This is a genomic window from Thermoactinomyces daqus, assembly GCF_000763315.1.
GTDB classification, from domain to species: Bacteria; Bacillota; Bacilli; order Thermoactinomycetales; family Thermoactinomycetaceae; genus Thermoactinomyces_A; species Thermoactinomyces_A daqus.
The window spans coordinates 1-57,671 of record NZ_JPST01000003.1 but is presented as its reverse complement, the minus strand read 5'-3'; the positions used below and the strand labels follow the sequence as shown (position 1 = coordinate 57,671).

Annotated in this window: 55 protein-coding genes and 1 riboswitch (1 of these 56 running past the window's edge); of the genes, 43 read left to right on the top strand and 12 right to left on the bottom strand. The window is 48.6% G+C overall.

All coding sequences use genetic code 11. The features are described 5' to 3' along the window. The 8 genes from secF to JG50_RS0100680 form a co-directional block, all read left to right on the top strand. On the top strand, nt 1-142 hold the 3' portion of the coding sequence (secF, locus tag JG50_RS20550) for a protein translocase subunit SecF (RefSeq protein WP_235281571.1). 767 nt of this gene lie to the left of the window's left edge; only the last 142 of its 909 coding nucleotides appear in the window; its start codon lies off the left edge, out of view; it ends in the stop codon at nt 140-142. 95 nt (nt 143-237) lie between these two features. Then, the gene (gene recJ / locus JG50_RS0100705; protein ID WP_052153857.1) at nt 238-2,655 is read left to right on the top strand and encodes a single-stranded-DNA-specific exonuclease RecJ; all 2,418 of its coding nucleotides are present in this window, start codon (nt 238-240) and stop codon (nt 2,653-2,655) included. Beyond that, complete coding sequence (locus tag JG50_RS0100700; RefSeq protein ID WP_033099189.1) at nt 2,594-3,109, top strand: adenine phosphoribosyltransferase; 516 nt, start codon at nt 2,594-2,596, stop codon at nt 3,107-3,109. The genes recJ and JG50_RS0100700 overlap by 62 nt, the downstream gene beginning before the upstream one ends. A gap of 99 nt (nt 3,110-3,208) precedes the next feature. After that, entirely contained in the window at nt 3,209-3,709 is a 501-nt protein-coding gene (locus JG50_RS0100695; protein WP_033099348.1) for a GNAT family N-acetyltransferase, read from the top strand. A gap of 140 nt (nt 3,710-3,849) precedes the next feature. After that, nucleotides 3,850-3,987 carry a hypothetical protein gene (locus JG50_RS19870; RefSeq protein ID WP_160173774.1) on the top strand — a complete coding sequence of 46 codons (138 nt, stop codon included), beginning with the start codon at nt 3,850-3,852 and terminating at the stop codon, nt 3,985-3,987. Between the two features lie 134 nt (nt 3,988-4,121). Next, nucleotides 4,122-6,431, top strand: a complete 2,310-nt coding sequence (locus JG50_RS0100690; RefSeq protein WP_152568448.1) for a right-handed parallel beta-helix repeat-containing protein — start codon at nt 4,122-4,124, stop codon at nt 6,429-6,431. A gap of 301 nt (nt 6,432-6,732) precedes the next feature. Further along, nucleotides 6,733-7,365: an FMN-dependent NADH-azoreductase gene (locus JG50_RS0100685; protein WP_033099187.1), complete on the top strand. Its 633-nt coding sequence runs from the start codon at nt 6,733-6,735 to the stop codon at nt 7,363-7,365. A 201-nt stretch (nt 7,366-7,566) separates the two neighbouring features. Further along, complete coding sequence (locus tag JG50_RS0100680) at nt 7,567-8,199, top strand: FMN-dependent NADH-azoreductase (protein WP_033099186.1); 633 nt, start codon at nt 7,567-7,569, stop codon at nt 8,197-8,199. A 312-nt stretch (nt 8,200-8,511) separates the two neighbouring features. On the opposite strand, the gene lepB is transcribed toward JG50_RS0100680, so the two are convergent. Continuing rightward, nucleotides 8,512-9,060 (bottom strand): signal peptidase I, encoded by a 549-nt coding sequence (gene lepB / locus JG50_RS0100675; protein ID WP_033099185.1) that lies wholly within the window; start codon nt 9,058-9,060, stop codon nt 8,512-8,514. 208 nt (nt 9,061-9,268) lie between these two features. Between lepB and JG50_RS0100670 the strand changes: the two genes are divergently transcribed. Together JG50_RS0100670 and JG50_RS0100665 are read left to right on the top strand one after the other, a co-directional pair. Next, nucleotides 9,269-10,435, top strand: coding sequence for a homogentisate 1,2-dioxygenase (locus tag JG50_RS0100670; RefSeq protein WP_033099184.1), 1,167 nt, complete (start codon nt 9,269-9,271; stop codon nt 10,433-10,435). Nucleotides 10,436-10,441: 6 nt separating this feature from the next. Continuing rightward, nucleotides 10,442-11,080 (top strand): flavin reductase family protein, encoded by a 639-nt coding sequence (locus JG50_RS0100665; RefSeq protein ID WP_033099183.1) that lies wholly within the window; start codon nt 10,442-10,444, stop codon nt 11,078-11,080. 100 nt (nt 11,081-11,180) lie between these two features. Here the strand turns inward: JG50_RS0100665 and typA are convergent, their stop codons facing one another. Both typA and JG50_RS0100655 read right to left on the bottom strand, forming a co-directional pair. Further along, on the bottom strand, nt 11,181-13,001 hold the full coding sequence (gene typA, locus JG50_RS0100660; RefSeq protein WP_033099182.1) for a translational GTPase TypA: 1,821 nt from the start codon (nt 12,999-13,001) through the stop codon (nt 11,181-11,183). Nucleotides 13,002-13,087: 86 nt separating this feature from the next. After that, nucleotides 13,088-14,377: an amino acid permease gene (locus JG50_RS0100655; protein ID WP_052153856.1), complete on the bottom strand. Its 1,290-nt coding sequence runs from the start codon at nt 14,375-14,377 to the stop codon at nt 13,088-13,090. Nucleotides 14,378-14,496: 119 nt separating this feature from the next. On the opposite strand from JG50_RS0100655, the gene JG50_RS0100650 reads away from it, so the two are divergent. The 15 genes from JG50_RS0100650 to JG50_RS0100580 all read left to right on the top strand — a co-directional run bounded on the left by JG50_RS0100650 (nt 14,497) and on the right by JG50_RS0100580 (nt 26,928). Then, on the top strand, nt 14,497-15,399 hold the full coding sequence (locus JG50_RS0100650) for a LysR family transcriptional regulator (protein WP_033099346.1): 903 nt from the start codon (nt 14,497-14,499) through the stop codon (nt 15,397-15,399). Nucleotides 15,400-15,638: 239 nt separating this feature from the next. Further along, nucleotides 15,639-16,052, top strand: coding sequence for an Imm1 family immunity protein (locus JG50_RS0100645; RefSeq protein WP_033099181.1), 414 nt, complete (start codon nt 15,639-15,641; stop codon nt 16,050-16,052). A gap of 196 nt (nt 16,053-16,248) precedes the next feature. After that, entirely contained in the window at nt 16,249-16,551 is a 303-nt protein-coding gene (locus tag JG50_RS0100635; RefSeq protein WP_033099179.1) for an SMI1/KNR4 family protein, read from the top strand. A gap of 28 nt (nt 16,552-16,579) precedes the next feature. Next, nucleotides 16,580-16,684, top strand: a complete 105-nt coding sequence (locus JG50_RS21040; RefSeq protein ID WP_374057976.1) for a hypothetical protein — start codon at nt 16,580-16,582, stop codon at nt 16,682-16,684. 85 nt (nt 16,685-16,769) lie between these two features. Continuing rightward, nucleotides 16,770-17,330 (top strand): hypothetical protein, encoded by a 561-nt coding sequence (locus JG50_RS0100630; RefSeq protein ID WP_033099178.1) that lies wholly within the window; start codon nt 16,770-16,772, stop codon nt 17,328-17,330. A gap of 179 nt (nt 17,331-17,509) precedes the next feature. Next, complete coding sequence (locus tag JG50_RS0100625; RefSeq protein WP_052153855.1) at nt 17,510-18,202, top strand: DUF4241 domain-containing protein; 693 nt, start codon at nt 17,510-17,512, stop codon at nt 18,200-18,202. A 115-nt stretch (nt 18,203-18,317) separates the two neighbouring features. Continuing rightward, nucleotides 18,318-19,649 (top strand): anti-phage deoxyguanosine triphosphatase, encoded by a 1,332-nt coding sequence (locus tag JG50_RS0100620; protein ID WP_052153854.1) that lies wholly within the window; start codon nt 18,318-18,320, stop codon nt 19,647-19,649. Nucleotides 19,650-19,849: 200 nt separating this feature from the next. After that, on the top strand, nt 19,850-20,215 hold the full coding sequence (locus tag JG50_RS0100615; protein ID WP_033099177.1) for a hypothetical protein: 366 nt from the start codon (nt 19,850-19,852) through the stop codon (nt 20,213-20,215). Nucleotides 20,216-20,918: 703 nt separating this feature from the next. After that, on the top strand, nt 20,919-21,707 hold the full coding sequence (locus JG50_RS0100610) for a transporter substrate-binding domain-containing protein (protein WP_033099176.1): 789 nt from the start codon (nt 20,919-20,921) through the stop codon (nt 21,705-21,707). A 188-nt stretch (nt 21,708-21,895) separates the two neighbouring features. Next, on the top strand, nt 21,896-23,431 hold the full coding sequence (gene zwf / locus JG50_RS0100605) for a glucose-6-phosphate dehydrogenase (protein ID WP_081943627.1): 1,536 nt from the start codon (nt 21,896-21,898) through the stop codon (nt 23,429-23,431). A 21-nt stretch (nt 23,432-23,452) separates the two neighbouring features. Next, complete coding sequence (locus tag JG50_RS0100600; RefSeq protein ID WP_033099342.1) at nt 23,453-24,082, top strand: cyclase family protein; 630 nt, start codon at nt 23,453-23,455, stop codon at nt 24,080-24,082. A gap of 139 nt (nt 24,083-24,221) precedes the next feature. Further along, nucleotides 24,222-24,902, top strand: coding sequence for an amino acid ABC transporter permease (locus JG50_RS0100595; protein WP_033099341.1), 681 nt, complete (start codon nt 24,222-24,224; stop codon nt 24,900-24,902). A gap of 15 nt (nt 24,903-24,917) precedes the next feature. Beyond that, a complete protein-coding gene (locus JG50_RS0100590) occupies nt 24,918-25,661 on the top strand; it encodes an amino acid ABC transporter ATP-binding protein (RefSeq protein WP_033099175.1) in 744 nt (247 codons plus the stop codon). 251 nt (nt 25,662-25,912) lie between these two features. Then, nucleotides 25,913-26,485, top strand: coding sequence for a DUF6932 family protein (locus JG50_RS0100585; RefSeq protein WP_374057975.1), 573 nt, complete (start codon nt 25,913-25,915; stop codon nt 26,483-26,485). Between the two features lie 5 nt (nt 26,486-26,490). Next, entirely contained in the window at nt 26,491-26,928 is a 438-nt protein-coding gene (locus tag JG50_RS0100580; protein ID WP_052153853.1) for a helix-turn-helix domain-containing protein, read from the top strand. Nucleotides 26,929-27,089: 161 nt separating this feature from the next. Here JG50_RS0100580 and JG50_RS0100575 read toward each other — a convergent pair whose 3' ends face one another. Together JG50_RS0100575 and JG50_RS0100570 are read right to left on the bottom strand one after the other, a co-directional pair. Then, complete coding sequence (locus JG50_RS0100575; RefSeq protein ID WP_033099173.1) at nt 27,090-27,932, bottom strand: YqhG family protein; 843 nt, start codon at nt 27,930-27,932, stop codon at nt 27,090-27,092. After that, nucleotides 27,913-29,637: a DEAD/DEAH box helicase gene (locus JG50_RS0100570; protein WP_052153852.1), complete on the bottom strand. Its 1,725-nt coding sequence runs from the start codon at nt 29,635-29,637 to the stop codon at nt 27,913-27,915. Before JG50_RS0100570 ends, JG50_RS0100575 begins: the two co-directional genes overlap by 20 nt. Before the next feature lie 165 nt (nt 29,638-29,802). After that, a riboswitch (glycine riboswitch) is annotated at nt 29,803-29,892 on the top strand. 163 nt (nt 29,893-30,055) lie between these two features. On the opposite strand from JG50_RS0100570, the gene gcvT reads away from it, so the two are divergent. The 9 genes from gcvT (at nt 30,056) to JG50_RS0100520 (ending at nt 42,340) form a co-directional block, all read left to right on the top strand. Beyond that, nucleotides 30,056-31,150, top strand: coding sequence for a glycine cleavage system aminomethyltransferase GcvT (gene gcvT, locus JG50_RS0100565; RefSeq protein WP_033099172.1), 1,095 nt, complete (start codon nt 30,056-30,058; stop codon nt 31,148-31,150). Nucleotides 31,151-31,179: 29 nt separating this feature from the next. Continuing rightward, nucleotides 31,180-32,529 (top strand): aminomethyl-transferring glycine dehydrogenase subunit GcvPA, encoded by a 1,350-nt coding sequence (gene gcvPA, locus JG50_RS0100560; protein WP_033099171.1) that lies wholly within the window; start codon nt 31,180-31,182, stop codon nt 32,527-32,529. Next, nucleotides 32,526-33,983, top strand: coding sequence for an aminomethyl-transferring glycine dehydrogenase subunit GcvPB (gene gcvPB / locus JG50_RS0100555; protein WP_033099170.1), 1,458 nt, complete (start codon nt 32,526-32,528; stop codon nt 33,981-33,983). The genes gcvPA and gcvPB overlap by 4 nt, the downstream gene beginning before the upstream one ends. 434 nt (nt 33,984-34,417) lie before the next feature. Continuing rightward, nucleotides 34,418-35,185, top strand: a complete 768-nt coding sequence (fadH, locus tag JG50_RS0100545; RefSeq protein WP_033099168.1) for a 2,4-dienoyl-CoA reductase — start codon at nt 34,418-34,420, stop codon at nt 35,183-35,185. A 153-nt stretch (nt 35,186-35,338) separates the two neighbouring features. Next, nucleotides 35,339-36,178 (top strand): glucose PTS transporter transcription antiterminator GlcT, encoded by an 840-nt coding sequence (glcT, locus tag JG50_RS0100540; protein WP_033099167.1) that lies wholly within the window; start codon nt 35,339-35,341, stop codon nt 36,176-36,178. 206 nt (nt 36,179-36,384) lie between these two features. Beyond that, a complete protein-coding gene (gene ptsG, locus JG50_RS0100535) occupies nt 36,385-38,325 on the top strand; it encodes a glucose-specific PTS transporter subunit IIBC (protein ID WP_033099166.1) in 1,941 nt (646 codons plus the stop codon). A gap of 297 nt (nt 38,326-38,622) precedes the next feature. Then, on the top strand, nt 38,623-39,264 hold the full coding sequence (gene cdaS, locus JG50_RS0100530) for a sporulation-specific diadenylate cyclase CdaS (protein ID WP_033099338.1): 642 nt from the start codon (nt 38,623-38,625) through the stop codon (nt 39,262-39,264). An 80-nt stretch (nt 39,265-39,344) separates the two neighbouring features. Beyond that, complete coding sequence (locus JG50_RS0100525) at nt 39,345-40,160, top strand: lipoate--protein ligase family protein (protein ID WP_033099165.1); 816 nt, start codon at nt 39,345-39,347, stop codon at nt 40,158-40,160. 323 nt (nt 40,161-40,483) lie between these two features. Further along, a complete protein-coding gene (locus JG50_RS0100520; protein WP_033099164.1) occupies nt 40,484-42,340 on the top strand; it encodes a hypothetical protein in 1,857 nt (618 codons plus the stop codon). A 12-nt stretch (nt 42,341-42,352) separates the two neighbouring features. Here JG50_RS0100520 and dat read toward each other — a convergent pair whose 3' ends face one another. Together dat and JG50_RS0100510 are read right to left on the bottom strand one after the other, a co-directional pair. After that, on the bottom strand, nt 42,353-43,195 hold the full coding sequence (dat, locus tag JG50_RS0100515) for a D-amino-acid transaminase (RefSeq protein ID WP_033099337.1): 843 nt from the start codon (nt 43,193-43,195) through the stop codon (nt 42,353-42,355). Between the two features lie 23 nt (nt 43,196-43,218). Beyond that, complete coding sequence (locus JG50_RS0100510; RefSeq protein WP_033099163.1) at nt 43,219-43,401, bottom strand: hypothetical protein; 183 nt, start codon at nt 43,399-43,401, stop codon at nt 43,219-43,221. A 109-nt stretch (nt 43,402-43,510) separates the two neighbouring features. Here JG50_RS0100510 and JG50_RS0100505 point away from each other — a divergent pair, with 109 nt between their 5' ends. From JG50_RS0100505 to JG50_RS0100495, 3 genes are all read left to right on the top strand, one after another. Next, on the top strand, nt 43,511-46,783 hold the full coding sequence (locus JG50_RS0100505) for a vitamin B12-dependent ribonucleotide reductase (protein ID WP_235281570.1): 3,273 nt from the start codon (nt 43,511-43,513) through the stop codon (nt 46,781-46,783). 171 nt (nt 46,784-46,954) lie between these two features. Continuing rightward, a complete protein-coding gene (locus JG50_RS0100500) occupies nt 46,955-47,686 on the top strand; it encodes a metallophosphoesterase (protein WP_033099161.1) in 732 nt (243 codons plus the stop codon). Nucleotides 47,687-47,820: 134 nt separating this feature from the next. After that, the gene (locus JG50_RS0100495) at nt 47,821-48,987 is read left to right on the top strand and encodes a lactate 2-monooxygenase (protein WP_033099160.1); all 1,167 of its coding nucleotides are present in this window, start codon (nt 47,821-47,823) and stop codon (nt 48,985-48,987) included. A gap of 98 nt (nt 48,988-49,085) precedes the next feature. Here the strand turns inward: JG50_RS0100495 and JG50_RS21035 are convergent, their stop codons facing one another. Together JG50_RS21035 and JG50_RS0100485 are read right to left on the bottom strand one after the other, a co-directional pair. Next, nucleotides 49,086-49,379 carry a DivIVA domain-containing protein gene (locus tag JG50_RS21035; RefSeq protein WP_052153851.1) on the bottom strand — a complete coding sequence of 98 codons (294 nt, stop codon included), beginning with the start codon at nt 49,377-49,379 and terminating at the stop codon, nt 49,086-49,088. A 181-nt stretch (nt 49,380-49,560) separates the two neighbouring features. Next, the gene (locus JG50_RS0100485) at nt 49,561-50,181 is read right to left on the bottom strand and encodes an aromatic amino acid lyase (protein WP_052153850.1); all 621 of its coding nucleotides are present in this window, start codon (nt 50,179-50,181) and stop codon (nt 49,561-49,563) included. Nucleotides 50,182-50,402: 221 nt separating this feature from the next. On the opposite strand from JG50_RS0100485, the gene JG50_RS0100480 reads away from it, so the two are divergent. The 4 genes from JG50_RS0100480 to JG50_RS0100465 all read left to right on the top strand — a co-directional run bounded on the left by JG50_RS0100480 (nt 50,403) and on the right by JG50_RS0100465 (nt 53,170). Further along, a complete protein-coding gene (locus JG50_RS0100480; RefSeq protein ID WP_033099159.1) occupies nt 50,403-50,870 on the top strand; it encodes a hypothetical protein in 468 nt (155 codons plus the stop codon). A 222-nt stretch (nt 50,871-51,092) separates the two neighbouring features. After that, nucleotides 51,093-51,644: an NADPH-dependent FMN reductase gene (locus JG50_RS0100475; RefSeq protein ID WP_033099158.1), complete on the top strand. Its 552-nt coding sequence runs from the start codon at nt 51,093-51,095 to the stop codon at nt 51,642-51,644. Nucleotides 51,645-51,707: 63 nt separating this feature from the next. Further along, on the top strand, nt 51,708-52,139 hold the full coding sequence (gene mntR / locus JG50_RS0100470) for a transcriptional regulator MntR (protein ID WP_033099157.1): 432 nt from the start codon (nt 51,708-51,710) through the stop codon (nt 52,137-52,139). 53 nt (nt 52,140-52,192) lie between these two features. Further along, entirely contained in the window at nt 52,193-53,170 is a 978-nt protein-coding gene (locus tag JG50_RS0100465) for a patatin-like phospholipase family protein (RefSeq protein WP_081943625.1), read from the top strand. Between the two features lie 44 nt (nt 53,171-53,214). Here JG50_RS0100465 and JG50_RS0100460 read toward each other — a convergent pair whose 3' ends face one another. From JG50_RS0100460 to JG50_RS0100450, 3 genes are all read right to left on the bottom strand, one after another. Further along, a complete protein-coding gene (locus tag JG50_RS0100460; RefSeq protein ID WP_033099156.1) occupies nt 53,215-53,475 on the bottom strand; it encodes a hypothetical protein in 261 nt (86 codons plus the stop codon). 18 nt (nt 53,476-53,493) lie between these two features. Further along, on the bottom strand, nt 53,494-54,423 hold the full coding sequence (locus JG50_RS0100455; protein WP_052153886.1) for a DUF1385 domain-containing protein: 930 nt from the start codon (nt 54,421-54,423) through the stop codon (nt 53,494-53,496). A 125-nt stretch (nt 54,424-54,548) separates the two neighbouring features. Further along, on the bottom strand, nt 54,549-55,421 hold the full coding sequence (locus tag JG50_RS0100450; protein WP_033099154.1) for a LysR family transcriptional regulator: 873 nt from the start codon (nt 55,419-55,421) through the stop codon (nt 54,549-54,551). Between the two features lie 226 nt (nt 55,422-55,647). Between JG50_RS0100450 and JG50_RS0100445 the strand changes: the two genes are divergently transcribed. Together JG50_RS0100445 and JG50_RS0100440 are read left to right on the top strand one after the other, a co-directional pair. Next, on the top strand, nt 55,648-56,241 hold the full coding sequence (locus JG50_RS0100445) for a non-oxidative hydroxyarylic acid decarboxylases subunit B (RefSeq protein WP_033099153.1): 594 nt from the start codon (nt 55,648-55,650) through the stop codon (nt 56,239-56,241). Then, entirely contained in the window at nt 56,231-57,652 is a 1,422-nt protein-coding gene (locus JG50_RS0100440) for a non-oxidative hydroxyarylic acid decarboxylases subunit C (protein ID WP_033099152.1), read from the top strand. The genes JG50_RS0100445 and JG50_RS0100440 overlap by 11 nt, the downstream gene beginning before the upstream one ends. Nucleotides 57,653-57,671: the final 19 nt, after the last annotated feature.

Here is a 57,671-nt window from a genome sequence, read left to right as displayed (position 1 = left end):
CATCAGCAATTTCTCGCTCGCTCTCTTGTTTGGATTGATCTCCGGCGCTTATTCTTCGATTTTTGTCGCCAGCCCGATCTGGATCGTGTGGAAATGGCATTCGCTGCAAAAGCAGAAACAGAAGCGTTTGGCAACCGAATAAAAATGTCAGGCCGTGGGAAACCACGGTTTTTTTTTGTGATGGGAGAAAACTTCTTTGTGCTATAATTGAGTACGCAAAGTGAGGTGAACGGAACCGTGCTGTATGCAAAGGGGCGTTGGAAGGCAGAACAGGTGGATGATGCCCTGGCTGATAAAATGGCCCGTGATTGCCAAATTCATCCCCTGCTGGCCCGGATTTTGCTTCGACGGGGAATCCGGGATCATGATCAGGCAAAACGATTTTTGCAGCCCCGGCTGGAAGATTTGCACGATCCTTTTGCTCTTGACGGGATGAAAACCGCAGTGGAGGAAATCAGGCATGCGCTGGAACGGAAACAAAAAATTTTGATCTATGGTGATTATGATGCCGACGGAGTGAGCAGCACCAGTCTGATGATGCATGTTTTTCGAAAACTGGGGGCCAATGTCGATTATTATATTCCCAATCGCTTTCGAGAAGGATATGGATTAAACAAAGAAGCGTTACAATCGGCTAAAGAACAGGGGTTTGAACTGGTGGTTTCGGTGGATACGGGCATCAGTGCCGTTGAAGAGGCAGATTATGCCAAAGAACTCGGCCTTGGTTTAATCATTACCGATCATCATGAACCGCCGGAAATATTGCCTGATGCCCTGGCCGTGATCAATCCCAAAAAACCGGGATGTTCCTACCCGTTTAAAATGCTGGCCGGTGTCGGTGTTGCTTTTAAACTGGCTACTGCTTTGCTGAACCGGGTACCGGTGGAATGGCTCGATCTTGTCGCCCTGGGGACAATTGCCGATCTCGTCCCGCTGATCGAAGAAAATCGCATCCTTGCTTATCATGGTTTGCGGAAAATGAATGAAGAGACATCGGTGGGCCTTCGCGCTTTAATCGAAGCGGCAGATATCGGGCGCGAAGTGACAGCCGGGCATGTCGGATTTGCTCTGGGCCCGCGTATCAATGCCAGCGGCCGGCTGGATTCGGCGGATACAGCCGTTCGTTTGCTCATTTCCGGGGATGTGCGGGAAGCGGAAAGCCTGGCAAGGGAATTGGATGCGATGAACCGGGAGCGGCAACAGCTGGTGGAAGAGATGACGCTCGAAGCGATCAGCGAAGTCGAAAAAAATCCGGAACGCCATCGCCATGTGATTGTGGTTGCGAAACCGGGCTGGAATGTGGGCGTTGTGGGAATCGTGGCCTCCCGTTTGGTGGAGAAATATTACCGGCCGGTGCTCGTGCTGGGCATCGATGAGGAAAAGCAGACGGCAAAGGGCTCCGCGCGCAGCATCAAGGGTTTTCACCTGTTTCAGGCCCTGAGCGCTTGCCGGGATTTGCTGCCCCATTTTGGCGGACATGAGATGGCGGCCGGGATGACCTTGGCCGTTAAAGATTTGGATTTGCTTCACGAGCGGCTGTCGGAGCTGGCACAGGAATGGCTGACTCCGGAAGATTACATCCCGCTTTTGCACGCTGAGGGAGAGCTTGAACTGGAGCGGATCGAGCCGGCCCTGATCGAACAGATGGAAGCATTGGCTCCCTATGGAGTGGGAAATCCCACACCGCTGTTTATTCTCAAAGATGCTCCTGTCGCCCGGGTTCAATTGATGGGGAAAGATAAAGAACATATGAAGATTTATTTGCAAACGGACGGGGGAACCGTGGAAGCGGTCGGTTTTCGGATTGGTGAGGCAGCCAGGGAAATCGCACCCTTGTCCCGGATTCGCCTGCTCGGAGAATTGCAGATGAATGAATGGAACGGACAACGTTCGCCCCAATTTATTATCCGGGATTTAATGATTCCCCATTTGCAGGTTTTTGACTGGCGCAGCAACCGTCGCGATTGGGAAAGGCTGAAGGGATTGGATCATGACGGTGTCTGTTATGTTTGTTCCGGTATGATCAAACAGCCCTTGCAGGCGGTGGATTTGAAAGGGACCGTTGTCTATTGGGATCAGCTTGCGGAAAGGGATTGGCCCGCGGAGGTTCGTGCTGCCAAATTTGTAGTTTTGGTGGATGCGCCGCCTGATTTGGAAGTGTTCACAAAAGGGTTGAATCAGGTAAAAGAAGCAGAGCGGCTCTATTTTTTGTTTGGCGATAAAGAATTTGACGATTTGCTGGCCAAAGTTCCCACCCGGGATGATTTTAAACGTTTGTACCGCTTGCTTGCCGGCCGGGAGAAAATCTCCCTGTCCAAACATTTTTCCGCACTTATGCGCCATACGGGATTGCAAAAACGATCGCTTTCCTTTATCATTCAAGTGTTTGAGGAATTGGGCTTTTTAAGGGTTGAGCATGGAGAAATACGCATTCATCCAAACCCGGCTAAAAAACCGTTAACAGATTCCAAATTATACCAAAGGCAGCTCGCCGGACAACAAGTTCTGCAAACATTGGTCTACTCTTCATACACGGAATTGTGCAGGTATTTGTTTTCAACGATCGCTTTCAAACATTTAGGAGGACATGAACATGAACTTCAAAGAGAAAATTCGAGTGATCAACGATTTTCCGCAACCGGGGATTCGATTTAAAGATATTACCACCTTGCTCAAAGAGGGAAAAGCCTTCAAAGCAGCAATCGATGAGCTCGCTGCCAGGTTAAACGGCAAATCGATCGATTTGGTCGTCGGCCCGGAGGCGCGCGGGTTTGTGGTTGGAGCCCCGCTGGCCTATGCGCTTGGTGTGGGGTTTGTTCCCGTTCGCAAAGCGGGAAAACTTCCGGCCGAAACCGTTCAGGCCAATTACAGCCTCGAGTATGGAAAAGATTCATTGGCCATGCATAAGGATGCCATTAAGCCCGGACAAAAAGTGTTGATTGCCGATGACCTGCTGGCAACCGGCGGCACGATTTCCGCGACACTTGACCTTGTCAAACAGTTGGGAGGGGAGCCGGTCGGTGCGGCATTCCTGATTGAACTGGCTTATCTTCAAGGCAGGGAGAAGCTGAATGGACTTGAAGTTGTGTCCCTGGTGAAATACGAATAATGCAGGCTGAATGTCCACCCGTTACCTCCCGGGAGGCGGGTGGTATTCTTAAACCATTTTGTGATTGAATATTCATTCAATTTTGATTTGGAGGATGGTATGAGTCTTTTGATCGAGACAGAAAGATTGCGGTTCCGGCCGTATAAGGAAAAGGATTTGCCGTTTTTGATCTCGTTGTGCAGTGATCCGCAGGTGATGCGTTATATCGGAAAAGTAAAGACGCCGGAGGAAACGGAAGAGATGCTTCAGAAGTGGCTGAATGCGCAAAAAGGCGGAATGGGCATTTGCCTGGCCATTGACCGGAAAAGCGGGGAAAAGGTGGGGCATTCCGGTGTAATAGAACAGATTGTTGACGGACGGATCGAAGCGGAAATCGGTTATTGGCTGTTGCCGAAATATTGGGGCAAGGGATTGGGCACAGAGATGGCGGCAGCTTTTCGCGACTACGCATTTGAAACATTGAAATTGCAGAGGCTGATATCCATTATTCAGCCCGGGAATAAAGCGTCAATCAAGGTGGCACGTAAAATAGGAATGGAGAAAGAAAAGGAGACGGTGTTTCGTATGACCCTGGTTCATATTTATGCGATCAAAAGGTGAAATCCCTCCCTTTTCCAGCTTGTGCAATCCGGCTCCCGCCTTTTATATGAAAAGCAAGAGTTGTACTAATACAAACTGTTGCATAACAGGTGTTGTTATAATATAATGGTATTATAATAAAGAGGATGGGGTGGAGAGCGATGGATGGGCAGGTAAAGGAACATGAACCGAAATATTGTGAAATTTGCGGTGCCGAAGTAGGGAAAAAGTTGTCCGAAGTGGAGGAAAACCAGGAAATGAATGAAGTACGCGCGTGCATATTGAAATATTATGAATAAAGAGCGCTGCATGTGCGGGGACCAAATCGGGCCGGTTTTATCGCCGGTCTTTTTTTTTTATGAGTGGAAAGGGACAGATCGTGACATATTGAAAAATAAGAAGGGGGAAAACAGGAAAGGTTTGTTGAACGGAAGTGTCGACAATTCGGGTATCACGCAGATGGTTTAGCAGGTATCGAACCATACAATCCGCTCTTGATCAGGCGCCTTCCGGCAGCGTGATTGAGGTTGAACCTGGAGTCTACCATGAAGATTTGTGGATCGACCGGATGATCGAAATCATTGGGACAGGAGCCAAAGAAGAAGTGGTCATCGTGGGAAAAAAATATGCCACCATCGAAATGAGCGCAGGTTATGCGGTACTTAAAAATCTCACTTTAAGCCAGGCGCGCACCAATGATTCACCGGTTGTGGCCGTTCACAGGGGAGCGCTGGTGCTGGACGGGTGCGATGTGCGGGCCGAAAAGGGGCCGGGAATTTCCATTGCCGTGGATGAAGCGGAACCGATCTTGCGCCGCTGTCGGATCAGCAGTCAAAAAAACGCCGCCATATTAAGCCGGAGCCGCGGCAAGGTATTATTTGAGGAATGCAGTCTGCACAGCGAAAGCGAGATGACGACCATTCTGGTATCCTCAGGAGACCCTGTATTTCGTCAGTGTACGATAACCGGCACGAAGGGTTACGGTGTGTTTGTGGAAGAAAATGGAAAAGGGCTTTTTGAGGAATGCAATTTGTTTGGTTTTGATCACAGTCCGGCGATCGGGATTGATGGAGGCAGTCCGGCGTTTATCCGCACCCTGATTCATGACGGAAAAACAAGCGGGATGGTGATGTCGGGGGGAAAGGCGAAATTTGAGGAATGCAAAATCTTTTCGGTAGGCGAAATCGAGCCGGCCATCCGGGTGCTGGCTCAGGCCGAACCCCGCTTTTTTGCCTGTACGATCAAAAATTGTCCGCAAGGTGCCTTTTTCTTTACCAATGGTGCTGGTGGCATGATAGACCAGTGTGACTTATACGGTTTCAGCCGTCAACCGGCCATTTGGATTCTGAACGAAGCTGCCCCACACATCTTGCAGACGCGAATTCATGATGGAAACAAAGAAGCGGTCTTCTGCGAAAAGGGCGGCAGGGGAATCATGGAGAATTGCGAGTTGTTCGGGTTTAACGGGGATCTCGTTTCCATTCGCTCGGAAGCCAATCTCGATCTGCTACGTTGCCGGATTTATCGCGGGCAACGACATGGAGTTTCACTGTCGTTAAAGGCGACGGGAACCATCCGGGATACAGAGATTTACGACTTTATGAATGCCGCCGCAGTACATGTTTCAAAAGCAGCGGATCCGGAGTTTATTCAGTGTTCGATTCATGACAGCCTCAACGGGGTCGAAGTGGTGGAAAACGGTCGCGGTTCCTTTGACAGGTGCCATTTTGACAAGATCAGGGAAAGCAACTGGAATGTGGTGGAGAGCCGGCCGGTGATTCTTGATATCGAACACGGGACTTCCGCTGACCCCGACCGTCGGCCTAATCCGTTATCGCTCCTCTGGCAAAATTGGAGCGCGGGGATGATCGGACAAACGGAAATGAAGCGGAAGCTGCTGGATCTCATCCGATATTATGATTATTTGTCCGATCGAAAGCGCCTGGGAATCGAAAAACTGGAACCCGCTCCGCCACATGCCGTCTTTTGCGGTCCGCCGGGCATCGGTAAGCGGAAATGGGCAGAGTTTTACGGGTTGGCCATGAATCATCTTCATTTTTTGAGCAAAGGCCATCTGGTGTCCGTCGATGCGGCGGAATTGCTGGAAAGTCCGCCGGAGGAAGCGGAGGAGAGAAGGCGGGAAGTGACAGCCCGGACCGAGGGAGGGGTGTTGTATTTGCGCAACCCGCAATCCTGGGCAGCGGATGCCGTTTCTGCCGGCAAATGGCAATCATGGGTTGATTGGTTGATTCGATTGGTCAATGAAGAAGACGCCGACCGGATTGTGATTTTGTCAGGGCCTGAGCACCCACTGAAGGAGTGGTTGAATCATGTTCCCGAGTTGGCTCGAAAGTTTCAGCATTGGTTTGAATTTCGCGATTATACTCCGGAAGAACTGGTTCAATTGTTTGAGCGGATGGCGGAAGAAGAAAATTACAGGATTGATGAGTCGGCCCGGCGTCGGCTGTGGCAGGAGATGAACCGGATTTGCCGGGAAAATGCGGAAGCAGGCCGGGCGGAACGGGTTCGCCATTTTTTTCAAATGGTGAAATACCGTCACGGTCAGCGATGTGCAAAAATCGCGAAAGAAGAGCGCACCAGGGAACTGCTGACCCTCTTGCTGCCCGAAGATCTCGCCGTGAAGAAGGAAGAAGAAGTTTTGCCTCATGATCCGGAGTGGATTGAGACTTTGATGAAGGAGGAGAAACAAAGCCATCGGTCAAGGGAAGGGAAGACAAATTGACATTTGAAGTGATCCGGCCTTGGGGTCGGATTTTTTGTGGCGTGGTAATGCTTATTAATAAAAATTATTTTATTCTTGACAAATATAAAAATATCATCATATGATGCAGTCAGTCTATAAAGATGGATATAATCGGGGTGTTGCTTTTTTCCTGTGAGAGATCTGCTTTCATCCCCGGGTTGAGCCAGGTGATGAGCGATCTCTGTTTCATGCGGTGGCAGCCGTTCTTATGACAGGAGGTCTCCGCAACCCAGGGTTGTGGCTTTGGATTGAGACAATGACGAAAACTGGAGGTGTAAACATGGCAGCTGTCCTCTATGTAACCGCCAACCCCAAACCGGAGCATGAATCTGTTAGTTTGCAAGTAGGCCGGGCTTTTTTAAATGCATACGAATTAACCAATCCGCTTGATGAAATCATTGAATTAAATTTATATCGCGAATCAATCCCCTTATTGGATTATGATGTTTTTAACGGATGGAACAAAATGGTGGAGCACGTGCCGCTGACGATGGAGGAAAGAAAAAAATTGAACCGCATCAATGAAGTGGTTGAGCAGTTTGTTTCAGCCGATAAATATGTATTTGTCACCCCGATGTGGAATTTCGGTCTGCCGCCGATGTTTAAAGCTTATATCGATCTCGTCTGCATGGCGGGAAAAACGTTTCGATACACAAGCCGGGGGCCGGTGGGACTGTTGATCAACAAAAAAGCGATACATATTCAGGCCCGTGGCGGTATTTTTTCACAAGGACAGGGTCAGGCGATGGAGTTTGCTGACAGTTATGTCAAAATGATTCTTGGTTTCATGGGAATTACGGATGTGAAATCAATTATTGCCGAAGGAACGTCCAACGAAGAACAGTACGACCAGATTTTGCAGCAGGCGATTCATCTGGCGAAGCGAACCGCAGTGGAGTTTGCGAAAAATTAATGGTGGATAATCGGGAAAGAAGCAGTACAAACTAGGGATGATTGGCAGAATAGTTTTTCCAGGACACTGGGGTGTCATGAATTTCCAAACCGGTGCAATGGCTCCGGCTCAATGGTTTTTCTTGACTTTCGCAGTTCTTTATCATATTATACTTACGTATTTAAAGTTAGTTACTAAACTTGAGCAGAGGAGGATCATTTCATGGCCAAAGTCCTGTATATTACGGCGAATCCCAAACCGATTGATGAATCTTTCAGTTTGCGGGTGGGCAAGGCTTTTTTGGAGCGTTATAAAGAGATTCGCCCGGAAGATGAAATTGTGGAATTGGATCTGTACAAAACAGAAATTCCTTACATTGATGAAGAAGTTTTCAGTGGATGGGGAAAATTGGCAAAAGGGGCGGATTTGACCCCCGAAGAAAAGAAAAAAGTGGATCGCATCAATGAATTGACCGAACAATTTGTGTCCGCGGATAAATATGTATTTGTGACTCCGTTTTGGAACTTTTTATTTCCGCCAAAGCTGAAAGCCTATATCGACACGATTTGTATTGCCGGTAAAACCTTTAAATACACCGAAAACGGCCCGGTGGGGCTTCTCAAAGGAAAAAAAGCGGTTCACATTCAGGCGCGCGGCGGCGTTTACTCGGAAGGTCCCGCCCGGGAAGTGGAATTCAGTGACCGCTACCTGCGCACCGTTTTGCAATTCATCGGCATTACGGACGTTGAATCGGTTATTGCTGAAGGAATGGCAGCATTTCCGGAGCAGGCCGATGCCATTTTGGAAAAAGCGATTGCACACGGCCAGGACGTTGCTGCTTCCTTCGCAAAATAAAAGAGCAAGACATTCTCTCTCCCATGGACAAAAGGCGCCGATTCCCAAAGGTCGGCGCTTTTTTTATGGCGCATTCTCTTGGATTGAAAATTGGCAGGTCGTTTCAACATCATCTTTAATGGATTGCCGGTTGATCCGTAAACCAGATCACGCAGCACGTGATAAAAAAGAGAAAAAAGAGTGACAAACCGGAAACGACGAGATCCTTATCCAATCATGACCCATCCTTTTGCCTGAAAAGTTGTTTGCTATATTAGACTCATCTTCGGTTGTCCAGGTTGCATAAAAAGAAAAAAAATTCTCCGGCATGAATCAGAATATTTTTACCCCGAGCACGTGATCGATCGGAACGCAGCCGATTTCCCGGCTGTCCATGCTGTAATTGCGATTGTCGCCCATGACGAAGATGCAATTATCGGGAACCGTGATCTTCATGTCAGGCGTATTGTTCATCTCTTCCTTGATATAGCTTTCCTTCAGCAACTGGTTGTTGCGATAGACCCGGTTATTTTTGATTTCAATGACATCCCGCGGGACTCCGATCACGCGTTTCACCCAAATATTATGGGGTGAAGTCTCGGTGATCCAGACGTAGAGGGGACTGTCCATCAAATCGTCGACCCAGGTGCGCTGATGGTGAATCCGGCTATCTATGATGACAATATCCCCGTGATGAGGGTGGTATTGCAGGACACAGGGGAGTTTGGACACAAAAATATGATGATCCGGCATGAGTGTCGGTTCCATGGAATGGCCGAGAACTTTGGTCGGTTGCAGAATAAAAATACTGATGATGAGCGCGATTGCCATCCCGGTAAACAAAGAACTGAACCAAGCCACTCCTTCTTTTAATAACCTCATTGAAAACTCGATCTCCTTTGTAGGATTTGGAAAATGGTTGGACAGATACCTATTAATTAGACTTTTTTCTCCTTTTTCCTGTCAACTGGGCCTTATGGTCATGTAGTTGTGCATTTCCGCGTTAAAGCAGCTATTGGCGCGAAAAATGATTATTTTGCTAAAATACAAAGAGAATCTGTTTTGGTTATTTAGAATGGAGGGGAAGGGCATGCCTTTTTATCATCGCTTGGGACAGATCCCCGCTAAAAGGCATATTCAGTTTTATCAGGAAGACGGGACGCTCTATCGGGAACAAGTGATGGGAACAAAGGGATTCTCCGGCATCCAGTCGATTTTATACCATATGAACCCCCCGACCGCCGTAAGCAAAGCAGAGTGGATTCGTGATTGGGAAATCCCTTTGGAAGAGGAAGGAGCCAACCGCCATCGGCACCTCCTCACATTTGCCGCCGGAAAGGGCGGTGATCCGATTGACGGGCGGATCCATTGGCTGGCCAATGAGGATGTCGCCTTGGCCACCGTGTGTCCGACCGAAGAGATGTCTTATTTTTTCCGCAACAGCGATGGCGATGAAATTATTTTTGTCCATGAAGGAGAAGGCGTGCTGGAGACCATTTTTGGCGATCTTCCGTACCGGGCGGGCGATTATCTGGTCATTCCGGTCGGAACCACTTACCGGATTTCATTGAAGACGAAGAATACGAGATTTTTTGTGATTGAATCAAGCGGTGAAATTACCGTTCCGCGAAAATACCGAAATGAATACGGTCAATTGATGGAGCACAGCCCGTTTTGCGAGCGGGATATCCGTGTGCCGCAAACCCTTCATCCGCATCGGGAGACAGGGGAGTTCGAGGTGCGGGTAAAGGCGCGCAACCGACTCCATCGCTATACGTATGCCTTCCATCCATTCGATGTCGTCGGCTGGGACGGGTACCTTTATCCATGGGCGTTTAACATCCATGATTTTGAACCGATAACGGGTTCGATCCATCAGCCCCCGCCCGTTCACCAAACTTTTGCCGGCCCCAATTTCGTCGTGTGTTCGTTCGTTCCGCGGATGTACGATTACCATCCACTGGCGATCCCTGCCCCTTACTATCACAGCAATGTCAACAGCGATGAGGTTCTTTATTATGTGAGGGGGAACTTCATGAGCCGCAAAGGGGTAAAAGAAGGTTCGATCACGCTGCACCCCAGCGGTTTGCCCCACGGCCCCCATCCGGGAAAAGCAGAGGGGAGCATCGGGAAAAAGAGGACGGAGGAACTGGCGGTGATGGTGGATACATTCCGCCCCCTGAAGGTGGCCAAGGCGGCATTGAATATTGAAGATTCAGCTTATATGTACAGCTGGTTGGAAAATGAAAAAAGGTGATGCCTTATGCGTACAATTGATCCTGGCAAACAAAGCAAGAAAGAGAATTACAAGCTGTTGATTGGAAGCATTTTACCCCGGCCGATCGCGTTTGTCACTTCATTATCCCCGGAAGGAATCGTCAATGCTGCTCCGTTCAGTTTTTTTAATGTGATCGCCACCGACCCTCCTCTGATCGGGTTCAGTGTGTCGAGAAAACCGAACGGCAACCGGAAAGATACTGCCCGTAATATCGCTTGGAAAAAAGAATTTGTCGTCCATGTGGTTGATGAGGATAATGTATCGATGGTCAATGAGACGTCAGTCGATTTTCCGCCCGATGTGAGTGAAGCGGAAAAGATCGGTTTTCATGTCCTGCCGGGGAAGATTGTGCAGGTACCGCGTCTGGCAGAGGGGAAAATTCAAATGGAATGCCGTTTGCAGCAAATATTGGAACTGGGTGGAAGAGATACTCCGAACGCGGATTTTATCATCGGGGAAATCGTCCAGTTTCACGTGGATGATTCGCTTTATTTCGAAGGCAAGATTGATACCGATCGCCTGAGGCCGGTGGGACGGATGGCGGGAACGGAGTACGGAAAGATCGGCGAAACGTTTTCGCTGCCGCGTCTCACTTATGAAGAATGGCGGGCGCGGAACACATAAAGCAATGCAAAAAAAGAGGCAAGTGTTGATGCTTGCCTCCGAAATTTTTTATGTGAAAGCTTTTATCCACCCGGGTTGTGCCGGTCAGGACGCGAAGGTTTTATTTCTTTTGTTTCGCGTGGCGGGCTCGTTCATTTTTGGAAAGATATTTTTTGCGCAGACGGAATGTTTTCGGCGTTACTTCCAAAAGTTCATCGTCTTTCATCAATTCAAGGGCATCATCAATGGAGAGGCGGCGCGGAGCATCGAGGCGCAGCGCTTCTTCCGCGGTCGCCCTGCGAATGCTGGTCAAATGTTTTTTCTTGCAGACATTTACCTCAAGGTCATTTTCCCGGATATGCTGGCCGACGACCATTCCTTCATATACTTCGGTTCCAGGCGTGATATACAGCTGTCCGCGTTCCTGGGCCGAATGCAGGGCGTAAGTGGTGGCCGTGCCTGATTCCCAGGCGATCAGCGAGCCGAATTCATGTGTTTCAATCTCTCCGGCATAGGGTTCATATCCGGTAAATAACGTGTTCATGATCGCTTCTCCCCGGGTCGCGGTAAGCAGTTGCAGTCGAAATCCGAGTAATCCGCGCGACGGCACCTGATAGGTGAAACGGATATTGCCGCTGTCCAGAACGGTCATGTCCAGCAACCGGCCTTTCCGTTTCCCCAAGAGTTCAACTACGGTTCCCTGCTGCTCGCTGCTCACTTCAATTTCCACCTGCTCCACCGGCTCCATCAGTTGGCCGTCGACTTCCTTAAAGATTACTTCAGGTTTGCTCACCTGAAATTCATATCCTTCGCGCCGCATGTTTTCAATCAGGATGCCAAGGTGCAGCTCACCGCGCCCGGAAACCAGGAAATTGTCGGCTGAATCCGTATCTTCGACCCGAAGGGCGACATCTTTTTCAGATTCACGCATCAGCCGTTCCCGGATTTTACGGGAGGTGAGAAATTTTCCGTCCTGCCCTGCGAAGGGGCTGGTATTGATTCCGATCATCATCCGCAACGTAGGTTCTTCCACCTTGATCGGCGGCAGGCTTTCCGGGTGCGCGGGATCGGTGATCGTGTCGCCGATGCCCACTTTGCCAAGCCCGGTCAACGCGATGATATCCCCGGCATGCGCCTCTTCGACTTCCACCCTTTTTAAGCCTTCGTGGGTGAAGACCTGCCCGGCTTTGACTGCTTTTGGTTCACCCTCGGCAGGGATGAGGAGCAGGGATTGATTGCGACGGATTGTGCCGCGGTTCAGGCGGCCGATGACGATCTGACCTTTGTACTCGTCGTATCCCAGCAATGTGGCTTGCATCTGGGTATACCCCTGATCGTCCACATCCGGCGAAGGAAGGTAAGAGAGAATCGTTTCAAACAAAGGCTCCATCGTCGGTGTCAACTGATCCGGTTCAAAGCCGGAGGCACCGGTCAAGCCGCTCGCATATAAAATCGGAAAATCGCACTGCTCATCCGTGGCGCCCAAATCGACGAAGAGATCGAACGTTTTATTCACCACTTCTTCCGGGCGGGCATTTTCGCGGTCGATCTTGTTTACGACGACGATCGCCTTATGTCCGCGCTCCAGCGCTTGGCGGAGGACGAATTTCGTTTGCGGCATCGGCCCTTCCACTGCGTCAACCAGGAGCAGGACACCGTCCACCATGTTCATCACTCGTTCCACTTCGCCGCCAAAGTCCGCGTGTCCCGGAGTGTCAACAATATTGATTTTGACCCCTTTATATTGAATCGCCGTGTTTTTGGACAGGATCGTGATTCCCCGCTCGCGCTCCAAATCATTGGAATCCAGGATCCGTTCCTCCACTTGCTGGTTTTCGCGGAAGATCCGGCTCTGTTTTAACATCGCATCGACTAATGTTGTTTTACCGTGGTCTACGTGAGCGATAATCGCGATATTTCGTATGTTTTCTGGTGTGTACATCTCTGGTGAGGAGGTCTTTGACCCCCAACCTCCCTTTTCGTAATCTGATTCCAAATCGAATCGTACCATACCGAGATGGGGGAGCGCTAGAGGATGGAATCAGAATCACCCGGAAAAATCCCATGTTTGACCGGGGCGGTATGTTTTTTCCGCCACAGGAGGTAAAAAGTGACCAGAAAGGCGATGAAGAGCGGATAGAGCAGTGCCCAACCGACAAAAGGCAGGATGCATACTGTCAGCAGAAAGGAGAGCAAGCTGATCAGCTGCCGGCACTTGGAATCCTTCAATAATTTGATGGCCGCAGCGCATCCCCCGGCATAAGTCAGAATAAACGAAGCATTTGGGAGCAGGAGCAGATGGGCCAAGGAGATTACTCCCGTGGAGTAAAAAGTGAAAGAAAGCGTAAAGCCGACAGCCATCAGTGCCAGTCCGCCTGTCGGTGTCTGCCGTTTGGATAACCGGCTTAAAAAAACAGGTGCATTACCCGCCCGTGCCAAAGCAAAAGCCAAGCGCGACGCCGCACCCGTATAGGCGATGACGGTGGCGCTGCAGATGAGAAAACACAAGATGGCCGTCAGCAATTGTCCGCTTTTCCCAAACGTAAAGCGCATGAGAAAAGAGATGGCGGTATCCGCATGGGTGTAACTCCCGGTTCCGACGGTGACAAAAGCGGTGAAAAAGTAGATGGTGCCAACAATGATTGCCGCGCAGATCACCCCGATGATCGAATCGCGCTGCGGATTGGCAAACTCCTCCGATAAATGCGAGACGGCTTCCCATCCGATAAAACACCAGAACAGGATGGTGGTCGCCACTCCGACGGGAATCCATCCGTGTGGCAAAAACGGGCTAAAATTCGATGCCTGCACAAAAGGGACTGCCCCGAAGATGGCAAGAAGCAGGACGATTAAAATACTGCTGACGATCGCCACCTGTATTTTTCCTCCCAATTCCATCCCACGGCAGTTGAGAATTAAAGCTCCCAAAACCATTGCCACTCCTGCCAGGATTCGTCCGCTTTCCCCCCATCCCATCGCGGAACTCAGATAACCTGCCCCGGTGAGGGCGGCAACCGGAGCCCCGATCATGACAGACATGATAAAAAACCATCCGATGTAAATGCCGGCTTGTTTTCCGTAAGCAAGGGTGACAAAATGAGAGACCCCGCCGGCATGAGGGTATTTGGCGGATAACCATCCCATGGTAATGGCCATGGGCAAAGTAAAGACGGCCATGACTGCCCAGGCGATCAGGCAGGAAGGGCCGGCGATCTGGGCGGATAACCCGGGGACGATAAGAATTCCGGAGCCCAAAACAGCTGCCGTGTATAAGGCGATGATCTGTGGCAAACTGATTGTTTTCTTCAGTTGTTTCAAATTTCTTCACTCTCCTGTGTTCGGTTGCTTTTATTTTAAAAAGGATGTTACTATCAGTAAAATAGATAAATTCTATAGAGATGATCGATCAAAACGATATAAAAGGGGAGGAAGATTGTTTGGAGTTCCGTCATTTAAAAACATTGAAAACGGTGGTGGAGGCAGGGGGCATCACCCGGGCCGCCGAACAGCTCGGCTATGCGCAATCCAGTGTGACGATGCAGATCCATGCGTTGGAAGAAGAGCTGGGAATCCCTTTATTTGACCGCCTGGGCAAAAAGCTCGTTTTGACGGCGGCGGGCGAAAAACTTTTGCATTATGCCGTCCGGTTATTGAACATCCATGATGAAGCTTTGGCGGAGATCCGTGCCCAGACGGAACCGGCGGGAACGCTGACAATTGGGACACCGGAATCGTTAGCCGCTTTTCGGCTGCCGGCGTTGCTCCAGGAATACAAACAGAGATTTCCGAAGGTGAAGTTAATCATCAATCCCGGATTGTGCACGGAGATGCGAAACCTTTTGCGACGGGGCGAACTGGATCTCGCATTTTTGCTGGAAGCGGAACATGAGGAAGAGGAAGATCTTGCGGTCGAGACGCTGGTATTTGAAGAGATGGCACTTGTGGCGGCCCCGGATCATCCGTTGGCAAGGGCAGAAGAAGTGAAGCCGAAGGATATTCAGAATGAAATTATTCTGCAAACAGAAAAAGGGTGCAGCTACCGAACTTTGTTTGAGCAATATTTGATGCGCAACGGGATTAACACAACCCAGGGGGAAGAATTCTGGAGTATCGAAGCGATCAAAAATTGCGTACAGGTCGGTCTGGGTTTGGCTTTTTTGCCGATGATCACAGTGAGGAAAGAGTTGCAGGAAGGACGATTGTCGAGACTGAATTGGCGGGATGAAACTTGCGGTGTGTTTACGAAAATGGCCTATCACAAGAAGAAATGGCTTTCTCCGGCCGTAAAAGAATGGATTGAGCTTGTCCGGAACCGGGCGGAACACTGGCGGAGCAATTGAAAGGAAGATTCGGGAACGAATGTTCTTGTTTTTGTTTTTTCAGCCTGTTATGATTGAAACAGGAGGCGATTGCACATGATGGGGCATCGGTCGGATCGAAGATTTTACGCGCCGGCCGGTGCCCTTCTCCGCGTTGATGCAATCATCTTTACGAGCATTTTACCACTTTGGTTTTGCGAGAATTTCCCCCATTCACGCGGAATCCCCCAGCAGTAAGAAATGAATAAGGTGAAATGAGAATGGAATGGATTTTACTTACTGAAGATCATGAAATTCCTGAGGAAGAAAACCCGAGTTGGAAAAGGATCTGTCAATGCATTTGTAGTTTGGATGGAAAAGAAGCGACAAATTTCACGTTGGAATTGGTTGATGCAGGGACGCTGTATTGTGGAGGCGGTAATTTAATTAAAGGGGAAAAAAGATATATTGTGAATTATGTTTCAGAAGACGGAGAAGTGAATTGCAGTCTGATTGATCCCGCTGAAAGTGAAGAAGAATATTATGAGTTGACGATACAAACCAGTGAACTGTATCCTGCCAAATGGTGTGTTACACAAGATAAGGCAGTCGAAGCAATCAGGTATTTTTATGAGAATGGATCACGGTGTCAAGATCATTCTTGGGAGTACCTTGCGGGTGGTCCTGACTTATAAAGCAAGGCTCAGGGATCTTGTTGAAATACATCAAGGACAAAATCTAATGCAGTTTAAATGTAGTTTCAACTTCCTTACATCGCCAAATCGGGCATGTGGGGGAAGAGATATATGGGAGGAAGCAACGTCGCACGGACAAGTGGAAGAGTTGGAGACGATCGTTATCCTGATTTTATAGATTAAGTAGGTGAAAAAATTGAGTAAGCAATTGGAATGGGAATATTCTCATGGAGAGATTCAGTTAGATGACATTAGAAAAGTTGAGAAACAATTAGGAATCCGATTTCCTAGCGAATATAATGATATTATTTTAAAGTATCATCCTATTACAGTATCTCCCGATGTTCTTTACCTACCAGGTGTTCGAGATATTGTATTGACCGACTTTGCTTCGTTCAATCCCGATGCGGAACACGATCTTTATATCCTACTGATTTATGAATATATAAAAGATCGATTAGTCGGTATACGAAGCATCTGGAGATTGTCTTTGCTTTGACTACCGCAATGAAAAAGAAGAGCCGAAAATTGTTTTATGGGATCATGAAGAAGCGGCCATTGACAAAGAGAAAGGACTTTTCCCGATTTGTGATTCCTTTGGGGAGTTTCTTGAGCTACTGAAAAAAGGTTAAAAGGCCAGATGTTACTTTTGCATCTGATTGACGAAGCGGGCTGAATGCAATAATTAAAAATATGATCGTCGAGCGGGGATGAGGAATGGAACCGGTTTTGCGTAAATGGCACAAAGTCATGACAAAGTGTGGTTTTACAGTCGGTTCAACAGATGAGCATGTGATTAGTGAGATTAAAAAATCCTTGCATCTTAGTGAGAAACTCGTAACTTGGTATAGAAAGTTTGCTCCGAGAATGGGGGAATTGGATTTTGGCGGGAATCCAATCCAATTGTATGAACCGGAAGAGTTGGTCGATTTACAGATGAATTTCAGCCACAATTTGCGGAATATGCAAAAGGACCCGGATTGGATTGTAATCGCCGATAAAGGGTCAGACCCTTTCATTTTTGAGCAGAAAACGGAAAAGATTTACCATACGTGGCATGGACAAAGGAGTGTAAATTTAAGAAAAATTGCGCCTGATCTTGAAGGTTTTATTGAAGCTTTGACTGTGCTTGGTGAGATTTGTCATTTAAAATACGGAGGTCATTTTATGAACGATGAATGGGAGTTTGATAAAAAGATTTTGCAAGAAATCGGGATGAAGTTAGGTACGGTTCTGCCTGATGAGTGCGTGAAAAGCTGGATATTGATTTTAGAGTAACTTTTCAATTGAATGATGAGTTGGGGTCTTCCCGTCATAAGAGGAATTAACGCTAAATGAAGCAAGGTAAAAATGATTTTGCAAAACGGCCGCTTTTTACAGTATCGGAACAGTGAAGTATTTTAAGGTGATCCCAATGTATCAAAGTAAATTATTCTAATTGGAAAGGGTTCAGTTTGATGAACATCAAAGTTCCTGATTTTCACCATTTTTACCGGGGAAATGTAAAGTTCAAGACATATAATGGAGAAGCGGTTACAAGAAATATTTATGCTGGTAATATAAGTTTACCTTCTGGCCAAATTGTCGCATGTGATCCTTTCGTTTACGAAAGTACCGAACCGTTTATAAATAAAGTAAATCCGGGAGAGTATCCAGTAGTATTAAACGTTGTTCATTATCTCGATGATGACGACGAACGCATTGGTGCGGCGATGATCAGGTTTAAAGAAAGTCAGGCAGTACGCTGGGAAATGGCTTTGAAGGAAGGTCAGGATTTAAGTGAATTGGAAGAGGGTGAGGCTTTTGGCTACCCTGTTGACTGTGGTGTTGGCTGTTTTATGGATGATGAAATTTACAAAAAATACAAAAGTATATTGGATGAAAATCCTGAATACGATGATTTCATAATAGAGGAAATGGAGAAAAATTACGTGGATACCAGAGATTGGGCCAATCTAAAAATAGACCCGTTAGGTAACATTGTAATTTTTTCAAGCGGATTAGGTGATGGATATTATGTATCGTATTGGGGTTATGATGAGAAAGATGAAATCTGCTGTTTAGTGACTGATTTCGGTCTGTATGAAGGGAATAAAAATCGAAAGGCTGCTTTGTTAAACCAAAACGCCGAACTGCTTGACCCGAAATAAGCGCGTTCGGCGTTTTTGTATTGCCGGCGGGGACATCACTTACCTTGACGCAAGGTGTGAACGTTTTTGTTGTCGTATCCAAATTCCGGTACAATGGGGTTAGAGGTGGAGCAAAATGATCATATATCGTCCCAAGCAAAATCGTTTATATGGCCCGGCTGACACGGAACGAAGAAAACCGTCTGCCGGACGATCCGCTAGCGACGCCCGTGATCCGTTTGAAAAGGATTATGGGCGGATTATTCACAGTGCCGCTTTTCGCCGGTTGCAGTCAAAGACACAAGTGATCGGCGGCTATGCGGGCGATATTCACCGCACGAGACTTACCCATTCAATGGAAGTGGCCCAGATTGCAAGGGGGATTGCCATTCATCTTAACACCAACCATCCCTTTTTTCATGAGCATGCGCTTCTTGACGGCTCATTGGTGGAAGCGGCTGCTCTGGCCCATGATCTGGGGCATCCACCCTTCGGGCATCGGGGAGAGGTGGCGTTGAATCAATGCATGCGCGCCTTTGGCGGATTTGAAGGAAACGCCCATACTTTCCGGATTTTGACCCGGCTGGAGGGGGAGAAAGGGGAGTACGGCCTCAATTTGACGCGCGGGTTGCTGCTCTCCATCCTCAAGTACCCGATCCTGTTGGACGAAGCAGTGAACGAAAAGCAGTATGACCGCGAAAAGAAGGCCATTCCCCCAAAAGCGAGTGTTTTCAGCTGTGATCAGGAAGCATTTGCCTGGGTTCTCGCTTCATTTACCGATGAGGAAAAAGCGTACCTGACAAAAGTTGCGCCTGACCCGGAACGTCACACGCAAACACTGCACAAAACACTGGAGTGTTCGATTATCGAATTGGCTGACGACATCGCCTACGGTACCCATGATGTCGAAGATGCGCTCAATTTGCGGCTGATTCGCTTAAACCACCTCAAAGAATTGCTCTATCCATTCAAAAAACGGCTGGAATACCCCGAACTGATGGAGGCATGGTGCGAATTGGACGGGCTTGACCCGGAGCATGATCAGCTGAAGTATCGGCTGAAAAAAGTGATCGCTGCCGTCATTTCCACTTTCATCACCCAGATCCGGGCAGAGAAAACGTATGATACTTTTTCTTCGCCACGCCTCTTATACCGTGTCGAACTGCCGAAGGAGCTGCGCGATCTTCTGGACAGCCTCAAACGCTGGGTATCCGATGAAGTGATCGAATCACAACGGGTGCAAACGATTGCCTGGCGCGGGGCTTATGTGATTGAAAAACTGTTTTCCGCCTTTATGAACGATGACCGGCTCCTGACCGAACACGACCGTCACATGTGGAAACAGGTGGAGACAGAGGTTGAAAGAGCGCGAATAGTCTGTGACTATATCGCCGGAATGACGGATTCTTTCGCCATGAAAATGTTTGCGCGCCTGTACGGACAAAGCCGAAACTTCTTTGATTATTAAATTCTTGCTCGGCAGACCCTGGGGTGATATAGTAATTGTAAATATATAGAAATATTGTGTTTTTTTGAACAGCAGCAAAAGCTGATCAGGGACTTGGCATCAACCGGGATTTCGTCCCGGAAAGTCCCCTGGCTTTCATAGTCTTAATCTTTCGTTTATTACGGCAACGTTTGCAAGTTTTCTTCCGGGGTGGTGTGTTCATGATTTGGGGAATGAACAATTGTTCCAACGAGTTGGGGGAGATTTTAAACGTGCTGGATGAGAGTGTGCAACTGTTGAATCATGTCTCCAAAGAAAATGAACTGGCCATGGCGCGGGCGGTAAGGCAAAAAGTGGAGTGGACCCTGGAAAAAGTGATTGGCCGTGAATGGGTCGAAATCCACTCCGAGTTGCGTGAACTGATTTACTACCTGGATTTGACCTGTTTCAGCCTGTTGAACATGCGCGGTGAATCTTTTCCTGTCTATTTGCAGGAAGTAAATCAGCGGTACAGTTCATTGTTGCGTTCACTCTACGAGCTTTACCAGCACCGGATGGAACGGTGTCGAACCAATTCAATGATGTGATTGCTTAAACTGCATTCCCTTATTGGATGTAGTTTTTTTATATTTTTGCGAGCGAGATATTCACCTGGCTTCGGCTGTGGAGATGAGAGCCGGCGTCAGGTGAGGGTGTGAGTTGATTTTCACCTCTTTCGCATGCTTGACCACCTTTTGCTCTCTTCTTTTGCACCAAATGGATGGAGGAAACCTTTGTTTCCCTGCTGTGTGAATGGTGTGTTTCCGCCATAGACTTGCATGTCAGGTACATGGTGAAGAACCACAAGATGGAAAGATTCATCGCGGATGCGCCCTGATTTGAGCTTGCCGTCATGTTGGAGCAGCACAATCGGGACATCAGCATCGCCCAAAAACATTCTGCGAGGAAAGTTAAGACTGATCGCCGTGGAGCTCGCGGTTTGACTTGGTTTCCCGGTTGCAGGAGATGAAGAAAGGTTTTCCCTCCACTGAGACTGGGGAATGGTCAATGTAAAAATGAGCATGCTAGAAGATGAATGACAGCGATCAAGGAAAAAAGGGCCTACGTTGGACACCATGTCCTAAGTGAGTCAGAGACAGGTTTTTAAGCCGGATAATGAAAAAATTTCCAGATTACTGAAAATCAATTCATTTGATATTGACAAGATTAACCGGCAAACTGTACCATAAATAATACTGCAAAAACATAAAAATAACCCTATTAACTAGGGGTTGAATCGGGGTGAAATAGATGAAGAGAGCAAAAGCGCTGCTATCCATACTGATCGGTTTGGTTCTCGTTTTCTCATTTGCGACAGGTTGCAGTGTGCAAAATGGTGACCTGCTCACACAAATTAAAAAGCGCGGGACGATCCGAATCGGTACGGAGGGGACATATAAACCTTTCAGTTTTCACGATGAAAAAACGGAAAAACTGACGGGGTTTGATGTAGATGTCGCCACGGAAGTGGCCAAGCGCATGGGGGTGAAGGCCCAGTTTGTCGAAATCCCCTGGGATGGTATGCTGACCAGCTTAAAAACGGGGAAAATCGATATGGTTGCCAACCAGGTCGGCATTAAGCCGGAGCGCAAAACAAAATTCGATTTCTCCGAGCCGTATACCGTTTCTTACGCCCAGATCGTCGTCCGCAAGGATAATGATTCGATCAAGAGCGTAAAAGATCTCAAAGGAAAAAAAGCAGGGCAAACGCCTACCAGTAACTACGGGAAAATGGCGAAAGATGCCGGGGCGACCATCGTCGCTTATGAAGACATGATGAGCGCGATGAAAGATGTGGCTGCCGGACGCATCGATTTCAGCATGAACGATCGCCTGGCAGTGGCCGAAATGATGAAAACGACGAATTTGCCCTTGAAAACGGTCGGCGAACAGATGGAACGCTCTGAAAGTGCCTTCCCGGTGCCGAAAGGAAATCCTGAGCTTGTGAAAGCGATTAACCAAGCGTTAGACAGTATGAAAAAAGATGGTACGTTGAAGAAGATTTCAGAAAAATGGTTTGGTGTGGACGTAACTCAATAGAATTGCACTAAGATCTTGTTGTTGTCCTCTCTTATGGAAAGGAAGAACAAGATCTTATTTTTCTTCCATAATAAACTATTTTCTCTTTCCTTTTGTTACTATATTGTATGAGCATGGCTGGAATGAGCTAGTGCATCTGGATGCATATTAAGCAAAGAAATGTCGGTATGATTGAAGGAGTGTAACTAATGACTCAGTCTGCAATGGCAAAACCGTTTACGATGGTATTATTTGGCGCGACGGGGGATTTGGCGAAACGGAAATTGTTCCCTGCCCTGTTCAGCTTATACAAAAATAAATTCCTTCCCGAACACTTTCGTTTGATCGGGGTTGGCCGCTCCACACGAGATCATGAAGCCTTTCGCCAGTCAGTCAGGGAATCGATTGATTCGTTCGGACGCCTGAAAGTGGCGGATGAAAATGAATGGCAGCAATTTATCCAGCATTTCTATTACGCCGTGGCGGATGTGACGAATCCGGAAGGATATAAGGGGATCAAGGACCTTGTCGAGGAATATGAAAACAAATATCAAGTGCCGCCGAACCGCCTGTTTTATTTATCACTTGCCCCGGATTTGTTTGCGACTGTTTCCACCAACCTGAGATTGTCCGGTTTAACGGAAACGGGAGGCTGGAAACGCCTGATCATCGAGAAGCCGATTGGCCATGATTATGACTCGGCCAAAAAACTGAATGAACAAATCAAGCAGACGTTTACGGAGCAAGAGATTTACCGGATCGACCATTATCTCGGCAAAGAAATGGTGCAAAATATTGAGGTTATGCGCTTTGCCAACTCGCTGTTCGAGCCGATTTGGAACAATCATTACATCGAAAGCGTACAGATTACGGCCAGTGAAACGGTCGGTGTCGAAGATCGGGCCAGTTATTATGATCATGCGGGAGCATTGCGGGACATGGTGCAAAACCATATGTTGCAAATGCTGATGATGGTTTGCATGGAACCGCCGAGCCGCCTGAAAACCGAAGCGATTCATGACGAAAAAATCAAGGTTCTTCGTTCGCTTCGCAGGTATACGGAGGAAGAGGCGGGAAAATATATGATACGGGGCCAATACGTTGACGGGGAAATCAATGGAAAACCGGTTCCGGCATATCGGAATGAGAAAAATGTCGATCCCGGGTCCATGACGGAAACCTTTGTCGCCGGCAAGTTGTTCGTAGACAATTTGCGATGGGCCGGAGTACCGTTTTATATCCGCACAGGAAAACGCATGCCGGAAAAAATGACACAGATCATCATTGAATTCAAGGAAATGCCTAAAAATCTCTATTTCAACAAAGATAACAATCTCGGCCCCAATCTGTTGGTCATCAGCATTCAGCCGCAGGAAGGCGTCAATCTGATCCTCAACGCCAAAAAACCGGGTTCCGACAACCAGGTGATGCCGATTTCGATGGAATTCTGCAACAACTGTGAGCAAGGTTCGCCGGAAGCGTATGAATCGTTAATCTATGATGCGATTGTTGGTGATCAAACATTCTTCACGCATTGGGAGGAGGTCTCGCTCGCCTGGAAGTTTATCGATCCGATTCGCAGAGCCTGGGATGAAAATAGGCATCCGCTGACTTTCTACCGGAGCGGTTCGTGGGGACCGCAAGAAGCACATGATCTGTTGGCGGCGAATGGACATGTCTGGCGGCCTGCCATCGCCAAAGATATTTCCCGGATTGTCAAAGCCAATGAGGTTGTAACCAGATAAAAAGGGAGAGTTGAGTTGACCATGAAAATTTATGACGTTTCCATGCCGATCACAGAGGAGATGCCCGTATATAAAAATAAGGAAACAAAGAAACCAAGCATTCGCGTTGTTCAGGACTTTGATACGGCCACCGCGCGCGAATCCCGCATCGAAATGGATGTGCACTGCGGAACTCACGTCGATTCCCCGCTCCATATGCTTCCGGAAGGCGGGACCATGTCAACCATTCCAATTGAGCGATTGGTTGGGCAATGCCGGGTGCTTGACTTGACGGATGTCAAAGAAAGCATTACTCGTGCTGATTTGGAAAAACATGAAATCAAAGAAGGCGAGTTTCTTCTCTTTAAAACGCGGAATTCCTGGGAAGATGTATTTGATTTTGAATTTGTGTTTTTAGCCGAAGACGGAGCCAAGTACTTAATTGAAAAAGGGGTCAGAGGGGTTGGAACCGATGCGCTGGGTATCGAACGGGCCCAGCCTGGTCATCCGACGCATAAAAGCCTGTTCCGTGCAGATATTTTAATCATGGAAGGGCTTCGGTTGAAAGAGGTTCCAGCCGGAACCTATTTTATGGTTGCTGCCCCGATCAAGTTGGTTCATACAGAAGCAGCACCGGCACGCGTTTTGCTTTTTGAAGGAATCGGTGCATAAGAATGTTGGCGGCCCTATTCACCATAGTGGCCGTCATTTTTATTGACAAGAACATGTTTTGAATTTAAGATGATAACATTATTAAATAGAAGAAAACCGATTAAAAAAGATTGAATTAGGTGAAACCAACATGGACTTTTTGGGAACGATACAGTGGCAGAATTTGTTTGATATTGATTTGGCTGAGCGAAATGCTTCGTTTATTTTAAATGGCATCGTGGCAACGGTTTGGATCAGCATCACTGCGATGGCAATCGGCTTGTTGATCGGTCTCTTCACCGCCATGGCCAGGATGTCAAAACGATGGATTTTGCAAGGAATTGCCCGTATTTATATTTCGATCATCCGCGGAACACCGTTGTTGGTTCAACTCTTTATTCTTTATTTTGGCCTTCCGGTCATCGGAGTTACCCTGACACCGACAGCAGCGGGGCTGATTGGCCTTTCTATGAACGTGGGGGCTTATGCGGCTGAAACGATTCGCGGTTCGCTTGCTTCCATTCCCAAAGGGCAGTGGGAAGCGGCTGCTTCGCTGAACATGACCTATTGGCAGACGATGCGCCGCGTCATTATTCCGCAAGCGGCACGCGTCGCCTTGCCCTCGTTGATGAACAGTTTTTTGAGCCTGGTGAAAGATACCTCGCTGTTGGCGATGATTACAGTGAACGAGATGTTTTATCGCGCCAAAATCGTGGGTGGACGGGAATTTGATTATATGACGCCTTATATTCTCGTCGCCGTCTATTATTGGATCGTCTGCACGGTGTTAAATTATGCACAGCAAAAATTGGAAAAACGTTATGGCCGATATGCGGGATAGAAGGGAGGTACGGCGATGATTCAAGTGAAGAATCTGCAAAAATCATTTGGCAACCTTCAAGTTTTGACCGGGATTGACCTGGAGATCGAAAAAGGTTCAGTGGTCTGCATCATCGGGCCCAGCGGTTCGGGGAAGTCGACCTTCTTGCGCTGCCTCAATCTGCTTGAGATTCCCGATCAGGGTGAACTCTCCATCGGCGGGGAAACGATCTCGATTGCCGGCGGAAAAGTATCGCCGAAAGAGATTAAAAAACTGCGCGCCAAAACGGGAATGGTGTTTCAAAGTTTTAACCTCTTTCCACACCGTACCGTTTTGGAAAACGTGGTGGAAGGCCCGGTTGTTGTAAAAGGGGAGGACAAGGCCGAAGCCCGCAAAAAGGCGGAACGACTTTTGGAAAAAGTGGGATTGGCAGAGAAAAAAGATGTATTTCTGGGACAGCTTTCCGGCGGCCAGCAGCAACGTGTGGCCATTGCCCGCGCTCTGGCGATGGAGCCGGAAGTGTTGCTTTTTGATGAGCCTACCTCTGCGCTTGATCCCGAATTGGTGGGCGAAGTGTTGAAGACGATGAAAGAACTGGCCAAGGAGAAACAGACGATGGTGATTGTGACGCATGAGATGTCCTTTGCACGTGATGTCGCCGATCTTGTCGTCTTTATGGATCACGGGAAAATTGTGGAGATGGGCAGGCCGGAAGAAGTGTTTACCTCTCCGCGGGAACAGCGGACCCGGCAATTTCTGGCCAAACTCCTGGAACGTTGAAGATAACGATTGGTTTGCACAGCCCAAGTGGAGATTACTTTTCCGAGAGCGATTCAGGAAAAGGTTAAAAAAGGGGGTGCTTGCCAATCGTTTTTTATTTCGGATTTGAGAGAGCGGTGAGCCCTCTCCCGTCCGAATATCGCTTTCATTCCGGCTTGAGAAACTGGCGGCGTTTTCAGCAAAAAGTCCCTTTTATTTGTCCGGTATGTTAACATATAAGTAAAGGTGTGCAGGAGAGTTTTCCTTGATTCATGAATAAGATAGACAACAGGAGGATACCCTTACGGATGAGGTTTAATGAATACGGGTTATTGGATCCAGGGGATTATGTTATGACATTCGACAAGCTCCGGCAATCGATTCTGGTGAAAGGGGAAGAAAATTCGCTTTTGCCATGGGATGCATATTGGCGAAACCGGCTGGTTGATAATTTGGAGTTTTGTGTCCGTCAGCTGTGGGCATGCGGAATTGAAGAGATTTACATTGACGGTTCCTTTGTCACGGATAAGTATCAGCCGGAAGACATTGACGGTTATTTTGTCCCGCGAAATGAACAGGAAATTTTTGACGGAACGCTGCTCGCAAAGTTAAACCAGCTTGATCCTTACAAATGCTGGGGATGGAATCGCCACCGGTTTGATGAATACGGCAACTTGCAACTGGAGATGTGGTATCGCTACCGGGTGGAACTGTTTCCGCACTGTACGGGGGTATATTCCGGGATTACCAATGAAGAGGGGAAAAACATGAAGTTTGACGAGTTTTTTCGCAAGGACAGGGATTTTGGAATTGAAAAGGGCATTGTAAAATTGATGAAAGGATGAAGACTGTGATTAAGACGGAAATGGAATACAAGCGTAGTTTGGAGAGGATTCGCGAACAGGAGCGGCTGTTGGAAGAACAGAGGCGGGAATTGGAACAGATGGGGTTGAGCGAGGAACAGATCGAAAGAGGGTTGGCCCCGTCCCGCTTTTTTGGCGAACGGCTGAAACAGGAGATCAGGGAATACGAACGGCATAAGGCGGGCGATTTCGATATGACTTGCACCTTTGACAATATCGGGCGCAAGCTGATCGCTTTTCGGATCTACAAGGGATTGTCACAGGCGGAACTGGCCAAGCGCCTGGGGGTCACGCCGCCGCAGGTTTCGCGGGATGAGCGGAATGAGTATGGCGGAGCCAGCATGGAAAAGATCAAGCAGGTGTTGAAGGCCTTGGAGATGGATGTTTTGATTGTGCCAAACAATTATGAACGCGCTCTGGGGTAAATATGAATAAAGAAAACGCGGCTGCAGGCAAGCTGTTTGGGTTGTTTTTCTATCGGCGTGGAGGGTGCAATTCTCAAGGGGGAAGCACCCGAACCGGACGAAACCTGTTCGGGAATGTTGTCAACAATCTGAGCGGCTCTGGCAAGCCGTTTTTTTATTCGTTATAACCAGATTTTTTGATTCGTGAGGTTTTGCTGCGGGGTGTCGACATAAAAGAGTCCCGCATTGATTACGCTGATTTCAACCCGGGGATGAAACTGCCAGACGATTTCTTCCCGACGTCGTTTCTTCTCTTTCTGGATTTCATCCGGCATGGAAGGTTCATCAGGGTAAAAAACGTCCAGCCGCTCAAGCTCGGATTGCAGCCGTTTTTCAGCTTCTTCCGCCCAGGTCAGGTCTTCGCACCGGATCGTTTCCTCCAGATAATATTCCAGTTCACCGACCGCCTCAACCACCTGCAGTCGCGGTTCAACCGTATAGCGTTTGGCGGGGAGTCTGTTCGACCAGCGCCGGTCTTTGATCACCTCATAAAAGCCTTCCCGGATGGTTCCGTCATTCAAATTGATTCCCAGAGAGCAGAGCCGGTCCCGTTTTTGATCACAAACATAAGAAACCTTATAGTTGACGGCGAGCCATGGGCTGTAGGGTTTGGTCAAATCGGTATAAGCCGGTTCATATCGCGGTTCCTCATACAACCGCACAAATTTGCCGTGCTTTTGCGCGGATTGGAGAATCTTCGCAAAGCGCGGAGTGCCGTAAAAAAGATGTTCACCGCGAATTTCTTCAGGATGGTTCTCGGGATCAAAGACGAACGAGAGCCGAACCGGCTGTGGCGGCAGGTTCATCCGTTCCACATACATCCAGTAAAAGGGGCGATTGAGCAAATCCTTGTCGGCATGAATGGACAGCTGCGTGAGCAGATAGGTTGGGCCGGATTCAAGGATGTGGCAATCATTCAATTTCAGATACCGTTCCGTAAATTCCCTAACCTTCTTCTGATCCATAGAGAAGCAGTTCCTCCTCTTCTTTCTGCTTTTCCACCTCTTGTTTCTTCTGATGGAATTGATCTCCCCATTTGCTCAATTCCTGCCTGATGCGGTCATCGTCGGCAGATTCCAACACCAGCTTCATCAGATTTTGTTCAATGGTTGACGCTCCGTCCACTTTTTCCAGAATGGTTTCCAACTCTCCGATCACCGATTCAAACAGCCGGATTTTTTCATGCAACAGCCAGATAATATGTTCTTCGATCGTATTGATGGTGGAGAAATTGTAAATGTGTACATCTTTCGTTTGCCCCAGGCGGTGGATCCTCCCGATTCGCTGTTCGACGCGCATTGGGTTCCAGGGCATGTCAAAATTGATCATGTGATGGCAAAATTGCAGGTTAATCCCTTCCCCGCCTGCTTCCGTGGCAATCATGACCTGAGCCCGTTTTTGAAAAATCTCCATCATCCAGTCTTTTTTGTTGCGATTAAAACCGCCGCGAAACGGAACGGCATGAATTCCCGCTTTGGCCAGTTCGCGGATCAGCATCTCTTGGGTGGCGCGATACTCGGTAAATAAAATCACTTTTTCCGGAGCGATCTGTTTGATCAGTTCCACTGCGGCATTCACTTTGGAGGAACGGGTCACTTTTCGTAACAGTTCAATGAGATGGGCCACTTCCGGGGACAGATTCTCTTTTCCCTGCTCCCCTTTTTGAAATAGCTTGAATAAAGTATGAAAAACAGCGTCCCGGCTTGAGCAGACCTCTTTTTGCAGAACGAACAGCGCCAGCATGCTTTTCAAGTCGGTTCCGCGACGGTAGCGATCGCGCACGAACTCGGTGATGCCTTCATAAAGAAGGCGTTCTTCTTCTGAGAGTTCGATGGGGATCGTCTGCACCAGACGCCGCGTCAGGTGAAGGTTGCTGTCGCGTCGGCGGTTGCGAATCAGAACGCGCCTGATTTCTTCACGCAACTGTGCTTCATTTTTCGCTTTCCGTTTGCCGGCGACGTAATCACTTTGGAATTGGGACTGTTTCCCCAGTTGTCCCGGTTTTAGCAGGGTGACGAGATTATAAAGCTCTTCTATTTCGTTTTGCACCGGGGTGGCGGTGAGAAGCAGGCAATATTTTTTTTTCAGGTCATTGATGAATTGCCAGTTTTTCGTGCGGCGATTTTTTAATTTGTGGGCTTCGTCAACGATCACCATATCATAGTGCTGATTCAGCACATAGTCGCGGTGAGGTTCTCTCTTGGCCGTATCGAGGGAAGCGACGATAATCTCGTATTTGTCCCACATCCAGGCTTTTTTCTGGGCGACGGCGGGAATTTGAAATTTTTGATTTAATTCCCTCGTCCACTGCAGGACAAGCGAAGAGGGAACAAGGATTAATGCCCGTTTCACCAGGCCGCGCAGCAGATATTCTTTCAGGATGAGACCGGCCTCGATTGTTTTGCCCAGTCCCACTTCATCTGCGAGGATCGCGCGTCCGCGCATCTCATTGATCACGCGTTCCACCACATCGATTTGATGAGGGAGTGGACGAAACCCTTGTATTTGTTTTAAACTTTGGATAGATTCAAACGAGGGAATCATTTCAGTTTCGGCCGCTTCCAGCGCCAATTGAAAACGTTCCCAAGTTGCCCAGTCACTGTCTGTCTCGATTCTTTTCAGGAATTGGTGAAGCCACTCTCGATCCATCCGTATCGGGAGTGTATACATGAGATTCTCCACCTTTCTTTTACGATCAATGGAAGTTCCGTAATAGTATGTCTCAGTTTAAAAAAATGCATACGGAACAAAAACGAACAATATCATCATTTTTTCTCGTATTTGATCGTATTTTCTGGTACAATACAAATATCATAATGGGATATTGTTCAGCGGTTGAAGGCGGGAGGAGAGACCACATCTTGTGGCGCCGAAGGAGCAAACCGATGAGGTGAATCTCTCAGGCAAAAGGAGGCCCGCTGGACGCATCTCTGGAGAGCGCTCGCTTTGATGCCGAGCCACCTACGGGGCAACTCTGCTTAATGCAGCAGGGAAACTCTCTGGTAATAAGGACAGAGGAATCACCAACCAACAGCGGTGGTGAATCTCTCTGTCTTTTTTATATATGGAAACAAGTGAGGTGCATGGTATGGCAGAACTGAAAAAGACACCGCTTCATTCGGTTTACTGCGAAGAAGCCAAAATGGTACCTTTTGGCGGATGGGAAATGCCGGTTCAATTTTCGGGAATCAAGCAGGAACACGAAACCGTCCGCACGCGCGCCGGTTTGTTCGACGTGTCCCATATGGGGGAAGTACTGGTGAAGGGACCGGACGCGCTCGAGCTGATCCAGCGTCTGACGACGAACGATGCGGCGAAATTGAACGTGGGCGATGCCCAGTACTCGATCATGTGTTACGAAAACGGGGGAACGGTGGACGATTTGCTGGTTTACCGTATCGGAGAGCAGGAGTACTGGCTGGTCATCAATGCGGCCAATATCGAAAAAGATGTCAAGTGGATTTTGAAACACCGTCAGGGCGATGTAACGGTGGAAAACATTTCGGATCAGATTGCCCAATTGGCTTTGCAGGGGCCGTCGGCAGAGACCGTATTGCAAAAGCTGACCGATACGGATTTGTCGGAGATCAAGTTTTTTAAATTTAAAAATGACGTCGCACTGGCCGGGGTAAAAGGGCTTGTATCCCGTACCGGATACACCGGGGAAGATGGATTTGAAATCTATTTGCCGGCAAGCGACGCCCCTAAACTGTGGCAGGCTATTCTCGAAGCAGGAAAGGAAGCGGGAGTTCTGCCGTGTGGCCTGGGTGCGCGCGATACACTGCGGTTTGAAGCGCGGCTCCCCCTGTACGGACAGGAATTGAGCGAAACGATTACCCCGATCGAAGCGGGACTCGGTTTTGCCGTAAAACCGGAAAAAGGAGATTTTATCGGCCGTGAGGTGCTGGCCGTGCAAAAAGCGGAAGGAGCTCCGCGCAAGCTGGTCGGTTTGGAAATGATCGACCGCGGCATTCCGCGAACCCATTATCCCGTCTATCACGGTGAGGAAAAAATCGGCGAAGTGACGACGGGAACACAATCACCGACCTTAAAGAAAAACGTGGGACTTGCGTTGATCAATGCGGAATATGCCAATCCCGGTGAAGAGGTTGAGGTGGAAATCCGCGGCAAACGCCTGAAAGCAATCGTGGTGAAAACCCCTTTCTATAAGCGCGCCAAATAACCGAAGTGGTGGTAGGAGGATGAACTTGCATGAAATTTCGTTACTTGCCCGCAACTGAACAGGATAAACAGGAAATGCTTCGTACCATCGGCGTGGAATCGGTCGAGGAACTGTTTGCGGAAATACCGGAAAGTGTTCGTTACCGGGGGAAGCTCAAGTTGCCCGAACCGATGTCAGAGATGACGCTTGTCAAGCATATGAGCCGCCTCGCCGAGAAAAATGCATCCTTTGATCACTATGTTTCCTTTTTGGGTGCCGGTGTCTATGAACATTATATTCCCAGTGTCGTCAATCACGTGATTTCCCGTTCGGAGTTTTATACGGCTTATACCCCTTATCAGCCGGAAATCAGCCAGGGTGAATTGCAGGCGATTTTCGAGTTCCAAACGATGATTTGCGAATTGACAGGGATGGATGTGGCCAACTCGTCCATGTATGACGGGCCGACAGCACTGGCGGAAGCCGCTGCGATGGCCGCCGGCGTGACACGCAAGCAGAAGATTGTCATCTCCCGTGCCGTTCATCCCGAAGCGCGGCAAATTTTGAAAACAAGCGCAAAAGGGCAGGGGTATCAAATCGTGGAAGTTCCCCTGGCCGACGGGGTGACGGATCTGAATCAGTTAAAAGAGCTGGCAGATGAAGAGACAGCAGCAGTGATTGTCCAGTCCCCCAACTTTTTGGGCAATCTTGAAAATTTGGCGGAAATCGAGAAAATTGCCCATGCCCATAAAGGGCTGCTGGTGGTCAGCAGCAATCCGCTGTCGCTAGGGCTGTTGAAACCGCCGGGCGAATACGGTGCCGATATCGTGGTCGGGGATGCGCAGCCGTTTGGAATTCCCGCCTCTTATGGCGGTCCGCATTGCGGTTATCTGGCCACCAAAAAAGCATTGATGCGCCGCGTGCCGGGAAGAATCGTCGGCCAGACCGTTGACGAAAACGGCACACGCGGATTTGTGCTCACATTGCAGGCGCGTGAACAGCATATCCGCCGCGACAAAGCGACTTCAAACATTTGCTCCAACCAGGCACTTCTGGCCCTGGCGGCATCTGTATACATGTCCGCGCTCGGCAAGCAGGGAATTCAGGATGTGGCCCGCCTCAATCTCCAAAAAGCGCATTATGCCAGCAAACGCCTGAGCGAAATTAACGGGATTGAGCTTGCTTTCTCCGGGCATTTCTTCAATGAATTTGTCATCCGGCTGCGGCGTCCGGTCGGAGAAATCAATCAGGAATTATTGAAGAAAGGAATCATCGGCGGTTTTGATCTCGGCCGCTTCTATCCTGAACTGGACAATCATATGCTCGTTGCCGTCACCGAAGTTCGGACCAAAGAAGAAATCGATCAGTTGGCTGAGAGTTTGGAGGGGCTGTTGTCATGAATAACAAGGAAAAAGAACTCATTTTTGAGATGAGCAAACCAGGTCGCACCGCTTACAGCTTGCCCGAATCCGATGTGCCGGAAACGGACGTTTTGCCGGAGGAATATCTTCGCGAAAAACCGGCCGAACTCCCTGAGGTATCCGAACTGGATCTCATGCGGCACTACACGGAATTGTCCCGTCGTAACCACGGGGTGGACAACGGTTTTTATCCGCTGGGTTCCTGCACCATGAAATACAACCCCAAAGTGCATGAAGATGTGGCTCGATTGCCCGGATTTGCCAAAATCCATCCCTATCAGCCCGAAGAAACCGTACAAGGGGCTTTGGAGCTTTTATATGAATTGCAGCAGTATTTGGCAGAAATCACCGGAATGGATCAGGTGACGCTTCAATCAGCGGCCGGCGCGCAAGGCGAGTGGACCGGATTGATGATGATCCGCGCTTATCATGAAGCCAAAGGGCAAACCGGGCGGGACAAAGTGATTGTGCCGGATTCCGCACACGGGACAAACCCGGCCAGCGCCACCGTTGCCGGATTCAAGACGATCACCATTCCCTCCAATGAGAAGGGATTGGTCGATGTGGAGGCCTTGAAGCAGATGCTCGGAGACGATACCGCCGCCCTGATGCTGACCAACCCGAACACGCTGGGGCTGTTTGAAGAAGAGATCAGAGTGATTGCCGATCTCGTGCACGAAGCGGGCGGTCTTCTCTATTATGACGGAGCCAATGCCAACGCCATTCTGGGAATTGCCCGTCCGGGAGACATGGGCTTTGATGTGGTTCATCTGAATCTGCACAAAACCTTTACTACTCCCCATGGCGGCGGCGGACCCGGAGCCGGACCGGTTGGAGTGAAAAAGGAGCTTGTGCCGTTCCTGCCTGCGCCGATGGTGGCAAAAGATGCATCCGGCCGTTATTATCTCGATCATGACATTCCCAATTCCATCGGCCGGGTCAAAGGGTTTTACGGAAACTTCGGCATTTTGGTTCGCGCCTATGCTTATATTCGGACGATGGGACCGGAAGGTCTGCGCCTGGTTTCCGAAAATGCGGTGTTAAATGCCAACTACATGATGCGCCGGTTGGAGCCGTATTATGAACTGCCGTACAAACAGCATTGCAAACACGAATTTGTCCTGTCCGGCAAACGTCAGAAACAACAGGGCGTGCGTACGCTGGACATCGCCAAACGCCTGCTCGACTTCGGTTTCCATCCGCCGACCATCTATTTCCCGCTCATCGTCGATGAATGCCTGATGATTGAGCCGACGGAAACGGAAAGCAAGGAGACGCTCGACAGCTTTATCGACGCGATGATTCAAATTGCCAAAGAAGCGGAAGAAAATCCGGAAATCGTGCAGGATGCGCCCCATCATACCGTAATCAAACGTTTGGACGAAGTGACGGCGGCGCGCAAACCGATCTTGCGCTGGGAAAAAAGCGAGTAAAAACCATCGTGAGTTACTGACTGGAAACCCGGCCAGCAACAACTTTCCCAGAATAGGAATGTCGGGCAAGGGATGCATCCTTGTCCGCTTTTTTGATCTGTTTCACGTTTGCGTGGCGGCGCTGGGGATGATTTCCGTTCCCTGGATTGGCTTACGATGGAATACGTCGGATCACGACCGGTCAGATGCTGTACGACGGACTTTGAAGGGGAGTTCCATCTCCATGCGGTCAGTTTATTGGCGTCCGGCTCTGGTCATTTTTTTGTCCGGTGTGATTGGTATCTGGTTTTAGCGTTGAACCCCCATCTTTCAGCCGAAAAGAAGTAAAGGATTTTTTTGTTGCGAAGTTTTTATATATTTATTGACAGAATCCTATTTTAAGAGATAATTTTTTGAGGAAACACTAAAATCAAAAAAAGAGAGGGAGCATATCATTGCAAGGACAAACAGTGATTGTGACAGGCGGGTCGAGCGGCATTGGAAAAGCGATTGCCAGGCGGTTGTGCCAGGAAGGGGCCAATGTGGTCATCACCGGACGCAATGCAGATCGGCTTGAAGCGGCCAAAGCGGAATTGGAGGAATTGCCGGGCAAAATATTTCCTTTTCAAATGGATGTCCGCGAAGTTGATCAGGTCAAGGCGATGGTTCAAAAGACGGTGGAACAGTTTGGCGGAATCGATCATCTCGTCAACAATGCGGCAGGCAATTTTGTTGTGCCGGCGGAAGATTTAACGTATAATGGTTGGCATTCGGTGATTAACATCGTTTTAAACGGAACTTGGTATTGCTCACAGGCCGTGGCCAAAGAATGGATTGAGAAAAAACGGAAAGGATCGATCCTCAATATCGTGGCCACCTATGCCTGGACAGGGGCGCCGGGTGTGGTTCATTCCGCTGCGGCCAAAGCTGGTGTACTGGCGATGAGCCGGACACTGGCCGTTGAATGGGGGGACAAATACGGCATCCGAGTCAATTGCATTGCACCCGGACCGATTGAAGAAACAGGCGGGGCGGCAAAACTGGTCGCCAATGAAAAAATGGCGAAAAAGGTCGCCAATATGGTTCCGCTGAAGCGTTATGGCCGCCCGGAGGAGATCGCGGCATTGGCGAAGTTTCTGCTGTCAGCGGAAGCGGAATATGTCAATGGCGAGTGCGTTACCATGGATGGCGGTTTATGGATGGCGAATTTTCGGTTTCTCTGATAAGTCGCCCCGTTCCGATCAGGGATGGGGCTGTTCATTTTTTGGAATCGATTTGCAGGGGACGATGTAGAAAAAACGAGTGGAATTTTGTATACTGTGATCGGTTTTGCTGTTTCTGTAAAACGAACGGGGGCAAGGAGGTTGATATTTGAGATGAACCGGACATTTACCATAAAAAAAATACTGAATAACAATGTAGTCATCGCTGAGCATCCATCCTATGGGGAAGTTGTTTTGATCGGAAAAGGAATCGGTTTCAAGAAGAAAGCAGGAGAACTGATTTCCGAGCCCGCGGTCGAAAAGTTTTTTGTATTGGAGAATAAAAAGGAGCAGGAGCAGTATCGGCAGTTGCTCTCGCAAGTGGACGAATCGCTCGTGGAACTGATGAATGATATTATTTACCATATTCAAAAGCGGTTTGATGTTCCGCTGAATGAACATATTCATGTAGCTTTGACCGATCATATCAGCTTTGCGATCAAACGCTTGGAGCAAGGGCTGGAGTTTAATAATCCTTTCCTGATCGAAACGAGAGCGCTTTATGAAAGAGAGTATGCAGTGGCAGAAGAAATTGTGGCAATGATTAATGAAAAAAAGGGGATCCAGTTGCCCGAAAGCGAAGCCGGATTTATCGCCATGCATATCCACAGTGCGCTGACACAGCGCCATCTGACGGAGATTCGTCAACATTCCGAACTCATCATGAAATTGATCCAGCTCGTCGAGGCGGTCACCGGTTTGAAAATCGATCGCAAAAGCATTTCATACATGCGGCTGATTACGCATCTTCGGTATGCGATTGAACGCACAATCCGCCAGGAAGAAATTTCTGAGCCGGATGGTTTTGCAGACATGTTGCGCAAACAATTCCCGATATGTTCCAATATCGCTTGGAAAATGGCAAAAGTGATGGAACGGACACTGCAGAAACCGGTTCATCCTGCCGAAGTCAGTTATCTGACATTGCATTTGCAACGCATTATTCCCAACTGAACAGATCCTTTACCTTTCACGTGTTACTGATTCGATCAGGCATGAGTGAAAAAAGGCGAAGTGGACGTTTGATTCAAAAGGGATTTTCCTTTTGCAAACGGTTCCATTTGTCTTTTTTTGCTCATGCCTTTTTGTTCGAAGAAGAAGCATGAGTGAAAGGTTTTGGATCCTGTTGGGCATGATAAGACAGCACAGGAGGTTCAGCAATGTTCAAAAATATCTTTGGCGTCTTGCAACGAATCGGAAGAGCGTTGATGCTCCCGGTTGCGATCTTGCCGGCAGCCGGTTTGTTGCTCGCATTTGGTAACAAGTTGCATATCCCGATCCTCGAACAATCGGGACAAATTGTTTTCTCCAACCTGGCCTTAATCTTTGCGATCGGTGTTGCCATTGGTCTGGCAGAAGGAGAGGGAACAGCCGGATTGGCTGCTGTCATCGGGTATCTCGTGATGAATACCGCCCTCGGACAAATGGCTATACATTACCATGTGCAAACGATTGAGGTATTGGGGATTCCCACTTTGGAAATGGGCGTTTTCGGGGGAATCATCATCGGTATTGTTGCCGCCCTGCTGTATAAGCGCTTTTATAATATCGAACTTCCTTCTTTTCTCGGCTTCTTTGGCGGGAAACGGTTTGTTCCGATTGTGATGGCGGTTACTTCTTTCCTGTTGGGACTGATCTTTTTCTACATCTGGCCGCCGATCCAACACGGGATTGATGCCTTTTCCCATATCATTACGACGAAAAATGTTGCCTTGTCCGCCTTTATTTTCGGTTTGGTCGAGCGTTCCTTGATTCCGTTCGGTCTCCATCATATCTGGTATTCACCATTCTGGTTTGAATTCGGATCATACAATGCGCATGGACATATTGTTCATGGGGACCTCAATCGCTTCTTTGCTGGTGACCCGACGGCCGGTACGTTTATGACCGGGAAATTCCCGTTCATGATTTTCGGTCTGCCGGCAGCAGCCTTGGCGATGTATCAGGAGGCGCGGCCGGAGAAAAAGAAAGTGGTCGGCGGTATTATGCTGTCAGCTGCGCTTACCTCGTTCCTGACCGGTATTACCGAACCGATCGAGTTTTCGTTCCTGTTTGTCGCACCGGTTCTTTATGCGATTCACTGTGTTTTTGCCGGTTTGTCGTTTATGGTCATGGCGATTCTCGGAGTGAAAGCGGGCATGACATTCTCCGGTGGAATTATCGACCTGGCGATGTTCTGGGATCAAGACACCAAGCCGTGGCTGATTATTCCGGTTGGATTGGTCTTCTCCGTCATCTATTATTTCGGTTTCCGCTTCGCGATTCGTAAGTTTAACCTGAAAACACCGGGCCGCGAAGACGAAACGGAAGAGGAGAATGCCGTCGAAACCACTTCGGACGATCTGGCGGCAAACGTGTTGGAAGCCCTTGGCGGCAAAGAAAACCTGACTCATTTGGATGCATGCGTTACCCGCTTGCGCCTGTCGGTCAAAGATGTCGACCAAGTGAACAAAGATCGTTTGAAACAGCTCGGCGCATCCGGCGTATTGGAAATGGGCAATAACTTGCAAGTGATCTTTGGGCCGAAATCCGATCTGATCAAAGAACAAATGAAACAGATCATGATGGGCAAAAAGGTGACTGCTGCAAAACAGGAGCCGGAAAAAGAGGCGCCGAAAACGGTGGAAACAGGTGACGCGGTGTCGGACGGCAAAGCGTTCTCCGCTCCTTTGACCGGGAAGTTGCTTCCGATTTCCGAAGTGCCTGATCAAGTGTTCTCGCAAAAAATGATGGGAGACGGATTTGCCATTGAACCGTCAGAAGGAATTGTTGTCGCTCCTGTTGACGGAGAGATTGTGAACCTCTTCCCGACGAAGCACGCAATCGGCATTCGTTCCACGACGGGGCAGGAACTGCTGATCCATGTGGGCATCGATACAGTCAACCTGGAAGGAAACGGATTTGAAACGTTTGTCAGCGAAGGAGATCAAGTGAAAAAAGGGCAAAAACTGCTCGAATTTGATCTGAGCTTCATCAAGGAAAAAGCAACTTCCACGATTACGCCTGTAGTCTTTACCAATTTGCCGGCGGGAACGACGGTAAAACTGGAGTCAGAAGAGGTTAAAGCCGGAGATTCGAACATCATTCGTTTTGAAAAATAATGGTTGATTAAAAGCCGTGCCTTGACAGGTGCGGCTTTTTTGTTCTGAGTTGTTGCGATCTTGCCGATTGCCGCTCCGCTGAGATGCAAGAACTTCATTTGACCAATACGGATATCGGGCTGATGGGACTCCTTTTCCGGACCTGTGCGATCATGCGGTTACCTTTCGATGCGGTTTAATCAAGTGGGCTGGTTGATGAGCCGGCTTGTCTTCTCTGCCATTATTTCCGGCAGGATAAAAAATTTCTCCCGTCACACATTAAAGATGAGACAGAATGTGAAGGTTGGGGTTGAGAACATGGATTCCTATTTGCAAGAATTGTCAACGGTTACAAGGGAGAAATTGCAGACCATCTTGGAGCAGATGAAGCAGGAGATCGGTCGCCTGCTGGACGAACTGGAACACAACCGCTGTTGTATCCTGAGTGATTTTTCCAGAGTAAGCGAGCAGTTTGCGAATATCCAAAAGGTGGCTTCGTCCTATTATTTTGAAACCTATTTGGCTCCATACACCTGCCGTTACCCGGCGCTGGCGATCGCTGCCCAACGCTTGTCCAAGAAGCGGCACGGAGCTTTGATTGTGGTGGAAAGGGAAGATCCGATTGAGAGCTGGATACATGAAGGGATTCCGATTCGTGCACAATTATCGGCTCCCTTGCTGGAAACGATTTTCTATCCGGGGAATCCGCTGCATGATGGTGCAGTTGTGGTAAAAGAAGATTTTATCTTGTCTGCTGCCAATGTTTTGCCTCTTTCCCAAAAGACCTCCGGTCATAAGATGAAGATCGGCACCCGTCATCGTGCTGCATTGGGACTGACGGAAAAAACGGATGCATTTGTCCTTGTCGTGTCCGAGGAGACGGGGCGAATCTCTTTTGCCCTGGATGGAAAACTGTATCCGCTGACCCATGAGGGAATGCAGAGTCAGATGGGGCATTGATATTTTTGTTTTGCAACCGGCGGGATTTTCAATGATAATACAGGGAGAAAGGGGGTTTTGGGAAAAAGGAGTGGGTGAAAATGGAAACATGGCGCTTTCTGCCTTATCAGCGATATTCCGGTGCCGAAAACATGGCCATCGATGAAGCGGTCATGCATCTGCACAGAGAAGGAAAAGTGCCTCCCACTGTCCGTTTTTATGGTTGGAATCCTGCCACGCTGTCAATCGGGTATTTTCAAAAAGGGAGAAAAGAAATCCGGCTGGATGAATTGGAAAGACGCGGACTCGGGTTTGTCCGGCGCATGACCGGTGGCAGAGCGGTGCTGCATGATCAGGAATTAACATACAGTGTCATCATTTCGGAAGACCATCCGCTCATGCCGAAAACGGTGAGTGAGTCGTATCGGGTGATCAGTCAGGGATTGTTGCAAGGATTTCGCCGATTGGGATTAAACGCCCGTCTGTCCCCGCCGGTGCGCACGCACAAAGACCACTTGTCGGCGGCATGTTTTGATTCGCCTTCCGATTATGAGCTGGTAATCGAGGGGAAAAAAGCGGCAGGGAGTGCACAGATCCGTCAACGCGGTGTTATTTTGCAACATGGCTCCATCTTGTTGGATTTTGATGAAGAAACCTTATTTGCTATTTTGGAATTTCCTTCTGAGCGGGTCAGGGAACGGCTGAAAGCGGCATTTTGTGAAAAAGCGGTTGCCATTAACCGGCTGCGGACACAACCGGTCACAATCGATGAAGTGATCACCGCCTTTTATGAAGGATTTCAGGAAGGGATGAACGTAAAGTTGGAGCAAGGGAGTCTCATCGATGAAGAGATCGAATTGGTACATTCTCTCGTCAGGGATCGGTATGGCACAGAAGCGTGGAATTTGCGCCGCTGATGGGGGAACGACAGGAGACCGGGCCGGTTGAGGGTTTGGCTTGACTGTGTTTTATTAAATATGGATTGATTTATACAGACTTAGCGTTTAATATAGGGAACGTAGGGTATTTTCTGAATTTTTAAGAGTCCTATTTTATTGGGAAGGGGCATTTTATCAACAAATCGTCTTTAGGTGTTAAATATTATATAAATATCTAATTATAATTGATTTATTTAAATCGCACTTGATTTTTCAAGCGCTTATGATAGCATAATTTGTTGTGATGATATTATTTTCTTTTTATTTTATACTTATTCCATATAAGGTTAGGGGAAACGCCGTTGAAACAAGAACTACACACGAGGCGTCGTTATTATGAGAGGTTTCAGGTAGAAGATGTAATCAATTTCTTTTCCGGACAGCTTCTGCAGGCGAAATCTCCCGATGGGGCGCAAGTCTTTCTTCAGTCGATCAAAGTAACCCGCCGTCCTTTGCCTTCCGGGTACAAGGATGTTTTTCGCAGGATGCAGCACCCCCATCTGGCCCCGATTTTAGACGTGATGGAAGAAGATGAACAACTCATTTTAGTCCATCCTCCTTTTTCAGGAGACCCCTTGCCTTTAATTGTGAACAAAGAACGGGCAATGGATCCGGAAGCAGCTGTTCGCGTCGTTAGCAAATGCTTGAAAACATTGCGCGATTTGGATCGTTTACCGGTTTCGCTCAGCGCTACCCTTGATCCGAAGAATATTTTGTTGAATGGTCAGAAACCGCTGATCTTGTTTTATTATATGAAAGAGCCGGGAAAAAGCGGTCATGATGAAAAATGGCGCGAATTGCTCTTTTACCTCCTGACGGGACATGCACCAATGGGGGGGCTGAAGCAATCTGAACGTCAACTGGAAGCGAAAAAAATTCCGCCGAAAATTGTCAAGCTTGCCATGTTTGCCCTGGATCGAAAGAATGGGCTGGAAGATTTTTCGGTTCAGGTTGAGCGCCATGTAAATTCGGCTGAAGGCAGCCATTTGAGCCGAAGGGCAAGAAGAAGCCGAAAGAAAAAAGTGGTGACGACGGTTGTAGTTGCTGCAGCAGCGCTGGTGCTGGTCTCACTGACGGTGACGAAGTGGTACGCCGGCTACAGCGATGCGAAGGACAGCACGCTGGCGAATATGTTTGCTCCGATCACCCAGGACGATAAACAAAATGGAGCGGGGAATGGCCAACTGTTCCAGTCGATTACTTTCAATGATCAAAATAACTCTTTTAAGTACCCGTATCCGATCAAACCGAACAGTGCCATTCAGGGTTCATTTATTCTCAATCAGCTCAACGGGTTTACAGGTTATTTGGAAACCCCCGACAAATCCGATATTTTGGGGCTCGCCGTAGATAAAGAAGGGAAAATCAAGTTATATGACATCATGAAAGGACAGTATATTCCGATCGGCGATTCCGGTGACCAGTACCGCGTTGAGGCTGGCAAAAAATATAATTTTGAACTTTATTATTTCCCTAATGAACCGATTCGCCTTTCGATTGAAGAAGAAGGAAAATCGAAAAAATGGATGGCTGTTGTCGTGACCCGGCTGAGCGGGGATTATACGCTTCACTTCCGCGGTGGCAACGGGGTCAAGTTCTTTTATCCGGATGTGAACCAAGTGACAAATCAGAACATGTTTGAACAGATGTGGATGAACCAACAGCCCTGGCGAATCGATTTTGGCCAGGCACTTCTGGATGTGGATTCGCAAGGCCGCAACCAGCTGGGGGTTTATCCGCTGTCGCAAGTACGGTTGGATGCATCCGCTTCTTCTTCGTTCCTGTTTGTTCCGCCGCAGGAGAAAGGTTCGTACAGTGTGGAAATCGAAGCCGTGGATAACAGTCACTTCCGTCTCGTCTGGGACAAGAAGACGAACAAATTCGCTCTCTATAAAATCGGTGATCAGCCGCAAAAGGTTGCAGAGCAGGAAGTGCCCTGGAAGTCCATTGAGGATGGAGAACCACTCCAAGTTTCAATCACGTCCAACTTTAATCAATTGTCGGTAAACTTGACTTATGATTCTAATTCGGTTGCGTTGACCTATACGAATGATACACCCGTCATGATCGAGGATATTACTTTGCGGGATGCTGAAGGATTCCGGTTGGTCGAAAATAAAACAGAGCAGCAAGACGAAAAAGGAGACCGTGAAAGTTAACGGTCTCCTTTTTCATTGGCAAACGCGTTCAATCTCTTTTTCAAATGCTTTCTGCAACTGGCGGGTGATTGGTCCGGGTTTGCCATTTCCGACTGCTTTTCCGTCAATTTGCACAATCGGGCAAACTTCCATGGTCGTACTGGTCAAAAATACTTCATCCGCTTCGGCCAGATGTGACGGGGAGAATGGTTCAAGCTTTACAGATATACCCAAATACTCCGCTAATTGTAAAGTGATCTTCCGGGTGATACCATGTAAAATAAAGTGGTTGGCGGGATGCGTCCACAAGGTTTGCCCTTTTACCATAAAGATGTTGGTGGAACTGCCCTCCGTGACCGTGCCATTACGGACGAGAATCGCTTCTTTTGCGCCATGATCAACCGCTTTTTGCTTAGCCAATACGGCTCCCAGCAGGTTGAGGCTTTTAATGTCACAGCGCAACCAGCGGATGTCTTCATCGGTAATGGCAGTGACACCGTTTTGCAAAGCGGTGAGCGGGCGGCTGTCCGGTTGTGTGTACCCGATGATCAGAGGTTTGGCATCTGAGGGAAAGGCGTGGGAGCGTGGAGAGGTTCCGCGGCTGAGTTGCAGATAGAGGTTTCCTTCCTCCAGTTGATTTTCGCGTGCCAGATCCAGCAGTTTCTGCGCGAGGGTTTCCATCGGATAGGGAAGGGAGAGACGAATCGCATCGGCGCTTTTTTGGAAACGTTCAAGATGCTCATTTAAGTAGAAAGGTATTCCGTGGTAGACGCGAATCACTTCGTAAATTCCGTCTCCAAACTGATATGCACGGTCTTCGATGTCGATATTCGCTTCTTCACGTTTGATCAGGCGGTCATCATAGAGAATGATCATTTGATTCATCCTTTCTTCCTATATTAAATATAGTTTGCCTGAAGTGAATGAAAACAACAAGTCTTGTTTTTTTTCTGTGAAAGTGTTGCAGAGCGGGTCAGTGGTGCAACATTTTTGCCCGATTTTGCTTCACTTTCATCCCCTGGTGCGCCGAAAAAGACATGAGATGCCTTCAGGAAAAAGGATGCTTCCTCTCCGATCGCCAATGGATCTTCCCAAAAATAACACTTGTATCAACATATAGTAGTGTTATACTGTTATTATCTCTATATATAGTATTTCTGACACATACTTATGCACCGGAGGAATGGCTTCATGAAGATACAGCGCTTTTTTACCCAACCTAGACAAGACCCGTTTGAAACAGTCCGCTATACAAAAAGGGATTGCCGCATTACCAATCCGGACGGTTCCGTCGTCTTTGAGATGACAGGGGCAGAGGTTCCCGAAGATTGGTCTCAAGTGGCGTCGGATATTTTAATCTCCAAATACTTCCGTAAAGCGGGGGTTCCACAATACGATGAAGCCGGGAACCCGCTTATGGATGATAACGGACAGCCCGTGACGGGGGCGGAAACGAGCGTCAAACAGGTGATCCACCGTCTGGCCGGTTGCTGGAAAGCATGGGGAGAAGAAAACGGATACTTTGATAGTAAAGAGGACGCCGAGGCGTTTTATGATGAATTGGTGTACATGCTCCTTCATCAGATGGCGGCTCCGAACTCTCCGCAATGGTTTAACACCGGACTTCATTTTGCCTATGGGATTACGGGCAAATCGCAGGGGCACTATTACGTCGATCCGAAAACGGAAGAAGTGAAAAAATCAAACAGCGCTTATGAACGGCCGCAGCCCCACGCTTGTTTTATTTTGTCAGTGGAAGACGATCTGGTAAATGAAAACGGCATTATGGATTTGTGGGTGAGAGAAGCCCGTCTGTTCAAATACGGGAGCGGAACGGGCAGCAACTTTTCCCTGATCCGCGGGAAGGGGGAATCGCTTTCCGGCGGTGGAACTTCGTCGGGGCTCCTTTCCTTCCTCAAGATCGGTGATCGGGCGGCAGGAGCAATCAAATCAGGAGGAACGACCCGCCGGGCGGCCAAAATGGTCTGCCTTGATCTGGATCACCCGGACATCGAGGAATTTATCAATTGGAAATCGGTTGAAGAGAAAAAAGTGAGGGCGCTGATTGCTGCCGGTTATGATCCGTCATTTAACGGCGAAGCATATGAAACCGTATCGGGTCAGAATTCCAACAACTCTGTGCGGGTTCCGCATTCTTTCTTTAAAAAATTGCAGGAAGGCGGAGACTGGGAACTGAAATACCGCACGACCGGCGAAGTCTGCAAACGGCTGCCCGCAAAGGAGCTGTGGCGGCAGATCGGAGAAGCTGCATGGGAATGTGCTGATCCCGGTGTGCAATATGACGGAACCATCAATGAATGGCATACTGTTCCCGCAGGAATGGACGGGAAACTGGGAGCACGGCATAACCGGATTAACGCCTCCAATCCGTGTTCTGAATACATGTTTCTAGATAATACGGCTTGCAACTTGGCCTCCCTCAACCTGGTGAAGTTTTTCGATGCGGAAACTTGCCATTTTGATATCGCAGCTTTCCGCCATGCCTGCCGTCTGTGGACAATGGTTCTGGAAATCTCGGTATTGATGGCGCAATATCCTTCAAAAGAGATTGCCGAGTTGTCCTATCAGTACCGGACACTGGGATTGGGGTATGCCAACATCGGAACGTTGCTGATGCTGTCGGGCATCCCTTATGACTCTGATGAAGCGCTGGCCATCACGGGGGCGATTACGGCGATCATGACCGGAACCGCCTATGCCACATCGGCAGAAATGGCGAAAGAACTGGGCCCGTTCAAGGCTTTTCCCATCAATCGCGAACATATGCTGCGCGTGATCCGCAATCATCGCCGGGCGGCATATGGGGCGCCGGAAGAGGAATATGAAGGTTTGCAAATCAAGCCCATGGGCATCAATCCGGATCATTGCCCCGATTTTCTGTTGAAAGCTGCGCGCGCGGCCTGGGATGAAGCACTGGAGCTGGGAGAGAAATACGGTTACCGTAATGCGCAGACAACATTGCTCGCCCCGACGGGAACGATCGGTTTGCTGATGGATTGCGATACAACGGGGATCGAACCCGATTTCGCCCTGGTCAAATTTAAAAAGCTGGCTGGCGGGGGATATTTCAAGATCGCCAACCAGTCGATCCGTCCGGCTTTGCAAAATCTCGGTTACAGCAAAGAAGAGCAGGATGCCATTTTGCGATATGTGACCGGTACACTGTCGCTTTCCGGTGCTCCGCATATCAACCGGGACAGCCTGAAAGAAAAAGGGTTTAACGATGAAGACCTCGCAAAAATCGAAGCTGTGCTACCGACTGTATTTGAGTTGCCTTTTGCTTTCAACCGCCACACGCTCGGAGATGAATGTCTGAAACGGCTCGGGTTTACCGAGGAGCAGTATGCCAAAGCCGATTTCGATGTGCTTCGCAGTCTCGGATTCAGCCAAAAGCAGATTGATGAAGCGAACGATGTCATTTGCGGGATGATGACGATTGAAGGGGCACCTCATCTACGGGAAGAACATTATCCGGTCTTCGATACGGCAAATCCATGCGGAAAACACGGCACCCGCTTTATCCACTACATGGGGCATCTGCGGATGATGGCAGCCGCCCAGCCGTTTTTGAGCGGGGCGATTTCCAAAACGATCAACATGCCCCATGAAGCGACGGTTGAAGATATTTTGCATGCTTATGAACAAGGATGGAAGCTGGGCCTTAAAGCCGTTGCCCTGTACCGGGACGGTTCCAAGAGTTCGCAGCCGCTAAACAGTCGCGGAGATAAAAAAGAAGAGGATGAAAAAAATGAGGTGAAACCGTCCGCGGCAGAAACGGGGCAAACGCTGAAAGAAGTGGTTGCCACCGGGCATGTGCCCAGCATCCGCCGCCGCCTTCCGCGCAAACGGGAAGGATTTACCCAGGAAGCGAGAATTTCCGGACAAAAAATCTTTGTCCGCACCGGTGAATATGAAGACGGATCGCTGGGTGAAATCTTCATCGATATGCACAAGGCGGGGAGCACGATGCGCGGAATGCTGGATGCTTTTGCCGTGGCCGTATCGCTTGGTCTGCAGCATGGCGTTCCGCTGGAGAAATATGTGAATTCCCTTACTTTCACCCGTTTTGAACCGGCGGGGATCGTGGAGCATCCAAATATCAAAATGGCGACGTCTGTCATTGATTATGTGTTCCGGTTGCTCGGAATGGAATATCTGGGGAGAACCGATTTCGTTCAGGTACCGCCGGCAAAAGAAGAGCTTCGATATTATGCGAACAAGGATAAGAAAAAGAATGCAGAGAAGGAGCCGGATGGCGGCGGACAGCACACCAGCCGGGAGAATAACAGCCACAGCCATGAGGCTGCTTTATCCACCTGCAATCTCGATGCGATCCGTGCCAGCAGCGGGGCACCACTTTGCATCGAGTGCGGCGGGATGACAAAGCGAAACGGTTCCTGTTATGTGTGTCTCGATTGCGGCTCCACCACCGGCTGCTCTTGATTCCCATGAAAAGCACCCTTTTGCCGGGGTGCTTTTTTTCGGTTTTCGTCCCGGTCTATTGACTTTGCCAATCCTTTCCCTTCATGATTGAATAAGGGCTGTTTGCAAAGATTAATGGTAACGATCACAATGGATGCGGTCCGAGACGAATACATAAGGGTGTGAAGCATTTTGGCTATTTATGCGCTAAGCGATCTTCATTTATCATTTAAAAGGGCGGTCACGCTGTATGATATAGATCCGGTGCAGGACATTGAAAAACCGATGGATCTCTTCGGTTGGGACCGACATTATGAGAAGATCCGTGATCATTGGCTAAGGGTGGTCAGCCAGGATGATACCGTCCTCATTCCCGGAGATATCAGCTGGGCGATGAAATTGGAAGTGGCCCGCTTTGATTTCGGCTGGATCAGCCAGTTGCCGGGAAAAAAAGTGTTGTCCCCGGGCAATCATTGTTATTATGTGAGCAGCAAAAAGAAAGTGCGCGCTGCCTTGCCGGAGAGAATGGAATGGATCGATGCCGACTATACCCTGGTCGAGGGCAAGGTGGTGGCAGGAACACGCGGCTGGACATTGCCGGGGGACCGCTTTTTTAAGGAAGACGAAGACAGAAAGATTTATGAGCGGCAGGTGGGACGGCTGAGAATTGCTCTGGAAGCAGCGCAAAAAGATCATCCGGACAAAGAAAAGATCGTGATGCTGCATTTTCCTCCGATTACCAAAACATCGACGGAATCGGGGTTTATGGATGTGATGAAGGAATTTGGTGTTCGGATGTGCATCTATGGGCATCTTCACGGCAAAGCGGGGGAAGATGCGATTCAGGGAGAAGTGGATGGCATTACCCTGCGGCTGGTCGCCTGCGATGCGGTCGATTTCTGTCCCGTCAAAATCCGGGATTGATCTGTGTATAAGGGAGGGTGAAATGCTCTCCTTTATTTTTTGCCTATGAATTCAGAATTAGTATAAAATTTTGTTTGGGCAGAGATCTTTCCTGTTTTGAAAGCTACTTGTCACAGGCAGAGGAGGAAGGTTTGATGCACTTTGGCAATCGGGTGCAGTTTGAGTTGTATCGCCGGTTTAAAAAAGCAAAATATCCTGTCCGTTATGAAGAACTTGTGGATAAAGCGAGAGACGTGCTGGAGGAGGGGCCGTTTTATTACGTGGAGGGAGGAGCCGGGGCAGAGGATACGGGACGTGCCAATCGCCGTGCTTTTCAAAAGTGGCAAATCGTGCCGCGAATGCTTCGGGATGTATCCAAACGCGATTTTCGCGTACAGCTGTTTGGACAAACTTATGATTATCCTTTGCTCTTGGCGCCGGTCGGGGTGCAGTCGATCATCCATCCCGAAGGAGAGCTGGGTGCGGCCAAGGCGGCAGCTGAACTGTGCGTTCCATTTGTCGCCAGCACTGCTTCCACTCATTCGCTGGAAAAGATTGCCCGGGTGATGGGCGATGCCCCCAGATGGTTTCAGTTATATTGGAGCAGGGATCAGGATGTGGCCGCGAGTCTTCTGGAACGGGCGGAAAGGGCGGGGTATGCGGCTATTGTCGTGACATTGGACACACCGATGATGGCATGGCGCGAAAATGACATCAATCAGGGTTATTTGCCTTTTTTGCTGGGAGAAGGAATCGGCAATTATTTGTCCGACCCCGCTTTTCGGGCGAAGCTTTCCAAGCCGCCCGAAACAGACCTTGAAGAGGCGATCCTTTATTGGGCACAGATTTTCGGAAATGAGAGCTTAACGTGGGATGATCTCCCTTTTTTGCGCAAACATACGCGATTGCCGATTTTGTTAAAAGGAATTTTGCATCCCGGGGACGCGGAACTCGCGCTCAAACACGGAATCGATGGCATTATCGTCTCCAATCACGGGGGACGGCAAGTGGACGGGGCGATCGCCGTCCTGGATGCGCTGGGGCCGGTTGTCGATGCGGTAAAAGGGAGAATTCCGGTTCTCATGGACAGCGGGATCCGTCGTGGCGCGGATATGATCAAAGCGCTGGCTCTGGGGGCGAGTGCAGTTCTGGTCGGACGTCCTTATGTGTTCGGCCTGGCGTTGGGCGGACAGGACGGAGTGCGGCATGTGGTCCGCAATTTGTTGGCTGATTTTAATCTGACCATGGCGTTGGCAGGCTTTTCCTCTCTGGCGGATCTCAACCGCTCCATTTTGGTGAAAGCGGATCAGCTGTTCCTTTGAACCTTTATTGCTCTGCCGGATTAAATCGAAAACCGCGATGAAGAACGGATTTCCTCTAAGAAATCCGTTCTTTTTCGCTTGTGGCCGATCCGATTCCATCAGCGATAATAGGGAGGGGCCGGGTAATCCGGGTTGATAGCAAGAGCTGAGAGCTGCTCACGCAAAAGGCGGTTTTCTTCTTTTAACTGCTGCACTTCATACAGCAATTGTTCCATCCATTCTTCCATCCGGAGGAAAAATTCCTGGTGATGAACCGACTCCTCATTTTGTTCAAATTCCAAATAATCTTTGATAATTTCGTCGAGAAATTCGTTTACATCATCGATATCATAACCGCGTTTCGCTCGTTTGAATTCTTTTCCGTGAATCTCTTCGGCCGTCAAGCGGGGCATACGGGAACCTCCTTAAACATTCTATTAAATTCATTATAGTATTTATATTCAAAACGGTAAATATTCTATTCGGCCCTGTTAGATCTGGAGATCCAGTCTTTCCGCAACCGCTTTAACCAGAGAACCGCTTTTGATCAGGTGAGCGGCGATGTTGATCTCTGCATGTCCTTCACGGTCATCGTCAGGCGGAGGAACGTGTCGGCGCAAAAGCTCCCGTGCAATCAGTGTTCCCCTTCCGCATGATTTGCTGGAAAATTCCAGTGCCTGTCGCTTCTTTGGCAGGGATTCGATGCCCGTCGTGAATCACATCACCCAGGCCGATGAGAGGAAGACACATATGGGAAAGAGGCGCCAGGTCACCACTTGCACCGAGAGAACCCTGGGACGGGATCACCGGATGAACTTCGTGATTTAAAAGCGAGATGAGCATTTGCACAACGGACGGACGGATTCCGGAGAAACCTTTGGCCAGCGCGTTGATGCGGAGCAACATCGTCCCGCGCACCACTTCTTCCGGCAAAGGTTCACCGACACCGCAGGCATGGCTTTTCAGCAGATTGTGCTGCAAATTGTGCACTTCTTCCGGGGCGATCAAAACGTCACACAACTTTCCGAATCCGGTGGAGATTCCGTAAACTGCCCTTTCGTCGGAAAGTAATTTCGCCACATATTTCTGCGATGCCTCCATCCGTTCAATCGCGCAGTCGGAGAGTTCCACTGGTGCTTTGTTGAAAACAACTTCCGCAAATTGCTGGAAAGTTAAGCGGTCCCCGTAAATGAAAATGGCCGGTTTCTTCGTCATATTATCACTTTCCCTTTTTATTTAATTAGAGAATACAAGAGAAAGGAGGGTTAGGCGTTGGCCCGACCCTCCTTTCTTCAGAGCATCCTCTATAAACTTGTTTGCCTATTATTATAGGCAATCAAACGGGGGCACGTCTATCTTGCCGGATCACTTTTCACCGCAACAGAAAAAGATGCATAAGTTAAGAAAACGGGTTTAGTTGGGAGGTGTAGGAAAGCATGCCTTGCACCAACCGCAATCTTCTTAAAAACGGCAACTTTCGGAGTGGAATTTTCCCTTGGACGGGAACGGGAATCAAGTGGGTCAAGAACCCGTTTCAAGAAGGGGACGTTTCCGTTCTGATGAAAGGCAGTGCGACCAACCACGCAGTGTTAAAACAGACCATCCCGGGTGAGTTTGAAGAAGAATGTTCCTATTATTTGAATTTCCGCGTTCTCAATGTCACGTCCGGTGGTGGCGAAGCCATATTGTATGCCGCGGTATCCTATTTGGACGGGAGAAAAAATCTGATTCGCACAACACCGCTGTTGATAGAACCGCCGGCCGGCTCTTCCAGCTGGTATTCTTATTTTTCGATCGTTCCGCCTCCTCCTGCGAAAACGCGATTCGCCACTGTGGTCTTTTTGCTTGCGAAGGGAGAATTGCTGGTTGATTATATCCGTTTCGCTTCTCATTCCATTTCATGATTTTTTTTCATTTTAAAAGCTGCCTGGCGGGTGGCTTTTTCTGTATGACTTCTCTTTTCATCCCCGGACTGCGCGGGGAAGTGATTGATCGTTTTTGTTTTTTTGTAGAAATGAGGAGACAAATTCGATATACTGTAACGTGCAAAACCATATTGATGTTTATGGGTATTTTATAAAAAAGACGATAAATACATATTTCCTGAAAAGAGGAGTGTGGACGGAATGAAAATATTAGCTGTTCCGGGGAGTTTGAGCACCAATTCGACAACCCATCTGGCTGTAGGCATCGTGGCGGAAGCGGCACGTAAGGCCGGAGCCGAGGTCGAGGTATTTGATCTGCGGAAAAACCCGTTGCCGATTTATGACGCTCGTTCGGATGAATCCACTTATCCCGACAATGTTCACTTGTTTAAGAAAAAAATGTTGGAAGCAGATGGATTTATCCTAGGTTCTCCCGAATACCACGGCAGCATCTCCGGGGTTTTGAAAAATGCCCTTGATTTTATCGGTGCACGCGAACTTGAAGGGAAATTTGTCGCTTTGGTGGGCACTGCCGGCGGGGCAATGGGGGCAACCAACACAGTCAATACTTTAAATATCATCTGCCGTACACTGCATGCTTGGCCTCTGCCCTCGATGCCGTCGGTTCCCCAATCTTATATGGCCTTTAATCCGGACGGAACCCTCAAGGATGAAAAATTGCAAAAGCGATTGGAAGAACTGGGGCAAAATCTGGTGGCCACAATCACACGCCATGGCGTTTTGACGCGATAAACCGCTTGAGACGGGAGGCATGGCATGGAGAATCAATTTTGGACGGATAGGGGGACCTCTTAAATGACGACACCGAGTATGGAAGATTACTTGGAGAACATTTACAAGTTAATTGAACAAAAGGGATACGCAAGAGTCTCCGATATTGCCGAAGCGTTGGAGGTACACCCCTCATCTGTCACGAAAATGGTGCAAAAACTGGATCAGAGTAATTATCTTGTTTACGAAAAATATCGTGGTTTGGTTCTGACCCCCAAAGGGAAAAAAATAGGAAAACGGCTGGTTGACCGCCATCATTTGCTGGAGGAATTTTTGCGGTTGATCGGCGTCAGCGAGGAACAGATTTACCATGATGTTGAAGGCATCGAACACCATTTGAGCTGGGATTCAATCACCTGTATCGAAAATTTGGTTCGGTTATTGGAAAATAATCCGGATTTGGTAAAACATTTGCATACAATAAAAGAAGCAGACGCTGATGATGAATCACGCTAACCCATGGACTCGTCCTTGGGTTTTTTCATTCATTTTTTGCTAGGAGGATGGGGATGGAAGGAAATGAGGTTTGGGCCGATGCTGTCTTTGAAGGCGGGGGAGTGAAGGGGATCGGGCTTGTCGGTGCCCTGTCTGTGGCCGAAGATCATGGATACAGATGGAAAAAGGTGGCCGGCACTTCCGCAGGGGCCATGATTGCGACGTTATCGGCAGCCGGATACACGGCGAAGGAATTGTATGAGATCTTGCTTCAAAAGGATTTTTCTGAATTTTTAATCCGGACTTGGTATGGGCGTATTCCCTATCTGGGACCGGCACTCAGCTTATGGATTAAGAAAGGATTTTATTCCGGCGATGCCCTGGAAAAATGGGTGGAGAAACTCCTTTTGCAGAAGGGGATTGCCACCTTCGATGATTTCGGGGAAGAGGTGCCTGTTCACCTGATCGCATCGGATATCACGCGCGGGCGTTTGCTCGTATTGCCACATGATTTGACGGAATATGGGTATGATCCCGGAGCATTTTCCGTGGCGAGAGTGGTTCGCATGAGTTGCAGCATTCCTTATTTTTTTGATCCGGTGAAACTGTTGCACAAACCGAGTGGAAAACCATGCTATATCGTGGATGGTGCAGTCCTGAGCAATTTCCCTGTCTGGATCTTTGACCGGGAAAATCCACGCTGGCCCACTCTCGGTTTTCGGCTTTTTTCACCGGATGAAAAAGCTTTTCACGAAATCGAGGGGCCGTTCAGCATGTTTATTTCCATTTTTTTGACCATGATGGATGCGCATGATAACCGCTACATTAAGGAACACGATGGGGTGCGGACGATTCAAGTGCCCACTTTGGGGATTAAATTAACTGATTTTTCATTATCGGCAGAAAAAAAGAGGGAGCTGTTTCAGGCGGGGGCCCGGGCAGCAGAGAGTTTCTTCAGTACATGGGATTACCGCAAACATTTGGCCGACCGCGCGAAAAAACAGGGGATTTCCTACAATCTGCGCCCTGGTGACAAGGCCGGAAACGGGTAAAAAACAGCCCTTATTCCGCAAGTCCTAGGCGGTGGCTGGGGAGTTTAATATTTTTTGTTTCCGTCAATCACCTGAAACGGCCTTTTCTTTTTGCGGGCTTTTTTGCCTTTGTTTTTTTTCGCGAGCGGTGGATGGGCAGAAGTGAATCTGAGCAACCACTGTGGGGGTGTCTTAAACAGGAAATAGATCAGCGCAATAATGATCACAGGCAGCAAAATCGAGAAGGGTGCCCTGATCAGCTGAACCACAAAACCGAGACCTGCCAAGCCGAGAATGAGGTAATGCCAAGCTTTGGCTGATTTCATTATCAACCCCACCCCTTTTTAATTAAATGCTGGCGTGGTGCGCTGAACGCCGTTGGCCAGGCGTGCTTCTGCTTGGGCGTCCAGTTCCCGCATGCGGTTAAACGCAGCAATTGCCACTTCCACCTGATCGTCGGTCGGCTCTTTTGTTGTCAATTTTTGCAACCAAAGTCCCGGATATCCGAGCCAGGCTAGAATCGGGATATCTTTAACGGCGTTTGTCATCCGTAAAAGCTCGTAGGAAAGGCCGATTACGAGCGGAATCAGCGCCAGGCGAATCAGGATGCGATCCCATACGCTATGGTAAGTGAAAAATGAGTAGAGGATGACACCGACGATGATCGAGAGAATGATAAAACTGCTTCCGCAGCGGTAATGAAGCGTGGAATGTTTTTGCACATTCGTTACGGTTAATTCTTCCCCTCGTTCAAAGGCGGTAATCACTTTATGCTCGGCACCGTGGTATTGAAAAACGCGCTTGATCAAGGGGGTAAATGAGATGCCCCAAAGGTAGGCAAGCAGAAGGATGGTTTTAATGGCTCCTTCAATTAAACTCTGCAAAAACATACTATGCACGAAACGGTCAAACAGGATGCTGGCGAGAAAGGCGGGCAGGGCGGTAAAGACCATTTTTCCGATGAGCAGGGACAAAATGCCGACCATGGCGACACCGAGAATCATCCCCCATTTGGAACTTGATTGATTCTCCTGTACGGTCTCATCGGCTGATTCCGCTTCCTCATCATGATCGCGTTCGAACATGTCAGATGCAAACTGCAAATGCTTTGCCCCGGAGGCACTGGCCAATACCAGAGCAACAATTCCACGCACAAGCGGAATTTTGCTTAACCACTTCAAGCCGGGTTGTCCTTGTTTTTTCACCTCAAAAAACTCGATTTCCCCAGTTTTTCGCCTCACGGCGGTCACTTGTGCATAACGGCCGCCAAACATCACGCCCTCAACGACCGCTTGCCCGCCATATGCTACAGGTTTGTCAGCCAATTTCTGGTTGCACCACCTTCATTTTATCTGGAAGGAACAAACATTTGGTGGTTTTATTCTAACATAAGGTGAAACTAAAACAAATGCAAAAACTCCTTGGCTGATCTGGATAAATAGCTGTTGGCTCTCCAAATGACAGCCGGTTCCATCACCAAAGGATCATTCTTGAAACGGAGAATTTTAAAATTGCCGAAAGGATTGAGTGAAAGCATGGACAAAGGGAGGATTGTTGCACCGAATCCGGCTGAGACCAGACTGAGCAGCATGGCGGAGTCATGGCATTCGCACAGAATATTCGGTTCTCGTTCCAAACGTTGAAACTCATTGATGATCTGATCATACAACCCTTTGCCGTGCAGGGGACGAAGCAGAATCAGGGGCAAGTCGGAGATATTGGCCAGTTCCGTATATGTGTCGTACGGAACCGTCCATTTTTCCGGCAAAACAAGAACACAGGGGTCCGCTGGCAAAACGCGCTTTTCGATATTGCGCCCGGAAACCGAACTGGTGGCAATCGCGATTTCAATCTGTCGGCTTTCCAATAGCTCAAGCAAACGGGGAGACTCCCCTTCCCAAATGTTGAAGGTGAGAGCGGGATTGCGTTTCCGAAGGAGCATCACTTTTTCCAGCATCAAGGAAGCGCAATATATGGTGGACCCGACCGCCAGGGTTCCGCTGACCCTTTCCCTTAACTCCCGGACTTCCACAATGGCCGTTTCCAGATGATTGAGCGTTTCTTTTGCTCTTTTCAGAAACAGTTCGCCCTCATGGGTAAGCGTCAAGCATTTCTTTTTATTCCGTTCAAACAGAGTAACCCCCAGCTCCTCTTCCATTCTCTTCAGCTGCCTGCTCAGCGGAGGCTGTGCCATATGAAGCTGTCTCGCCGCACCTGTAATCGTTTTTTCTTCGGCGATGGCAACAAAATATTTTAACTGGCGAATATCCATTCGTTCTCCTTCTCTCCGTTCAGAAGTCAGGATGGAGGTTGCCAACGTTCAAAAATCACTCCATCCCATTCTTGTATTTAATTAATCAACAGACCTCTTAGTATATACTTTAAAAGTATTATATGTATGTTTTTTAGATATTTCAAATATGGCAAAAAGAGGAGTATACTTTAAATTTGTAAAGGCTACTTTAAAAAAGCGTTGATTGATAGAAAGGAGGGGCGGGATGAGGATTATATTGGGGATGTCCGGTGCCACGGGGGCGATTTTCGGGGTGCGCACCCTTCAGTTGCTGAAAGAAGCTGGAGTGGAAACCCATTTGGTTCTCTCTCCGTGGGCCGCAGCGACCATCCGGTTGGAAACACCTTACTCGGTTAAAGATGTGGAAAAACTTGCGGACTATACTTATTCTTACAAGGATCAGGCAGCCAAAATATCGAGCGGATCTTTTCAGGTTGACGGGATGATTGTTGCTCCATGCAGCATGAAGACCCTGGCTTCCATCCGCATCGGGTTGGCAGATAATCTCCTGACCCGTGCCGCCGATGTCATTCTGAAAGAAAGAAAAAAGCTTTTGTTGATGACGCGGGAAACCCCTCTCAGTACCATTCATCTTGAAAATATGTTGGAACTGTCGCGAATGGGAGCCGTTATTTTCCCGCCGATGCCTGCTTTTTATAATCTTCCCAAAAATTTGGATGACCTGGTTGACCATATCGCTTTTCGGGCGCTTGATCAGTTTGGAATTCATCTGCCGGGAGCAAAGAGATGGGAAGGAATGCATTCGCAATCAAAGGGAGGGAATGAAGATGGCATATAAAGATTTGCGCGACTTTCTGGCGACATTGGAAAAAGAAGGGCAACTGCTGACGATCAGTGATGAGGTGAAACCCGAGCCTGATCTCGGGGCGGCAGCCCGTGCGATCAGCAATCTGGGAGATCAGACCCCCGCACTTTTGTTCAATAATATATACGGATACAAAAATGCCCGCGTGGTCATGAATCTCCATGGTTCTTGGCCGAATCATGCTCTGATGATGGGACTGCCCAAAAATACGCCGCTAAAAGAACAGTTTTTTGAGTTCGCCCGTCGCTACAGCCAGTTTCCGGTTCCCGTCCAGCGGGAAGAAACCGCTCCTTTTCATGAAGTTGAAATTACGGAAAACATCAACCTGTTCGAGATTCTTCCTGTGTTTCGTCTAAACCAGGGCGACGGGGGTTTTTATATTGACAAAGCCTGTGTCATCTCGCGCGATGTGAATGATCCTGAGCATTTCGGCAAGCAAAACGTGGGGATTTACAGAATGCAGGTAAAAGGAAAAGACCGTCTGGGAATTCAACCGGTTCCGCAACACGATATTGGCATTCATTTGCGGCAGGCGGAAGAGCGGGGCGAAAATTTGCCGGTTGCGATTGCGCTCGGTTGTGAACCGGTGATTTCCACTGTTGCCGCCACACCGCTCTTATACGATCAATCCGAATATGAAATGGCCGGTGCCATTCAAGGAGAACCGTATAAGGTCGTCAAAGCGAAACTTTCCGATCTCGATATCCCCTGGGGTGCAGAAGTGGTATTGGAAGGGGAAATCCTGGCCGGAGTGCGTGAATTCGAAGGTCCGTTTGGAGAATTTACCGGCCATTATTCCGGCGGGAGAAGCATGCCTGTGATCCAGATCAAACGCGTGTACCACCGTAAAAATCCCATCTTTGAACATCTGTATTTAGGCATGCCCTGGACGGAAGTCGATTATATGATCGGCATCAACACGTGCGTTCCTCTTTATCAACAACTGAAAGAAGCGTTCCCGGAAGAAATTGTCGCAGTCAATGCCATGTATACCCATGGCCTCGTTGCCATTATTTCCACCAAACGCCGTTACGGCGGTTTTGCCAAAGCGGTGGGGATGCGGGCGTTGACGACACCGCACGGTTTGGGATATTGCAAGCTTGTCATCGTCGTCGACGAAGATGTCGATCCGTTTAATCTTCCGCAGGTGATGTGGGCTTTATCGACGAAGATGCACCCGAAACACGATGCCGTCATCATTCCGGATCTGTCGGTTCTTCCGCTTGACCCCGGCTCCAATCCGGCCGGCATTACGCATAAAATGATTCTTGATGCAACAACACCGGTGGCTCCGGAAACGAGAGGGCATTATTCCCAGCCGCTCGATTCTCCTTTGGGTACGGAGAAATGGGAGAAGATCCTGGGTGATATGCTTAGAAAGTAAAAAGGAGCATTCCTGTAAT

What these genes read in the sequence shown, in the direction of transcription:
- JG50_RS0100700 (WP_033099189.1), top strand. Translation starts at nt 2,594, where the DNA reads ATGAACTTCAAAGAGAAAATTCGAGTGATCAACGATTTTCCGCAACCG.
- JG50_RS0100695 (WP_033099348.1), top strand. Translation starts at nt 3,209, where the DNA reads ATGAGTCTTTTGATCGAGACAGAAAGATTGCGGTTCCGGCCGTATAAG.
- JG50_RS19870 (WP_160173774.1), top strand. Translation starts at nt 3,850, where the DNA reads ATGGATGGGCAGGTAAAGGAACATGAACCGAAATATTGTGAAATTTGC.
- JG50_RS0100685 (WP_033099187.1), top strand. Translation starts at nt 6,733, where the DNA reads ATGGCAGCTGTCCTCTATGTAACCGCCAACCCCAAACCGGAGCATGAA.
- JG50_RS0100680 (WP_033099186.1), top strand. Translation starts at nt 7,567, where the DNA reads ATGGCCAAAGTCCTGTATATTACGGCGAATCCCAAACCGATTGATGAA.
- lepB (WP_033099185.1), bottom strand. Translation starts at nt 9,060, where the DNA reads ATGAGGTTATTAAAAGAAGGAGTGGCTTGGTTCAGTTCTTTGTTTACC.
- JG50_RS0100670 (WP_033099184.1), top strand. Translation starts at nt 9,269, where the DNA reads ATGCCTTTTTATCATCGCTTGGGACAGATCCCCGCTAAAAGGCATATT.
- JG50_RS0100665 (WP_033099183.1), top strand. Translation starts at nt 10,442, where the DNA reads ATGCGTACAATTGATCCTGGCAAACAAAGCAAGAAAGAGAATTACAAG.
- typA (WP_033099182.1), bottom strand. Translation starts at nt 13,001, where the DNA reads ATGTACACACCAGAAAACATACGAAATATCGCGATTATCGCTCACGTA.
- JG50_RS0100645 (WP_033099181.1), top strand. Translation starts at nt 15,639, where the DNA reads ATGGAATGGATTTTACTTACTGAAGATCATGAAATTCCTGAGGAAGAA.
- JG50_RS0100630 (WP_033099178.1), top strand. Translation starts at nt 16,770, where the DNA reads ATGGAACCGGTTTTGCGTAAATGGCACAAAGTCATGACAAAGTGTGGT.
- JG50_RS0100625 (WP_052153855.1), top strand. Translation starts at nt 17,510, where the DNA reads ATGAACATCAAAGTTCCTGATTTTCACCATTTTTACCGGGGAAATGTA.
- JG50_RS0100620 (WP_052153854.1), top strand. Translation starts at nt 18,318, where the DNA reads ATGATCATATATCGTCCCAAGCAAAATCGTTTATATGGCCCGGCTGAC.
- JG50_RS0100615 (WP_033099177.1), top strand. Translation starts at nt 19,850, where the DNA reads ATGATTTGGGGAATGAACAATTGTTCCAACGAGTTGGGGGAGATTTTA.
- JG50_RS0100610 (WP_033099176.1), top strand. Translation starts at nt 20,919, where the DNA reads ATGAAGAGAGCAAAAGCGCTGCTATCCATACTGATCGGTTTGGTTCTC.
- zwf (WP_081943627.1), top strand. Translation starts at nt 21,896, where the DNA reads ATGACTCAGTCTGCAATGGCAAAACCGTTTACGATGGTATTATTTGGC.
- JG50_RS0100600 (WP_033099342.1), top strand. Translation starts at nt 23,453, where the DNA reads ATGAAAATTTATGACGTTTCCATGCCGATCACAGAGGAGATGCCCGTA.
- JG50_RS0100590 (WP_033099175.1), top strand. Translation starts at nt 24,918, where the DNA reads ATGATTCAAGTGAAGAATCTGCAAAAATCATTTGGCAACCTTCAAGTT.
- JG50_RS0100585 (WP_374057975.1), top strand. Translation starts at nt 25,913, where the DNA reads ATGAATAAGATAGACAACAGGAGGATACCCTTACGGATGAGGTTTAAT.
- JG50_RS0100575 (WP_033099173.1), bottom strand. Translation starts at nt 27,932, where the DNA reads ATGGATCAGAAGAAGGTTAGGGAATTTACGGAACGGTATCTGAAATTG.
- JG50_RS0100570 (WP_052153852.1), bottom strand. Translation starts at nt 29,637, where the DNA reads ATGTATACACTCCCGATACGGATGGATCGAGAGTGGCTTCACCAATTC.
- gcvT (WP_033099172.1), top strand. Translation starts at nt 30,056, where the DNA reads ATGGCAGAACTGAAAAAGACACCGCTTCATTCGGTTTACTGCGAAGAA.
- gcvPA (WP_033099171.1), top strand. Translation starts at nt 31,180, where the DNA reads ATGAAATTTCGTTACTTGCCCGCAACTGAACAGGATAAACAGGAAATG.
- gcvPB (WP_033099170.1), top strand. Translation starts at nt 32,526, where the DNA reads ATGAATAACAAGGAAAAAGAACTCATTTTTGAGATGAGCAAACCAGGT.
- glcT (WP_033099167.1), top strand. Translation starts at nt 35,339, where the DNA reads ATGAACCGGACATTTACCATAAAAAAAATACTGAATAACAATGTAGTC.
- ptsG (WP_033099166.1), top strand. Translation starts at nt 36,385, where the DNA reads ATGTTCAAAAATATCTTTGGCGTCTTGCAACGAATCGGAAGAGCGTTG.
- cdaS (WP_033099338.1), top strand. Translation starts at nt 38,623, where the DNA reads ATGGATTCCTATTTGCAAGAATTGTCAACGGTTACAAGGGAGAAATTG.
- JG50_RS0100525 (WP_033099165.1), top strand. Translation starts at nt 39,345, where the DNA reads ATGGAAACATGGCGCTTTCTGCCTTATCAGCGATATTCCGGTGCCGAA.
- dat (WP_033099337.1), bottom strand. Translation starts at nt 43,195, where the DNA reads ATGATCATTCTCTATGATGACCGCCTGATCAAACGTGAAGAAGCGAAT.
- JG50_RS0100505 (WP_235281570.1), top strand. Translation starts at nt 43,511, where the DNA reads ATGAAGATACAGCGCTTTTTTACCCAACCTAGACAAGACCCGTTTGAA.
- JG50_RS0100495 (WP_033099160.1), top strand. Translation starts at nt 47,821, where the DNA reads ATGCACTTTGGCAATCGGGTGCAGTTTGAGTTGTATCGCCGGTTTAAA.
- JG50_RS21035 (WP_052153851.1), bottom strand. Translation starts at nt 49,379, where the DNA reads ATGCCCCGCTTGACGGCCGAAGAGATTCACGGAAAAGAATTCAAACGA.
- JG50_RS0100485 (WP_052153850.1), bottom strand. Translation starts at nt 50,181, where the DNA reads ATGACGAAGAAACCGGCCATTTTCATTTACGGGGACCGCTTAACTTTC.
- JG50_RS0100480 (WP_033099159.1), top strand. Translation starts at nt 50,403, where the DNA reads ATGCCTTGCACCAACCGCAATCTTCTTAAAAACGGCAACTTTCGGAGT.
- JG50_RS0100475 (WP_033099158.1), top strand. Translation starts at nt 51,093, where the DNA reads ATGAAAATATTAGCTGTTCCGGGGAGTTTGAGCACCAATTCGACAACC.
- mntR (WP_033099157.1), top strand. Translation starts at nt 51,708, where the DNA reads ATGACGACACCGAGTATGGAAGATTACTTGGAGAACATTTACAAGTTA.
- JG50_RS0100465 (WP_081943625.1), top strand. Translation starts at nt 52,193, where the DNA reads ATGGAAGGAAATGAGGTTTGGGCCGATGCTGTCTTTGAAGGCGGGGGA.
- JG50_RS0100460 (WP_033099156.1), bottom strand. Translation starts at nt 53,475, where the DNA reads ATGAAATCAGCCAAAGCTTGGCATTACCTCATTCTCGGCTTGGCAGGT.
- JG50_RS0100455 (WP_052153886.1), bottom strand. Translation starts at nt 54,423, where the DNA reads ATGTTTGGCGGCCGTTATGCACAAGTGACCGCCGTGAGGCGAAAAACT.
- JG50_RS0100450 (WP_033099154.1), bottom strand. Translation starts at nt 55,421, where the DNA reads ATGGATATTCGCCAGTTAAAATATTTTGTTGCCATCGCCGAAGAAAAA.
- JG50_RS0100445 (WP_033099153.1), top strand. Translation starts at nt 55,648, where the DNA reads ATGAGGATTATATTGGGGATGTCCGGTGCCACGGGGGCGATTTTCGGG.
- JG50_RS0100440 (WP_033099152.1), top strand. Translation starts at nt 56,231, where the DNA reads ATGGCATATAAAGATTTGCGCGACTTTCTGGCGACATTGGAAAAAGAA.